We start from the raw sequence: 55,749 nt of genomic DNA, 5'->3' as shown, positions 1-55,749 counted from the left end.
TTCGCGCCTATGTGATCAACAATCTCATCGGGAGCGGGGATGAAGACAACAGTTCGATCGGCCTGAGTGTCACGGCGAATGCCGCCGCCACCTCCGTGATAGGGAACAGAGTCAAGCAGGTTAAGACAGGCGGCATCGCCTACAAGATCGCAAGTTCGAGCGTGACGACTGCGCTCTACGTTTTCAGGGACAATGAGTATGACGGTTCGGACACATATTTCTCTGGTGCTGATATCATTCCGGTTTATCGCTTTGGCCTAAATGGCTCGGCGCAAAACGGACATTATGTCGCCAATCGGACGCCAGGCATCTCATCGGCTCGACCGGCTTTCGGATCGTATGTCACAAACGACATCGTCGACATTAACGGAGCTGCGTCGACCGAATCGGTGCGGATCTTGTGCACGGCAGGCGGCTCGCCGGGAACGTGGGCGACAGTTTCTACCCGCCCTTAACTGGCATTAACGGCCCCCCGCCGACGCAGGGTTCTGACCGTTCGCCTGCACAGTTTATCTTAAAGAGGATAGTTCTATTGGATATCGATCTCAAGTCTGACGCGGAGAAATGGGCCCAGGACTGGCTTGACCAGTTCACGGCTGCTTCTTCCACCGATAATGTCTCCCCCATCCAACCGTTCGAAGTCTTCATCCGGCCGCGCCTGGTCGAACTAACCAACATGAATCAGTTCGCCGCGGCGGAGTTGGTGCAGTGGATCGAAACAGCGCATGGTGTAGTGGCGCGCGCCATTTTTGGATATCAGGCGATCATCAAGAATCGAGAGCGCTTGCTGGAAATAGATCCGGCTAGACTCATCGAGGAACCGACGGGACGGCCGAACTGATGTCAGCGGGTGTCGGACGAGATCGACGCGTTCTTCCGGGCCGTGGCGGCGCTCTAGCATTCGCTAGATCGCAGAATGAAGTGGGACAGAAGCTATGACACAGGTAACGGTCACCGAAATCGGCTAGATCGGTCGCGAAGACGGTGAGTGGATGCTCGACATACGTCTGCCGACGGCGGACTTCGTTGCATAAAATGCAGATAACAATGCCCAGGTCACTCCCGGGCATTTGCGTTGGCTTCCATTGCCCAAGGGATGCCAAAAGCAAGGGCCGTCAGTACGAGGCAGCCAGCGACCGAGGTGATTGCGGCAGGTCCTATCGGCGGCTCGTATTGCCACGATGAAAACCAGTAGAACTTGGGAAAAATCGCGGAGCAGATGATCATCGAGCCAAGCCACACTGCGCCTGCCACCAACGCTATTCGTTGACAGAACTGCCTGTTAGCCCACATTTGCTCCCCCCGAGTCAGACGGTGGCAGCATAAAGCTATTTGCGCCAAAGATATAGGAGCGCAAACCGCGGTGAGCGCCACTGCCGCGCGGACCCTGTCGTTTTTGACAGGTGCGGGCCTTCCTGACATGGGGGCATGATCGCGGCTAAAGGACGAGGGCCGCGGCTATGCGACGTTACTACTTTCCGATTTTTCACAACGGCGAGACACAGACGGACGATGTGGGTGAGATGTTTAGCTCTGCTGAAGTGGCGTCCCGGTACGGCGCGCGTGTCGCTCGGGACATCGCCAGCGATCCAGATTGCGACCGTGATGCGGGCACGGTCGTGATCGTGGTTGACGCCTCCGGTGCCGCGATCGCGCGGCATAGGGTCCGGTAGTATTAGCAACATTGAGTTTGTTGAGCGTGTTGGTTATCTGCCGTTCTCCACAACAAGCGAGGGATGTTGCTATCAACTGTCTCTAGCTCAGCGCGCCCGTAAATTTGTCGAAATTGGCGAAGCGAACCACCGATCCCTGCATGATGGCGTGTATCGATCCGTCCTCTTCGACCCTGTACGGCACCCCGGAATAGACTCCGTCTGGCTCGAATGGGCGCGGCCGACGATCAATAATCACTCTGTCCGCGCGTCCTAAAAGGCTAGCTTTCGGCAAACGGGGCGCCGCAACCTGTCGCGGTTCCTGGCGTCCCGCTACGGCCGCTTGCAGTAGGCGCTCATGCTTTAGGTTGGGAAAAACCAGGAGCAGCAAAATGCCAACGAGAGGCGAGAGAAGAAACGCCACGATGAACCACCCGAGTCCACTGCGACCGCGGGCCTCGGCGGCTGCGGCGACGATCCCGGTCAGTACGATCCAAAGAATAAACAATAGCATGCTGTCTCCCCCCGAAGACTGGCTCTATCCTCCGGATATAGCATCCCAAGCGACTTTCAGCTTCTCCACGGCCCCTTCAATCGTGGAAAAGCCAGAGGCTAAGCTAACTAGTTTCCCGAACAGAACATCTAAGACCGTCTTGCTAGGGGTTTTGCTGATCGCCTGATCGGAAATCGCCGTTGCGACCTCAACAAGCTCTTTCTTCTTCTCATTAGATGCCTGATCATTCTTGGCGATGGATTCTACGAGATCCTTCAGCCTGGCCCCGAACTCAGCGCCCTCCGTCCCTTGGCTTATTGTGATTGCGGCGTCGATGCGCGCTAGGTTGCCAGTGTTAATGACGCCAATGTTTGAATTGGCTATTTTGATATTGTTGTACGTGCGTGACATGGACGCTGCCCTGGCTAACGCTTCTACGGGGATGCGGCCGCCGGTGCGGCCAAATCCAACTATGAAATCCATATCGTCCAAGGCCTGATTTGAGCTTGCCGACAACATCAGGTACTGCCGAAATCGGATATCCTCTAGACGGCCATAGCACGCCAAGCACATGGGTGTACCGCCCTCACTGTCGTCGGGTCCCACAACGTAGAGCGCCGGCGTCGGGCACTGCGAGCAATTCAAAGTTATTCTCCCGCGCGGCGTCTTGCCACGATTCGAACCTGCCGGCCTATGGCCCGGATTACGCCGAGAAAATCTCGATAATCTGCTTGGAAGTGAGTCGGCCGCTACCCAGCCGATCGCGCATCGGCAAATAGACGCTCAGCATCTTTCGGTATCGCGGGAGCGATGTTTGCGTGTGCGAATTGTTCGTGGCTCCAGGGAGATCCTTGAATCGCTTCAGATGTTCAACCAAGTAGCGCGCCACACCTATATGCTCATCATTGTTGCCATCAAAGCCGGGGAATTCGTCGAGCCCGTGCGCTGAGTATCCCAATTCGGTCCGAACCTGCTCCTGCTCTGACTGAGGTAGCTCCTTGAAGTGAAACATGGTCAGGCTGAACATTTCCAGGATGTCGGCTGTCTCCTTGACCACGGGAGGATCTTCCCCCTCCCGATCGAAAGGAATGCCGGTTAACTCCCAATCGAAGCCCCACAGTTGGTTAGCGTAGATGGTTTGCGCAACGAAGTCCGGATCGATGTCCGGTTCGCCCTTTAAGCGCTTCGAGATGTCGGTCAACATGAGGACGATAAGTTTCTCACCATCGGTCATTTTCACGGTAGCAATTTCCTCGTTTGAACGTGTGGGGGCCCACCGGCCGGCCGTCCGCATGGCCGCACGGTGAGGGAAAGATTAATTCTGCTTGCGGTCTCGATAGTTCTTTAAGTCCGTTTCTACCGCGTCAGCCGTTTTCCCGAAGGCGTCCGGATCGGTCGCCTCCTGATGTTTAATGGCGGCGTCAACCTCTGCTACGAACCTCTCCATGTCGTCATGTATCAAATCGTAGGGCGGCTCTTCGCCGCGCGCTGAAAACTCTTGTTTCAGGTCGTCTTCGATCTGTCTTTTGGCGTAGTCTCGAACGTCATCCGCCATGTGCCTGAATGCAGCTTTCCAAGCTTCTGAAAGTTGGGGTCCAGTCAGGCCCTGATGCGTCCGACCGCGAGATAAGTAACTGGCGAGGTGGTCGGCTTGTCCGCTGGCGATAAGACCTAAAACGTCGTCTTTGACGGATGCCGGTTTTTTCATTTGGGAATCTCCTGCACCAGAGCTCCAGGCGACATCTGCAATCCGCTGCACGAGGCGGCTAGGTTGACGGCTTCGGCGGGCTCGGCTTCTTTGGCTTGGAAGAGGGCGCAACGGCCGCGGCCTCCTGTTGCTTCTTCAACTCCGCAACTTTGGCCAACTCGGCCTGCTTGGTTATTGCCTCGTCTTCTTTGACGAGAAGATACCCTTTTTCCGCCATGCACCCTTGGGCGACGGTATCTGCAGCGTTGGATCGATCGGCCGCGGCCATGGCTCCCGCCAGCCCGCCACCTGTAAAGGTGACTCCTGAAAGGGCCGCCTTATTGCGCTCGCCGAGGCAGGCAGTCCTGTCGACCTCGAACTGCGTTTGTAGAACGGGATTTTCACGAGCAGGCTGTCCGTCGACGCGAATCCAGCCCATCTTCGGTGCGGCGGCACAGCCGCCCAGCGCGACGCAAAGCGCCGCAGTCGCAAATCTATGCATGTGAAAAGCCCCCCGGCCGAAATAATAGGCACAATGAACCTCAACCGCTGCGGGAGATCAATAGGTTGCGCGCGTAAAAAGCCGCAACTCGGGAAAAATATGCAGGGTTTGTGAACGGTCGGGCCGAAGTGCCCCGTCACCAGCTGAAGCGGCCTTGGTTATATTTCGGGTTATATTTGTCTCTGGTCTATCAAGTCATTACGTCACCTAATGACGCATCAACCACTCGCATTTCGCCCTCAGGGGGGCGGCGCGCCAGATCAGTGGAAGGCGATCGAGACCTTCCCGGACATGATAAGCCCGAAAACCACGCCTAGCAGCGCGATGACGCCGCCTACCACCCAAATCGCGCCTTTTACAAAAGTGATCGCGTCCTTGACTTCGCCGATCTTCTTGCCATGTCCCTCAACGTCGGTAACTAGGCGCTCGACCTGAGACGTAAGTTTGCCGAGCTCATGAATGACGAATCGTATGTCGGACGTGGGGTGCAAATCCCGAGGCACGACTGCTGGGAAATCGCTGGGCACCGTAACCGGCGCTGAACTATCTGGGGGGCCGGCCGGCTTTTTAGCCACCAGTCGCCTCCCACTTCGCCTTAACCCAGTCCCAAATGTCCGTGGTTGCGCGGCCGTAGTAGCTCGCAATTTCGAGCACCATCACCGTACCCACAGCGGACGAAGCAGGATCCTTAGGGTTCGTCACGCCTAGCTTAGCCGAAACTTCTTGTGCTGTGCCTTTGCCTGCAACCAGCCAGTTGTGATTGGCGAGCTGCTTGTTCGCCTCAGGATAAGCGCGCGCGACTGCGCCCGGCAGATTCTGCTGAGCAACTTCGTTTTGCGGAAGGAGAACAAAGATGGGCATAAAAGCTCGTTAGCGACGGTCAGTTAAGATCGAACTTATCGACGGCAAGGCAGATGACTTCGAATCCCTACCGCCTGTCAATGGAACCCGGCCGCGGCAGTCGCGCAGCATTGACCTAACGCCGAACGCGCCGAAGCGCCCCTCGAAAGGGGTGATTTGGTTAGCGATTCGGGGTAGGGTGTCCGTGGGCGTCGAAACCCGGACCAGAGCTATAGCCGCACATCCTTGGTCAGGATGCTCCCGATTGGCGTCGGGGGTGACGGCTGAATGCAGACATCCCGTCGGGACGTTTGCGACGGACGCACTTGGCGGTGCGGCTCCGAACCCTGCCTTTATGGCCGGGGTCGGGCGTGCTGTCCAGAGGGGCAACCCTTAAAAGCGCTCGGCTCGTCGCTCTGGCGAGTTTCGACCCCCCGGCTGCAGCGGCTGTCCCGCTGCATAGAAGGGCCGTCGAAAGCCCTGAGCCACAGAGCACCTCCATGACCAGCAAACGATCGTGCAGCGCCCCAGGCGCTTCGTCAGTCTGTCCTGCACTCCTGATTCCGGCCAGCCATCCAAATGCATCCCAGCCCGCTTCTAAGCGAGGTGAACTCGAGCCCGGGCCTGCGGATTCTCCGCCCAGGACTGGGGTTGCAACACCGAACAGGAGGATATTCATGAACTACGTGATTACGGCAGCCGGTGCCGCCGCGTCAGCGGTCGCGCTACCTTCACGGTCGGGGGCGGGGGATCAGGCCCCCGTTGCGCTCGCGGGTCGCACAGCCGATACCGACGCCGAATCGGCTCCATCCGCGCCAGTGCCGCTCCAGGAGCTCCGATCGCAGTGTGAGTATGATTACTCCGACTACCCCGAGATCTTCGGCAAGGTGCCTGGTGGGTTCGTCTTGGAGGGCCAGTCCATAGAAATGCTCTGCCATTGGCACCGCAAAGCCATCGATGCAGTGGATCGGCTTACCGATCGGCCGGACTATCAGCCCACAGATGAGGAGGTGGATGACTACTGTCAATTGAAGAACAAGATTCTAGGGGCAATCCTGTCTGGGCGCGCGGCGACAGCGGGCCAAGTGGCCGCCCAGCTCAGAGCGGTGCTCGCTGAAATCGAATGTCTCAAAACCCCCTCGATCGAGGATGTGCTGAACGTCGACGATATTGTGAAAATTTCCTCAGATCTGACCAAGGCCGCCGGTCCGATCGTGCCAAAGAAGCGGGTGGGAGCATTGCAGCGTGGCCGCAAGCTCACGCGCGTCGGCTTGCTCCATCGCTACCAGAGCTTTCTGGTTCAGGAGCTCGAAACGGTCAGTTGGCATCTCTATGGCGAGCGGGACTACGCCAAGCACACCATCTTTTTCGATGATGCAGTTCGCGACCGCTGCACTTCAACCGATAGCGGCTATCCCTTTTTCGATGAAACGGACCTCCCCACACGCGCTCGCGCCGTGCTGACTAGCCTGGACATCGACACTGAAGCCGGAAGCCGTCGCTCTTGATCAGAGCAACCAAGGACGATCTCTATATTTAGGCCCTCGGACAAGGGCTAGGCCGGCCTTCTATGATCCTACATGCCGCCAGGCCGACAGGATGACGAGGAAAACGAATGAAAATAAAAGAGGCCGCCCACTGAGGCGGCCTCTTTCGCTCATTGAGCCTTGGTTCTCTCGGTCATCATGGCTCAGTCGAGGGGGCGGCTCAGAATAGCCGCCGGACACGGTCAAGGGGATGGAAGACGGTGCTGTGGAAGTTGTTGCGAAAATTTTGGGTAGAGGCATACCGGGCAACAATAGCTACCAGCGTGAGAGCGACGGATAGCTTTCCAAAAGCTAGGACCACTTGCGGTAGGTATGACATGGCACCTTCTCCTGAACGGGAACGCTCAACTATGGCGCGTGTTCCCTTAAAACAACGACAATCTCAGCTAGTAGTCCAGCAGTCAAAGTCCAGAATAATATAGACAAATCGAGGCCGAAAACGGGAAGTTGATGGTCGGGGAGTCGGGCAAGTTCGCCGAACCGGTTAACGCCAATTACCGCAACTCCAATGAAGTAGAAGCAAAGTACGCCAAAAACGAAGCGCGCCCAATGCGCTATATTGTCCGTGTACTTGAACACGTGGACTAAGGTGGTTGTGAGACCCAGCACAGAGGCCACGACCGTTAGGAAGTAGAAGTCCTTGTAATGGCCTGCTTTTGCTGCGGCCGTAGCCATTGACGATAGCGTTCCAAATTCGGCTCCCGACAGGCTGAACGAAGGTAGAGCCGCAATCACAATTCCCAAAAACCAAGCGCCGGCACGTATCCAAATCTGCACCCAAAGCGGTCCAGTTCCCTTGAACCATCCCCATAGGGTAGACGTAATTTCCATCCCTGAAATCCTTCCCCTTGAATCTGGGGAACCTATTTTGGTGAAGCGAACGGGTCAATTGGTTCAACCCTAGGCGGAGTTATTCGATTCCGTAAGGGCCAACCAATTGGGCCGCCTCATTTTTAAACTAGGCCACCGCGTCGGAAACATGCCAGTACCGGATATTTGTGGGTTGCTTTGTGGGAGCTAATCCATTGATATAAACTTTCATAATGATATCAGCTAGATAATCGATTACTCAGCGGCTGATGCCGCCACTCGCGCCGGTGCGGCCCGGCAGCTACGACTTTTCGCGTGACATGTTCTTCCAGGGCATCGGCGCCTCCGGCTTCGCGATGGGCGCCATCACGGTGGCGTCGCCGCCTGAGACCGGCGGCTTACGGCTGCGTTACGCGGCCTTCATGCAAGGCCTGCGCGATGCGATCGATGCCCGCATCCGGGCGACGCTCGACGGCGACAATCGGGCGATCGCGACCGCGCTGCTCACCGGGCGGCGCGATGCGATCACCACGCCCGTCAACGATGCGATGTTCATCTCCGGCCTCGGCCACGTGCTCTCGATCTCCGGTTATCACATGGCCGTCGTTGCCGGCGTCGTGTTCTTCGCGGTGCGCGCGCTGCTCGCTCTGATCCCCGGATTGGCGGCCGGCTTCGCCATCAAGAAATGGTCGGCCGCCGCCGCGCTGGTCGCCGCTGCGTTCTACCTGCTGCTGTCGGGCGCGGAGGTCGCCACGCAAAGGTCGTTCTTCATGACGGCGGTGGTGCTGATCGCGGTGATGGTCGATCGCCGCGCCATCACCTTCCGCACGCTTGCTGTGGCTGCGCTGATCGTGCTGGCGGTCGCGCCGGAAGCGCTGGTGCATCCGAGTTTTCAGATGTCGTTTGCGGCAACGCTCGGCTTGGTCGCACTGGTGCAGATCGGCATGCCCAATTTGTTTGCCTCGCCGGACAATTCGGCGACTGCGCGCATTGCGATGTGGGGTGGGCGCGAGATTGCGATGCTGTTCATGGCTTCGCTGATTGCGGGACTTGCGACGACGCCCTATGCCGCCTTTCATTTCCACCGTGTCACGCCGTTCGGCGTGCTCGCCAATCTCGGCGCGATGCCGGTGGTCTCTGCGCTGGTGATGCCGGCGGGGCTGTTGGGGCTGCTTGCTGCGCCGTTCGGGCTGGACAGCGTGTTCTGGTGGCTGATGGGGATTGGCATCGAGTGGATGGTCGCGGTCTCGCGCTGGGTCGCGGCCTTGCCGGGCGCGGTGGGCCGCATCCCGGCGTTCGGGATCGCGCCGCTGATCGCGGCGAGCCTGGGAATCATTGTGCTCGGCTTGTTGCGCACGCCGCTGCGCTGGTCCGGCGCCCTGGTGCTGCTGGCAGCGATCCTCTGGGGACTGTCGGCGCGGCAGCCCGACATCCTGATTGCCGGGGATGGCGCCAGCGTCGCGGTGCGGGGCAGGGACGGATATCTGCACCTGATCAGGACGAACAAGGACAGCTTTCTGCTCAAGGAATGGCTCGCTGCCGACGCCGATCCGCGCGATGCGGGCAGAGCCTCGCTTGCCGATGGCGTGTCCTGCGACGAATCCGGCTGCGTGACGCCACTGGCCGACGGGAGGCTGGTCGCGCTGGCACTGCGCGTCGACGCTCTCGCAGACGATTGCAGTCGGGCCGCCCTGGTGGTGACGACACGTCCCGCGCCGCCCGATTGCGCGGCGATGGTGGTCGATCGGCAGCGGCTCGCCAGCCAGAGCGCGCTGGCGCTGACGCAGCGTGGTGACGGTTTTGTGGTTCAGGCAGTGAGGGCGAGAGGCACGAGCCGCCCCTGGTTGCCGGCCGGCGCCGGCGAGGGTGATTTCGACGGCAGCCTCGCGCCAAAGTCGACCGCGCCTCGCATCAAGGACGCAACGCCGGCGGACACCGACCTGCAAGCCGACGATTGATCTGATGGTGCGGAGCAACGCAGTGGTTCGGTGCGTCCGTTCGGATTCGCGGGGTGCAAACCACACCATCTCGCCGGCCACGGCCGGCGATGGCGATTCAATCCTGACCTCCGACTTCGTAGCCGGAGGGCGGCTCTGTCAGCCGATCGGCAGGTGCGTGACGGTCGGCTGCCTGTCGGCGGTGATCTGCGCCTTGTGCTCGCGCTCGGTGACCGACTGAGTCACCGGCAGTTGCAGCACCGTCGCGCGCTGGCCTTCGACGAGCTGCGTCACCAGCACGTATTTGCCGTCGGGGAATTCGATCGCATCATGATGGCGGTCGGGAACGTGCGGATCGATCTTGCCGAACTTGCCCACGCGGGAATTGATGGTGCGCGTCCAGATCCAGCGATTGTCGTAGCGGACGTCGTCGGCGAAGGCGAGCTCCGTCCCCGGCAGCAGGCAGACGGCAACAGACGGATCGGCTGCAGAGGCGAAGCCGCGCGTCGAGGTGCCGCGGAAGCTTGTCGTGACGATCGTCTCGCCGACTTCGGCGGGGCGCGACGCGACGGCATGTAGGCTGTAGTCACACATCGGGTGCTCCTCATGCTGGGATAGCAACCCGCGTCTCTTATCGAGGCGCAGGCCTCTATCAGAGTGGAAGCACGAACGCTCTGCTTGGTTGTGGGCAAATCTGCGGCTGGCTTCCGCAAGCCGCGATCACATTATCTTTCCCGAATTCAATAGGAACAAAGCTCGCCGCGATGCATTCGGGAGGCGCGTACGCGAACATTGCCAACTTGGCTGCAACGGCCGAACTTGACCGCTGGTCGCTGTTTCCTCGAACAACCGAGCCGCGAAGCGGTGCTGCTTGAAGCGGTGCTGCTTCGTCGGCGTGGCGAGGAGCCAGCGTTGGAGGAGGGGCCGGATAGTCTGTGCAGAACCAGAAAGGCTATCCAGCCGGAGCGGACGATGATCCGCTCCAATCTCTGACCGGCAATGCCGATCGGAAGCGCGCGAGGCGCCAAGCACCTCCGGCATGAAGTGCTTCCGATATGAAGTACTGCCGATAGAAAGACTCCCGGTATCAGTACTTCCGGTAAAGCCCGATCAGCTTGCCCTGAATCTTCACCCGGTTGGGCGGCAGGATGCGGACCTCATAGGCCGCGTTGGCGGGCTCGAGCGCGATCGAGGCGCCGCGACGGCGGAAGCGCTTCAGCGTCGCTTCCTCGTCGTCGATCAGCGCCACCACGATGTCGCCGGTATCGGCGCTCTCGTTGCGCTGGATCAGGGCCATGTCGCCGTCGAGAATGCCGGCTTCGACCATCGAGTCGCCGCGCACTTCCAGCGCGTAATGCTCGCCCGAGCCGAGCATGTCAGGCGGTACGCTGATAGTATGGCTGCGGGTCTGCAACGCCTCGATCGGCGTGCCGGCCGCGATGCGGCCCATCACCGGCACCGCGACGGGACGTTCGCCCTCGTCAGCGGGCAGGCTCGCGCTCGCACGCACCTTGCCGAGATTGCCCTCGATGACGCTCGGCGTGAAGCCGCGGCGGCTGCCAGCGGCTGCCTGGAGCTCCGGCAGCTTGATGACTTCAATCGCACGGGCGCGGTTGGGCAGGCGTCGGATGAAGCCACGCTCCTCGAGCGCCGTGATCAGGCGATGGATGCCCGACTTCGAGCGCAGATCGAGCGCATCCTTCATCTCGTCGAAGGAGGGCGGCACGCCGCTTTCCTTCAGACGTTCACTGATGAACCGCAGAAGCTCGTATTGTTTGCGCGTTAACATCTCGACCAAAGTCCCCCGGTTGATGTCGTCCGATTCCGAGACGCTGAATTCGGCCATAAGCCGCTGCATGCTCGAAACAAATCATGAACAGACACTATATGTTCGATACATGTTCCGCAACTGCTTAATTTACCGTGAACAGAGCAAAGTGCGCGGAACGCGCGTTGCGGGGGCGCTCAGACGGGGAGCCGCAACACTTCGCAAGCCGTGCCGGCTTCGGCCTTCGGCGCGAATGGTGCGCGGACGAGAAGTACCTGTGCTGCAGCGAGATTCGCAAGCAGCGAAGAGTCCTGATGATTGACGGGAACAACGACGCGTGTGCCATCGTCACGCTCCTCAAGATGCGCGCGCAGATAGTCCTCGCGCTGGTCGTTGGCGCCGACGTCGCGGCCGAGCACGGCGCGTTCACGGCGATGGTGAATCACTGAACGGCCCGACAGGGCGCGAATCAGCGGCACCATGAACAGGAAAGCGCACACGTAGGACGATACGGGATTGCCCGGCAGGCCGATCACACCCATTGCGCCGAGTCGCCCGTGCATCATCGGCTTGCCTGGCCGCATCGCGATCTTCCAGAACGCCATCGCGATGCCTTCGTCCCGCAGTGCCTGCTGGACCAGATCGTGGTCGCCGACCGATGCGCCGCCGGTCGTGATCAGGACGTCGGCGCCTCTCTCGCGGGCGCGGCGGATGCCGGCGGTGGTCGCCTCCAGCGTGTCGGCGGCAATACCGAGGTCGATGGTCTCGGCGCCCTCGCTGCGGGCGAGCGCGTGCAGGGCGTAGCCGTTGGAATAGACGATCTGGCCGTGGCCGGGCGTGGTGCCCGGTATCACCAGCTCGTCGCCGGTGGCGAGAATCGCGACTTTCGGACGCCTGACAACGGCAAGGTGCGGATGATTCATCCCGGCGGCGAGCGCGAGGTCTCGCTCGGTCAAACGGCTTCCCTTGCGCAGGAGCACGTCGCCCTCGCGGAAATCGACGCCGGCGGGGCGGATGTGCCGGCCGGCGATTGCGGCTTCCTTGATCGTGATCCGCTTGCCGGCGGCGACCGTGTCCTCCTGGATCACGACGGCGTCCGCGCCAAAGGGAACGACGCCGCCGGTGAAGATCCGCACGGCCTCGCCGGCTCCGACCGTCCCCTCGAACGGTCGGCCCGCTGCGACTTCGCCGATGACGGTGAGCTCCGAATCGATCGTCGCGGCATCGGCCGCGCGCACCGCGTAGCCGTCCATCGCCGACATCGCCTGCGGCGGCTGCGTGCGCCGCGCCACGACGTCACGCGCGAGCACGCGATGGTAGGCCTCGTCGAGGGAAATCATTTCTTCCGGCGGCGGCTCTGCACCCGCCAGCACCGCGGCAAGCGCGTCAGAAACCGGCATCAAGGCCACGGCGAAAACTCCTGCTCGGCACGTTCGGGCGAATGTTCCGCACGTCTTCTAGCCGAGCGCAGGCGCAGAGGCAAAAGCGGTGAGCAGGCACAGTCATCCCGCCCCTTCACATTGTTCCGGAAGGCAGGATCAAGCGCGTCGCGGCATGATCCGAAGGAGGTCACAGATCGGCAGGAGAGTGGTCATGGAAGCGACGAAAATCATGGCAAGGCGAGAACGCGCCATGGCCTGAATCGATCAGCTCCCTGCCTGCCCGGGAGTTACGTCGGGCGCCTTGGATCCCTGATCCTTGTCGGGCAGCGGGTCGGCTTGGGATTTCAGGTCGGCGGCCTTGCTCACAAGCTTGGCGGAAAGGTCCGAATCTGAAGTTGTCCTCGCGAATTCAAGAAGAAGAGAGGCCTGCTTGGTGAGGTAGGTTTTGCCCAGCACGATGATGCATCCGTCCATAGAAGTCCCAACGGACTCTAAGAGTCCGGAAGGCGGTATTCCGTTCCCGGAACTCTGTATAAAAATGTACAAAGTGATCCGGTTCCTCAATTTTTCAAAATTGGTCCGTCGGGCCGTGCCGTCGTGGGTTTCGCGAGAACGGACGTCGTCAAATGCCCAATGCCTTCAATGCGTTCCCGACGTCACGCGGCGAGGTCACATGCACCGCCGTCAAGCCGCGCGCGCGCGCTCCCTCGATGTTTTCGGCAAGATCGTCGAAGAACACGATGCGCCCGGCGGGCACGCCGATCGCCGCAACGACGTGGTCGAAGGCCTCCGCATCCGGTTTGCGCAGGCCGATGCTGGACGACAAATACAGCTCGCGGAAATGGCCGAGGAGGTCGGCATATTCCCTCGAGAAATGGTCCACGTGCGGCCGGTTGGTGTTGGAGAAAGCATAGAGCGGCATCTGTTTCGCTGCGCGCGGCAGCAGCTCGGCGATGTCAGGCATTTCGCCGGCGAAAATCGCGTTCCAGCCTTCCAGGAATTGCGCGTCCGAAATGCCGATTCCGAGCGAGGCTCGCAATGAGGCGAAATAGTCCTCATCGCTGATCTTCCCCATCTCGTGCAACCGATAGGCTTCGCTGTCCCGCACATAGCGCGCGACGATGGCTTCGGGCTTGCAGCCGGCATGTCCCGCCCAGCAGGCGATCGCCTTGGAGAAATCGATATCGAGCACGACGCGGCCGAGATCGAACAGGAGCGCATCCGCGCTGCCGGGAGAGAGCGATGTCACCTGCGTCCTTTCACTCAGTATCGATACGGCTCGTGGTCGAACAGCGGAAACGCGCTGAACACACTCGGCGCGTTGGTTGCGGTCGCCTGGTGCAGGCAGGATTTGTTGACCTCGGCGAACGAGGTCGCACCCAAGAGGCCGAGGCAGCGCAGCACTTCGTCCTCGAGCAGTTCCAGCATGCGCGCCACGCCGGCTTCGCCGGCCGCCGCCAGCGCCCAGCATTGCAGCCGGCCGATGCCGACGAGGTCGGCGCCCGCCGCGATCGCCTTGACGATGTCGGTGCCGCGACAGACACCGCCATCGACCATGATCTTGGCGCGGCCGTTCACGGCGTCGACGATCTCGGGCAGCACGTGCATGGCGCCGCGACCGTGATCGAGCTGACGGCCGCCATGGTTGGAGACGTAGATCCATTCGACGCCGTGATCGATCGCGATCAGCGCGTCCTCCGGCGTCGCGATGCCCTTGAGGATCAGCGGGATCTTGAACTTGTCCTTGATCATCTTCACCGTCCGCCACTCCAGACCCTTCTGGTAATCGCCCCCGGTGGCGCGCAAGCGGCTCTCGCGAACGTAGCGCTTGGCGATGTCACGTTCGCGGCGGCTGTAGTGGGCGGTGTCGACGGTCAGGCAGAAGGCGGCGTAGGCGTTCTTCTCGGCCCGGCTGACGACGTCGGCGACGAAGGCGTCATCGCCGCGCACATAGAGCTGGTAGAGCCGCAGCGCGTCGGACGCAGCTTCGGCGGTCTTTTCTAGGCCGGGCTCGGACACCGAACTGAGCATGTGCGCCGCACCGAAAGTGCCGCAGGCGCGTGCCACGCTCGCCGCACCATCCGGATCGAAGATCTCGAGCGCGCCGACCGGGGCGAGGACCACGGGCAGGCGCATCTTGCGGCCGAACTGTTCGGCCGAACCTGTAACCTTGCGAACATCGCGCAGCACGCGCGGGCGGAAGGCGATCTCGTCCAGCGCCATGCGGTTGCGACGCATCGTGGTCTCGGTCTCGGCCGCGCCGACGATATAGTCCCATGCATTCTGGTTGAGGTTGGCACGGGCTTTCCGGATGAATTCATGCAGATTCTGGAACGGCTCGGTGCTGGCGCCGAGCTCGACGTTCCTTTCCGGTTGGATGCGGGGTGCTTCGTTCATTGTTATCCTCCCGAGAATTTGAAGCCTTCCCTGATCGCCTAACCCGTCCGGGGCGCCAAAACCATCCTAAAATGGCATGGCTGCGAGGCGCGGGCCGGCCGGCCGACCCCCGCTGCGCACGAACCGGTCCTGCAACGTTGCCGAAAGTTTAGGTCCGGACCAACCGATTTTTACGGTGTACCCGCCGGCGTGGCATCCCGGCCTTGAAGAAACCAGAATGGTATTGTGAGAAGCAGGCTGGATCGCCATTTGCATGGCGGCTCCCAGCCCCACCGAACCGCGAAGCAAAAAGGCCAGCCTATCCATGCGGAAAACCCTGCTGTTTCCACTGGGCGCGCTCACCGGAGCGTGTCTGACCCTTTTGGTAGCCAGTCCGCACGGCGGCGTATGGGCGGCACGGGCGGCAGCGAGCGCGGATGACGCCTATTCCAAGCTCAATCTGTTCGGCGAAGTGTTCGAGCGGGTGAAGGCGAGCTATGTCGAGAAGCCTGACAATGCCAAGCTGATCGAAGGCGCGATCACCGGCATGGTGACCTCGCTCGATCCGCACTCGCGCTACATGAACGACAAGGCCTGGACCGAGATGCAGGAGACCACCTCCGGCGAGTTCGGCGGGCTCGGCATCGAGGTCACGATGGAGGAGGGGCTGGTCAAGGTCGTCTCGCCGATCGACGACACGCCGGCATCCAAGGCCGGCATCATGTCGGGCGACCTCATCAGCAAGATCGACGGCGATGCCGTGCAGGGCATGACGCTCGAGCAGGCCGTCAACAAGATGAAGGGGCCGGTCGAGACCCAGACCAAGCTCACGATCGTGCGCAAGGGCGCCGACGCCCCGCTCGACGTCGCGATCAAGCGCGAGATCATCCATGTGCGTCCCGTGCGCTTCCACGTCGAGAACGGGGATATCGGCTATATCCGCGTCACCTCGTTCAACGAGCAGACCACCGATGGCCTGAAGAAGGCGATCGCATCGATCACCAAGGAGGTTCCGCCGGAGAAGCTGGTAGGCTACGTGATGGACCTGCGCAACAATCCGGGCGGATTGCTCGACCAGGCCGTGTCGGTGTCGAGCGCGTTCCTGCAGCGTGGCGAGGTCGTCTCGACCCGCGGCCGCAATCCGGAAGAGACCCAGCGCTTTACCGCCCATGGTGGCGACCTCACCAAGGGCAAGCCGCTGGTGGTTCTCGTCAACGGCGGCTCCGCCTCAGCCTCGGAAATCGTGGCCGGCGCGCTGCATGACCACAAGCGCGCGACGCTGATCGGCACGCGCTCGTTCGGCAAGGGCTCGGTGCAGACCATCATTCCGCTCGGCACCGGCAACGGCGCGCTGGCGCTGACCACGGCGCGCTACTACACGCCCTCGGGCCGCTCGATCCAGGCCCAGGGCATCGCGCCCGACATCGAGATCCTCCAAGACGTGCCGCCCGAGCTGAAGGGCCGGATGGACACCATGGCGGAGTCCCAGATGCGCGGTCATCTCCAGGCAGCCGACGGCACCGAGCAGACCGGGTCGCAGTCCTATGTCCCACCGGAAGCGAAAGACGACAAGGCCCTGCATACGGCCTACGACTTCCTGCACGGCCAAACCGCGAATGCGGTCGCCGCCAAGCCGGCGTCGAAGGCTGCGGTGCCGAACTAGGCGCTCGCGACGGTAAGGTGTTGATCGCCCGGGAGCGGATAGCCGTTCCCGGGCGAACTTGTTTCGGGACGCTGTGTCAGCTCGGGTTCATGGCCGCGAAGGTGGCCTCGTAGCAGCCATCGCGCTCGGCCCAGCGGCGGGCGCGGTCGCGCTCGACCAGACCTCGCCGCTGGACCCGCAACTCCAGCAATTGCATGACCTCCGCGACACCCTGCGTCGTGTGTATCGAGGAGAGCTTCTGGGAATGCCGCTGCGCCGACCACGAGGTCCGAACTAGCTTGCCTCGCGGCGCCGGCCTTCCTCGCCATTACGCCGGGCGAGACGGCTGCGATGAGCTGCGAACAGCTCCAGTACCTTGTCGGCGGGCTTTGCGGCGCTGAACAGATAGCCCTGCATCTCGGAGCAGCCGAGCGCGCGCAGCAACCGCTGCTGCTCCTCGGTCTCGACGCCCTGGGCCGTGGTGGTCATGCGGCGGGCGGCCGCGAGATTGACGACCGCCTGCACGATGCTGGCGGAGCGGTCGGGGCCGGCGATGTCGTTGACGAAGCAGCGGTCGATCTTGATCTTGTCGAAGGGGAAGCGGTGCAGATAGCTCAGCGAGGAGTAGCCGGTGCCGAAATCGTCGAGCGCAATGCGGACGCCGATGGCGCGGAGTTGATGCAGGATCGCAAGCGCGGTGTCGTCGTCGCGGATCAGCACCGCCTCGGTGATCTCGAGCTCGAGCCGGCTCGCCGGCAAATTGGAGGCGGCAAGCGCTGCCATGATCTTCAGCGCCAGCGTGCCGCTCTTGAACTGCACCGGCGAGACGTTGACGGCGAGGCGGATGTCGTCGGGCCAGTTCGCCGCATCCCGGCAGGCGGTCGCCAGCACCCATTCGCCGATCTCGTTGATCAGGCCGGTGTCCTCGGCGATCGGGATGAACTCCGCCGGCGAGACCATGCCGCGCTCGGGATGGCGCCAGCGCACCAGCGCCTCGCAGCCGGTGATGCGGTCGTCCTTCAGGCTGAGGCAGGGCTGGTAATACACCTCGAGGCCGTCTTCGAGCCCACCTTGAGCGATGGTGTGGCGCAGGTCGATCTCGAGCTGCCGCCGCTCGTGGATCTTGGCGTCCATCTCCGACTCGAAAAAGCGATAGGTGCGGCGCCCCGCGGCTTTGGCGGCGTACATCGCCATGTCCGCGTTCTTCAGGATCTGGTCCAGCGCCGTTCCATGTTGCGGCGCCAGCGCGATGCCGATGCTGGCGTCGGTGGCAAGATGATGCCCCATGCAGTCGAACGGCGCCCGGATGGCCTCAAACACCCGCGCGACGAGCTCGCTGACCTGATCCGGTGATGTCACCGCGCTCTGGACGATGGCAAATTCGTCGCCGCCGAGGCGTGCCACGAAGTCCGCCGGCCCCGCACAGCGGTGGAGGCTCTGCGCGACCGACTTCAGGAGCTCGTCGCCGACGAGATGCCCGAGCGCGTCGTTGACGCCCTTGAACTCGTCGATGTCGATGTAGTGCACCGCGAGTTGTTCGCCGCCGGCGACGAGATCGAGTTCCTGACGCAGATGCTCGTGGAACATGGTGCGGTTGGGCAGGTCGGTCAGTGCGTCGTAATGAGCGAGATGGGTGATGCGCTCCTCGATACGCCGGCGCTCCGTGATGTCCTCATGCGTCGCCACCCAGCCGCCATCCGTGAGCGGTTCGTTCACGATCTGGATCGAGCGACCGTCGGAGGTCTCGACCACCATGGAATTGCGCACGTGGACGTCGCGCAGGACCCGTGCGACATACTGGTCCGCATCGCCGGTGAACGAGCCGGTGGCTTTGCGGTGTGCAATGATGTCGTGAAAGCTGCAGCCGGGTCTCACGATTTCGGCCGACAGCCCGTACATCTCGATGTAGCGCTGATTGCAGATCACGAGCTGCTGCGAGGCGTCGAACAGCAGCAGGCCCTGGGTCATGTTGTTGACGGCGCGGTCGAGACGCTGCTTTTCCAGCGTCAGCCGTTCCCGCGAAAGACGATGCTGCTCCAGGAGCTTGCGAACGATCGCGATCAACACGCCCGCGATGGCGAGCGTGGAAGAGGCCGCGACCGAGATCAGGATGCCGATCTGCTCGCGCCAGTCCGTCAGGGCCGTCGCGCGCGTCGTGGTGGCCATCATCAGGATCGGGAAGTGAGGCAGGGCATGTGAGGAAATCAGCCGGTCCTCGCCGTCGACGGGGCTCATGAAGCGGCCGGTAAAATGGTCGAGCCCGAAAACCCTTTGATGCGCGAACGGACCGTTCTTGAAATTCCGTCCCATCAATTCACTGGAATGGGGATAACGGGCGAGCATCGTGCCGTCCCGGTGCAGCATCGAGATCGTCGTGCTTTCGCCGAGCACGGCTGACTCGAAGAATTTTTCGAAGTTTGCCGGCTCGATGCCGCGTCCGACCACACCCATGAATTCGCCGTTCGGTCCGACGACCTTGCGCACGATCAGGATGGTCCATGCGCCGGAGATGCGACTGTAGAGTGGCTCGATCAGGACGTCGGGAGCGTCGGGATCGTACCGGAAGGTCTGGAAATAGGCGCGATCGGCAACGTTCACGTTCGGGGCCGGCCATGCCGCCGACGAATTGATCAAATTGCCTTCGGCATCGATGATATTGACGCCGCCCATGTAGGGCAGTGCCTCGATCTTCGAACGCAGCATCCGGTGGAGGTCCTGGCCGGCGAGGCGCTTGCGATAGTCCGCCGCACTGGTGATGCCGCTTGCGCGGACGTAGTCGACGAAATCCTTCTGGATGACCGCGAAATCCTGCAATTGCTGGTCGAAATGATGGGCCAGCATCAGCACGGTGTTTTCCAGCTCGCGCCCGGAGCTGCGCAGCGCACGTTCGCGGAAATTCTGCGCCATCAGCGTCGCGCCGACGGCGATCGCAGCGATCAACAGCGTGCCGCCCACCACCAGCCAGCGGATCGGTCCGCTGCGCACGAAGGCCTGGTCAAAAAGGCGACTGCTGAATCCCGTCATCATGATCAATCGTTGTCGTGCACACGCCAGGGTCAATCGTGCCCCCGGAAACATCCGTTGGTTTACGGGAACGGAGTGGAGGCGAAGTTAGCAAGCTGGGTTAATGGGCCGTGAAGGGACTCTCGCAAAAGCAATCAATATGCGATCGAGTATGGGCTGATTGCGCTCGCGATCGTCGCCGTGGTGGACGGCCTGGGCAGCAAGCTCAATTCAAAATTCGGGTCGATCAGCGCGTCGTTGAAGTAGCAGCCGCAATCAGACGCGGTAATGGCCGGACTTGCCGCCGAGCTTCTCGACCAGATGGATGCCTTCGATGCGCACGCCGCGCTCCACCGCCTTGATCATGTCGTAGATGGTGAGGCAGGCGACCGAGACCGCGGTGAGCGCTTCCATCTCGACGCCGGTCGGGCCCGTGACCTTCACGCTGGCGCGGACGAGGCAGCCTGGCAGCGTTGCGTCTGGCTCGATCTCGACCGTCACCTTCGACAGCGCGAGCGGATGGCAGAGCGGGATCAGCTCCGCGGTGCGCTTGGCGGCCATGATGCCGGCGATGCGGGCGGTGCCGAGCACGTCGCCCTTCTTGGCGTTGCCGGACACGATCAGGTCAAGCGTCGCCCTGGTCATGACGACGCGTCCTTCCGCGACCGCGAGCCGCTCGCTGGCGGGCTTGTCCGACACGTCAACCATCCGCGCCTCGCCGGAGGCGCCGATATGGGTGAGGGCAGGGCCGGTCTTGGTGTTGGACTGGGTCTTGGACTCGGACTTGGCTGGTTTCGTCGCGGTCGGCTTGCGGGCCATGTCAGCGCGTGCCCGTCGCGCGCGCCGTCGTCTCGCGCGCCAGCAATGTGCGCGTCGCAGCGGTAACATCGGCTTGCCGCATCAGGCTCTCGCCGACCAGGAAGGTCGACATGCCGACGCGCTCGAGCCGGGCGAGATCGGCGGGCGTGAAGATGCCGCTCTCGCCGACCATCAGCCGGTCGCCGGGGATCAGCGGCGCCAATGTTTCGCTGGTCGCAAGCGTGGTTTCGAAGGTGCGCAAATTGCGATTGTTGACGCCGATCATCGGCGAACGCAGCTTCAGCGCGCGGTCAAGCTCGGCGCGGTCGTGGATCTCGATCAGCACGTCCATGCCGTGGGCGATGGCGGCATCCTCGAGCTCCTTGGCCGCGGCATCATCGAGCGCCGCCATGATGATCAGGATGCAGTCGGCGCCGTGCGCGCGGGCCTCCGCCACCTGATAGATGTCGAACATGAAATCCTTGCGCAGCACCGGCAGTGACGTTGCCGCGCGGGCCGCCACCATGAAGTCGAGATGGCCCTGGAACGAGGGCGTGTCCGTCAGCACGGACAGGCAGGCAGCGCCGCCGGCCTCATAGGCCCTGGCCAACAGCGGCGGATCGAAATCGGCGCGGATCAGGCCCTTTGACGGCGACGCCTTCTTGACCTCCGCGATCAGCGCGTAGTCGCCATTGGCGTGCTTGGCCTTGATCGCGCGCAGGAAGCCGCGCGGTGCTGCTTGCGCCTTGGCCTTCGCCTCTACCGCCGACAGCGGCTGCGCGCGCTTGGCCGCAGCGATTTCTTCGCGCTTGTAGGCTTCGATCTTGGTCAAGATGTCCGACATGTCAGGCTCAGCCGTTCGAGACCGCGATCAAATGTTTCAGCCGCGCGCGCGCCGCGCCGCTGTCGAGTGATTTTGCGCCGATCACGACACCTTCCTTGAGATCCCCGGCACGCCCCGCCACGACCAATGCGGCAGCGGCGTTGATCAGCGCGACGTCACGGTAGGGGCTCGGTTTGCCGTCGAGCACGCCCTGCAAGGCGATAGCGTTGGCGTCGGCGTCGCCGCCTTTGAGTGCACCGGCCTCGCAGCGCGGCAGGCCCGCGTCCTCCGGCGTCACCTCGAAATTCCGGATCTCGCCATTGTGGAGCGCGGAGACGAAGGTCGGGCCGGTGAGGGTGATTTCGTCGAGGCCGTCTGAACCGTGCACGACCCAGGCGGATTCAGAGCCGAGGTTCTTGAGCACTTGCGCCAGCGGCTGCACCCATTGCCGGGAGAACACGCCGACCATCTGCCGCTTCACACCGGCCGGATTGGACAACGGACCGAGCAGGTTGAAGATCGTGCGTGTCGCAAGCTCCACCCGTGTCGGGCCGACGTTCTTCATGGCGGGATGATGGGCGGGCGCGAACATGAAGCCGATGCCGCATTCGCGTATGCAGCGGCCGACCTGCTCCGGCCTCAGATCGATCTTCACCCCGAGCGAAGCCAGCACGTCGGCAGCGCCCGAACGCGACGATAGCGCGCGGTTGCCGTGCTTGGCCACCGGCAGACCGGCGCCCGAAACGATGAAGGAGGCACAGGTCGAGACATTGACCGAGCCGGAGCCGTCGCCGCCGGTGCCGACAATGTCGACGGCGTCCGCGGGCGCATCGACCGTGAGCATCTTGGAGCGCATGGCCGAGACCGCGCCGGTGATCTCGTCCACGGTCTCGCCGCGTACCCGCAACGCCATCAGCAGGCCGCCCATTTGCGAGGGCGTAGCCTCGCCGGACATCACGGCGTCGAAGGCGGAAGCCGCTTCGTCACGCGACAGGCTGGCGCCGGTCGCCACTTTTCCAATGATCGATTTCAGGTCGTCCATCGCGTGCTTTCAACTCACTGGTTCGCGCCGGTCACCTGCGCGAAGGCGGCCTGATTAATCGTGGTCCCGATGTCGGTTTCAAGCTTGTTGACGTAGGACGCGACCTGCTCCTCGGTCTGCGCGCGGTCGAGACTGTCCTTCAGCTTCTTGACCGCATCGGAAGCGGCATCGACGGTGGGATCGATGATCTCGGTAACGCGGAACACGATCACCTCGGTGCCGCCGGTCACTGCCGTCTGCCCGACGCCGTCCTTGGCGACGCGGAAGGCGGCCGACACGATGGCCGCGGGCACGCTGGCGGGCGAGTCGTCCCGCTTGAAGCCGGTGGCGGTCTCGACCTTGGCGCCGATCGCGGCTGCTTCGTCGGCGAGCTTGCCGCCAGATTCGAGCTTCTGCACCATCTCGGTCGCCTTGGCCTTCAGCTTGGTCGCGATCTGGTCCTGGCGCCAGCGCACCTCGACCTGGTCGCGAACCTCGTCGAGATTGCGGTCGCGCGAGGGCGTGATGGCAAGCACGTCGTACCAGACATAGCCGCCCTTGAACGAGATCGAGTCATTGTCGACGCCGACATCGGTGTTAAAGGCCTGCGACACCACGTCGAGGCCCTGCGGAATGCCGGAGACCGGCTGGCCGCTCGGCGCTCGGCCGGAACGGTCGACGGCGTCGATGGTCAAGGCGGTGAGGCCGAGCTTCTGCGCCGCGTCGATCACGCTGGCACCGCCGCCGCGCTCGTCTTCCAACTTGTCGCGGAGATCGGCGACCTTGACGCGCGCACGCTCGGTGGCGATCTCGCGCTTGATGTCGGCGGCAACGCTCGCGTAGTTCGCCTCAGTGCCCGGCTCGATCTTTTCGACCTTGACGATCGACGTGCCGAGACGGCCCTGGATCGGCTGGCTGATTTCACCGGCGGGAAGCGCGAAGACAGCGTCTCCAACGGCGGGATCGAGCGAGGATTTGGTCACGAGCCCGAGATCGACGTCAGACGCGCTCAGTCCGCGCTCCTTGCCGAGGTCCTCGAACGACGTCCCGCTGGTGAGCCGCTCGCGTGCGGCCTGTGCCTCGGCGGCGTTGGGGAATACGATCTGCTGGATCTGGCGCTTCTCCGGCGTGCCGAGCCGGTCCTTGCGCTGGTCGAATGCTTTCTTGGCGTCCTCGTCCGACACCTCGCTCCACTTGCCGATCTCCTCCGGCGAGACCACGACGAACGCGATCTTGCGATATTCGGGCGCGCGGAACTGGACCTTGTGATCCTCGAAATAGGCGGCGAGCGCCTCCGGCGATGGCGCGTCGATGGTGCCTGCCTGGGCTGCGTCGAGCCTGACGAATTCAATGGCGCGCTGCTCGTTCTGGAAGCGCGTCAGCACGTCGAGCATCGCCTTCGGCGGCTCGAGGCCGGCACCGATCGTGCCGGTGATCTGCCGACGCAGTGAGACCTTGCGCTGCTCCGAAACGTAGCGCTGCTCGGTATAGCCGAAATTGCGGATCACGGACTGAAAGCGGTTCGAATCGAAGTTGCCGCCGACGCCCTTGAAGTTCGGGTCGTTCATGATGAGCTGGCGGATCTGGTCGTCGGACTGGCCGAGCCCGAGCCGGCGCGCCTCTTCGTCGAGGGCGGCTTCCGCGATCGTCTGCTGGAGCACCTGACGGTCGAGGCCGAAGGCGCGCGCCTGCTCAGGCGACAGCGGCCGGCCGAACTGGCGGCTGATCTGCTGGAGGCGATCAGTGTAAATCTGGCGGAACTCGTTCAACGAAATCTCGGTGCCGCCGACCTTGGCCACGGTGGATTGCCCAAAACCCTTGAAGATGTCGGCAATGCCCCAAACGCCGAAACTGATGATCAGCACGCCCATCACAATGGCCATAATGGTCTTGCCGAGCCAGTTTGATGAGGCCTTGCGCATTCCTCGAAGCATTTGGTCCAACTTGTTTGGCAGGAGGGGAACGGGAGCGCGTCTTAATGCAGATTCCGCAAAAGCGCGTCACCAAATTGATCAATCATCATAAAGTGGTGGCTTTCCCCCCGCAACCTCGGGTCTAGCGGGCTTTCGATCCCTGCGGTTAAAAGCCCCTGGTCTCTGGAACTGCCACGGGACCTCTGCTAGCGCATGAACAAACCAAATTTTGCTGGAATTTGACATGACCGATGCCATCCGCCCCCTGATCGCCGGCAACTGGAAAATGAACGGCCTCAAGGCCTCGACTGCCGAATTCGACGCCATGCTCAATGGCGCGGCAGAGGTGGCCGGCAAAGCCGAGCTGCTGGTTTGCCCGCCGGCGACCCTGATCGCTGCCTTTGCCGAGAAGGCACGCGGCAAGAAGGTCGCGGTGGGGGCCCAGGATTGCCACCCCAAAGCCTCGGGCGCCCATACCGGCGACATCGCCGCCGAAATGCTAGCGGATTCGGGTGCGACCGCCGTCATCGTCGGCCATTCCGAGCGCCGCGCCGACCATGGCGAGGGCGATGCCCTGATCCGGCAGAAGGCTGAGGCCGCCTGGCGCGCCGGGGTGACGGCGATCGTCTGTATCGGAGAGACGCAGGGCCAGCGCGATGCGGGCCAGACCCTGGATATCCTGCGCGGCCAGCTCACCGGCTCGCTGCCGGATGGCTCGACCTCCGCCAATCTGGTCGTGGCCTATGAGCCGGTCTGGGCGATCGGCACCGGCCTGACCCCGACGTCTCGGGATGTCGAGCAGATTCATGGCTTTATCCGGGAATTCCTGACCTCCAGGTTCAAGGCCGACGGCGCCGGGATGCGCATTCTCTATGGCGGCTCGGTCAAGCCCTCGAACGCGGCCGAGCTGATGGCCGTGAAGAACGTCAATGGCGCGCTGGTCGGCGGGGCCAGTCTGAAGGCGGCCGATTTCCTTGCGATTGCGCAGGGCTGCCCTAATTAGGCAGGGCCGTCCCTGGCTGGTTCAAACCACTGGTCCGGGGCTGATCGGGGGTGGCAATGCCCCGTCCGATCGTGTAACACCGCGCAACTTCAGGAAAACCCCGCGAAGCACGATTGGCCGCCGTCTCGGCGCTGTCGGCTTGTGACGGAAGGACACTATGCAGACCGTTGTCATCGTCATTCACCTCATGATCGTCACCGTTATGATCGGCGCCGTCCTGCTCCAGAAGTCGGAAGGCGGGGGCCTCGGCATGGGAGGCGGCGCAGGCTTCATGTCGAGCCGCGGCACGGCGAACCTTCTGACGCGGACCACCGCGATTCTGGCCGTCGGCTTCTTCCTCACCAGCCTGTTCCTGTCCTGGTATGCCGGCTACGACCGCAAGCCGTCGTCGATCATCGGTGCGCCGGCGTCGCAGACACAGCCGGCCGGGGGCGGACCGATCGCGCCGCCGACCTCGGGTGGCATCCTGGATTCGCTGAAGAAGGCCGACGAGCAGCAGCAGGCTCCGGCACCGAGCGGCCCGCAGGTACCGCGTTCGCAATAAAACAGGGGGGCCATGCAGGGCGGCTTCTACCGTCCTGGATCAACAATCCCTATCAAGGCTCTGTCACCACTTTCAGTTCTGGCTCACCCACAGCCCCGCAAAATGTTTGGGGCGGAATACGAATCGCTTTGGCGAATCGAATTCGAGGGATTAGAGGTTAAGCCCCATGGCGCGGTACATATTCATCACCGGCGGCGTGGTTTCTTCGCTCGGCAAGGGTCTGGCTTCAGCGGCACTCGGTGCCCTGTTGCAAGCTCGGGGCTACAAGGTCCGCCTCCGCAAGCTTGACCCCTATCTCAATCTCGATCCCGGAACGATGTCGCCGTATCAGCACGGCGAAGTGTTCGTGACCGATGACGGCGCGGAGACCGACCTCGATCTCGGTCACTATGAGCGCTTCACCGGGCGGCCGGCGACCAAGGCCGACAACATCACGACCGGGCGCATTTATCAGGACATCATCTCCAAGGAGCGGCGCGGCGATTATCTCGGCGCGACCATCCAGGTGGTTCCGCATGTCACCAACGCCATCAAGGATTTCGTCCTCGACGGCAACGACGATTACGACTTCGTGCTGGTCGAGATCGGTGGCACCGTCGGCGACATCGAGGGCCTGCCGTTCTTCGAGGCGATCCGCCAGCTCAAGAACGAGTTGCCGCGCGATCACGCCATCTACATTCATTTGACGCTGCTGCCTTACATCCCGAGCGCCGGTGAGCTGAAGACAAAGCCGACGCAGCACTCCGTCAAGGAGCTGCGCTCGATCGGCATCCAGCCGGACATCCTGCTCTGCCGTACCGATCGCGAGATCCCGAAGGAGGAACGGCGCAAGCTCGGGCTGTTCTGTAACGTGCGCGAGAGCGCCGTCATCGAGGCGCGCGACGCCGACAGCATCTACGCTGTCCCTCAGGCTTACCATGCGGCAGGCCTCGACGACGAAGTGCTTGCCGCCTTCGGCATCGGCTCGCGGATTCCGCCGGAGCTGCGGAGCTGGCAGCAGATCAACGAGCGCATCCGCAATCCCGAGGGCAACGTCACCATCGCCATCGTCGGTAAGTATACCGGCATGAAGGATGCGTATAAGTCGCTGATCGAGGCGCTCTCCCATGGCGGCATCGCCAACAAGGTGAAGGTCAATCTCGACTGGATCGAAAGCGAGATCTTCGAGAAGGAAGATCCCGCGCCGTTCCTCGAGCACGTCAACGGCATTCTGGTGCCCGGCGGCTTCGGCCAGCGCGGCGCCGAAGGCAAGATCCGCGCGGCGCAGTTCGCGCGCGAGCGCGACGTGCCGTATTTCGGCATCTGCTTCGGCATGCAGATGGCGGTGATCGAGGCAGCTCGGAATCTCGTCGGGATCGAGGAGGCCAACTCCACCGAGTTCGGCCCGACCAAGGAGCCCTTGGTCGGCCTGATGACGGAATGGCTGCGCGGCAACGAGCTCGAGAAGCGCACCAACGCCGGCGATCTCGGCGGCACGATGCGCTTGGGCGCCTATCCCGCGGCGCTCAATCGCGGCAGCCGCGTTTCGGAAGTCTATGGCGGCGCGACCGAGATTTCCGAGCGCCACCGCCATCGCTACGAGGTCAACACCGCCTATAAGGATCGCCTCGAGCAGCACGGGCTGAAATTCTCGGGCCTGTCGCCCGACGGCGTGCTGCCGGAGATCGTCGAGTACGAGGATCACCCCTGGTTCATCGGCGTCCAGTTCCATCCGGAACTGAAGTCGCGACCGTTCGAGCCGCATCCGCTGTTCGCGTCGTTCATTCGCGCGGCAATGGTTCAGAGCCGCCTGGTGTAATCGCTCAGCGCGTGGCGGTGCAGTCACCTGCAAGATGCATCGGCTCCGGCGCGGCCGGCATTGACGTATCAGGCGCAAGCGATCCCGTGACGAGCTTCATCTGCGGCCGTCGCGTCAGCTTGTAGACGGCGGCCGGCGGCACGTTCAGCAGGGCACGATCCACCAGCTTTGCGCGCAAGCCCAGCCGGTCGAGCACGGGCCGCGGGATCGGACAACTCATGCCGTAGGTGAACTGGTAGAAGGCGCCGCCGGGGCGGACATGACTGAACGCGCCACCGACGATCGAGACCACCTTGCGCGTCGACATGTTGAGCAGCGGCAGGCCGCTCACGACCGCGCCGACGGGCGCGCCGTCATAGAGGCGCTCCGTTGCGAGCCGCCCTGCATCCATCCACAAGACGCGCGCGTTCGGAAAACGCATCTGGAGCACCTTCATGAAGTCGGAGCCGTATTCGATCAGCGTGAGGTCCTGCTGGCGCACGCCGCGTTTGAGCAGCTTGTAGGTGAACGCGCCGGTGCCGGGGCCGAGCTCGAGAACAGGGCCGGTCGATGCGGTGATCTCGCGGGTGATGAGATCGGCCAGCGCCGCGCCTGACGGCGCGATCGCGCCGACGCGGCGCGGGGCTGACATCCATGACAGGAAGAACGAGAGGAATTCGTTGAGCATGCGCACTCCGGCATCTTGGTTGCGCCTCGCAGGTCAGAGGTGAGGCGGCCGAACAATCGCTTGAGTGCATTGCGACAGCATTGCGTGCCGCCTGTCGATTGCGTCAATTCTCCCGGACGGGCGGCAGTGACATCCTGAAGCACGCGCCGCCGATCGCCGTGTCCGCGACCGAGATGTGGCCGCCATGCAGGAGCACGATCTCGCGCACCATGTTGAGACCGAGGCCGGCACCGCGATCCAGCGGTGTCAGCCGGTAGAACGGTTCGAATATCTGTTCGCGCTGATCGGCCGGAATGCCGGCGCCTTCGTCCGTGACCTCGATGCTCGCGGGCCTGCTGACACGAATGCCTATGGTGCCGCGGCGCGGGCCGTGCTGGATCGCATTCTGCACAAGGTTGGTCAGCGCGCGCTCCAGCGCCGCCGCATCGCCGATCGTTTCGACCGGCGTGGAGGGGGCGTCGAGCGCCAACTCGTAGCCGGCGGCAATGGCCAGCGGCGCAAGATCTGCGGCCGCGCTTTGCGCGATTGCGACGAGGTCAACGCGCGTGAAGGGATGGCCGCAGCGGTCGAGCCTTTGAATGTCCAGCAGCTGCTCGGCAAGCGTTGCCAGCCGCGCGGAATCCTCCAGCAACCGGGTCTTGTCCGGCCCCGCTGGAAGCGACTCCAGCCGCGTGTTCAGGATCGCGATCGGTGTGCGCAACTCGTGTGCGGCATCGGCGACGAAGCGCTTGTGGCGGGCATAGCCCTGGTCTAGCCGCGCCAGCGCGTCGTTGACCGCGGTCACGAGCGGCACGACTTCCAGCGGAATCCGGTCCAGCGACAGCCGCGCGCCGCGTTGATGGATGTCGATGCGCCGCGCCTGGTCCGCCGTCGCATCGAGCGCCTCGAAGGCGCGCCGCACGATCATCGGCGTGGCGATGAACGTCGCCGTTCCCATGAGGAGCAGGCCAGGCAGGGCGATGCCGAGCAGTGCAAGCGATGTCATGATCAACGCCTTGGCGCCCGTGAGCTTGCCTTGCGTCGCCGTGATGATTTGCACATTGCCGGCGTCGGTATCGACCCGCTTCAGCCGCGCCGGGGGCTTGCGCGGATCGTCCTCGAACAGCTGCCAGCCGAGCCGGGCCTGGCTGATCTGGTCGAGGCCGCTGCCGATGGCGGCGAATTCGGCCGGCACGGCGCCTTCGCTTAGCGAATGTCCCTGCCTGTCGCGGACCAGGAACCAGAGATCGGGGGTCTCGCTGCGCAATTGTTTCAGCTCGGTCGTCGGCCGCAGGACCAGGTCGCCTTGCGCGTCGCGTCCGAGCGCGCGCTGGACGATATCGATCACGCGATCTTCGTCGCGCCCGGCGATCACGAATCCCGACGCGCTCAATGCCCCGACGACGACGGCAACGAGCGCCGTGAGCAGCACCGCCTGGAGCGACAGCAGGCGCCAGCTCAGCCGCGAGCGCAGGCAATAGGGTTCGTGGTGCTTGCTCATAGCAGCTTCTTCAAGAGATAGCCGACGCCGCGGATGCCGTGGATCTCCACGCGCGCATCGGCTTCCGAGAGTTTGCGGCGCAGGCGCGACACGTGCGTATCGAGCGCATTCGACTGGATCTCGTCGTCGAAACTGTAGACGGCTTCTTCCAGCGCGGAGCGCAGCACGGTCCGGCCCATGCGGCGGACCAGGGCTTCCAGCACGAGGAGCTCGCGTCGCGGCAGCTCGAGCGGAGCCCCGTCGATGCTTGCCTCGCGATGGCCGAAATCGAAGGCGAGGCGGCCGGCGTGCATGATGTCGGGATGCAGCCCGGCGGGCCGGCGCAGCACGGCGCGCAGCCGCGCCAGCAATTCCTCTACCGCAAACGGCTTTGACAGATAATCATCCGCCCCGCAGTCCAGTCCGCGACCCGGTCGGCGAGTTCGCCGCGCGCCGTCAACACGATGATCGGCACGCCGTCGGCGCGCGCCCGCAGTTTCGGGATCAGGGTGAGACCGTCGCCATCGGGAAGCTGGCGATCGAGCAGGACGGCGGCGTGGACGTCGGCAGAAATGGCCTCTTCCGCCTCCGCGAGCGTGGGGGCGTGGTCCACCACCATGTCGTAGCGCTTCAGCGCCGACGCCAGCGCGTCGGCCATTTCGACCTCGTCCTCGACGAGCAAAATCCGCATGATCCGCACCTCAACCTCAATCGCGCCATTCTAGCGGCCGTATCATTGCGGCAGCATTGCGGGAACCCGCTCTCGATGAAGCGGCTTGAGCGGGCTCTAGCCATGCACGGAACGCTACCGGGGCGGCTGAGCGGGCCTCAAGACACCGTCGGGGCCGGCCGTTATAACCGCCGGACCTGATCAGGGAGGAATATGAATGATCTACGAAATGCGCATCTATCGCTGCGTGCCCGGCCGCCTGCCGGCACTGCTCAAGCGGTTCGAGACCGTCACGCTGAAGGTGTGGGAAAAGCACGGCATCAAGCAGGCCGGGTTCTTCACGACCCTGATCGGTGAATCCAACCAGGAGCTGACCTATTTCCTGGCCTGGGAGTCGCTCGCCGAGCGCGAGAAGAAGTGGGCCGCCTTCATGACCGATCCGGACTGGATGAAGGGGCGCGCCGAGAGCGAGGCGGACGGCCAGATCGTCGGCAACATCGTCAGCCAGATCCTGGCGCCGACCGCCTTCTCGGCGGTGAAGTAGAGGCGGCCGGCGCGAGGGCGTCGCGGAGAGCCTGGGCGCAACCCTGATATTCTGGGAGCCCAGGCCGAATGGGGTTGATCCGCCCTTCATCGCGGCTATGGTCGCGCCGGAACGAGGGATTTGCCTTGAGCTCTTCGACGTCAGCGGCGCCGGTCGTCACCATTGGCAAGGTCAAATTCGGCAATGATCTGCCGATCTCGATCATTGCCGGGCCGTGTCAGCTCGAAAGCCGCCAGCATGCGCTGGAGGTGGCCTCCGCGCTGAAGGAGATCGCCGCGCGGCTGCAGATCGGCCTCGTCTACAAGACCTCATTCGACAAGGCCAATCGCACCAGCGCGTCGGCCGCGCGTGGCCTCGGACTTGCACAATCGCTGCCGATCTTCGCCGAAATCCGATCGTCGCTCGGCCTGCCGGTCCTGACCGACGTGCATGACGCCGGGCAGTGTGCCGAGGTGGCGCAGGCGGTGGACGTGTTGCAGATTCCCGCCTTCCTATGTCGCCAGACCGATCTGCTGCTGGCGGCGGCCGCAACCGGCAAGGTCGTCAACGTCAAGAAGGGTCAGTTTCTTGCGCCCTGGGACATGGCCAACGTCGTGTCCAAGATCACGAGCGCGAACAATCCCAACGTGCTCGTCACCGAACGCGGCGCGTCCTTCGGCTACAACACCCTGGTCTCCGACATGCGCGCGCTGCCGATCCTGGCGCGCACCACCGGCGCCCCCGTGATCTTCGACGCGACTCATTCGGTGCAACAGCCGGGCGGGAAGGGGACGTCTTCCGGAGGCGAGCGCGAATTCGTGCCGGTGCTCGCACGCGCAGCCGTCGCCGTCGGTGTTGCCGGTATCTTCATTGAGACCCATCCCGATCCTGACAGCGCGCCGTCCGACGGACCCAACATGGTGCCGCTGCGCGAGTTCGAAGGGCTGATCCGAAGGCTGATGGCGTTCGACGCGCTCGCCAAGGATTCGACCAAAGCCGACCCGCGCTGATGCAGCAAGGCGAGGCGCGGGCGCACGATCACGGCCTGCCGGCCGCGCTTTACGTCATCTCCGGTGCAAGCTTCGCCGCGGCGCTCTCCGCGCGCGCGCTCGATCCGGTGCTGCCGCACGTCGCGGAGGACTTTGGCGTCAGCATCGCGACCGCTGCCGGTTTTGCCGCGGTGTTCGCCTTCACCTTCTCGATCATCCAGCCGATCGTCGGCGCCGCCGCCGATCTGTTCGGCAAGACGCGGCTGATGATCGGCTGCCTCGCGCTGCTCGGCCTTGCCAACATCCTGGGGGCGCTCTCGAGCTCATTCTCGGTTCTGTTCGCGACCCGTATCCTCGCCGGTATCGGCTCCGGCGGCGTGTTTCCGGTGGCGCTCAGCCTGACCAGCGATCTCGTCGGTCCGGAGAAGCGCCAGGTCGCGATCAGCCGCACGCTCGCCGGCGCGATGGCGGGCAATCTCCTCGGCGCCTCGGCCTCCGGCCTGATCGGCGATTTCCTCGGCTGGCGCGGCGTGCTGGCGGTGCTCGGCGCGCTGGTGATCGTTGCCTCGATCGCGGTCGCCGCCGGTTTTCGTGGCGCCAAGGTCAAGCATCCGCCGAAGACGAGCCTGTCGGCGCTGAAGGCGGGCTATCGCACCATCTTCACCAACCCGAACGCCTATGTCTGTTATGCGGCGGTGTTCATCGAAGGCTGCTGCGTGCTCGGCCTGTTTCCCTACATCGCTTCGTTCCTGTTCGAGCTCGGTCAGACCTCGCTCTCGATCGCGGGCATCGTCATCGCGGGCTTTGCGGTCGGCGGCTTGTTCTACACGCTGACGGTGTCGCGCCTGCTGCCATGGCTGGGCATGAAGGGAATGATGATCGCGGGCATGACGCTGGTGGCTTCGCAGCTCGTTGCCGTCGGCTTCGGCCTGCGCTGGGAAGTGCAGGCGTTCAATCTCATCGTGATGGGATGGGGCTTCTACATCGCCCATGGCTGCCTTCAGATGTTTGCCAGCGAACTCTCGGTCGAGGCGCGCGCAACCGCGTTGTCGCTGCATTCGTTCTTCTTCTTCATGGGGCAGACGGTGGGGCCGCTCGCCTATGGACTTGGCCTCCAGCATGGCGGCAAGATGCCGACCCTGTTCGCGAGCGCCGCGATCATGGTCGCGCTGGGCTTCGCCTGTGCGCGGCTGTTGAAACAGCGGGCGCCATCGGATGCAGTCGCCTAAAAGATGTCTAGCGCCTGACGCGGCGTATCGTCATTTAGAACCTCCTTTCCTCAGTTTATGCTTCATCTGGGAAAGCATCTTGGGGCCCCCCGCCGATAGTCTCTCGGCAATCGCACCAAGATCCGGATCAGCATTACGATATTTGCTGCCCCATAAGCCAAGCTCGGCGAGGACAGGCAGCAGATCAATGCCCGCCTCCGTAAGGCGATAAATCGCCTTCAGTTTATGCGTGGGGTCGTCATGACGGGTAAGCACGCCGCCTTCTTGCAGCGTTTGAAGCCGCTCCGCAAGCGTCCGCGATGATATCGATTCATCGGACTGCAGAAATTCCCGGAAGTGCTGTTTCCCCGCGAAAACGATGTCACGCACAATCAGCAGCGTCCAGCGATCGCCGAGCAACTCCAGCGACAGACTGATTGGGCAACCTGATCGCTGTCTTCCCGACATCCGTAGTTCTCTTTGTAAATCGATTTACTATTGACATCATTCGAGGCTGACGTCAATGCTTCCAAATGTAAACCAATCATAAAGTCTCAATGCTGGAGGAGTGGTGGAAAATGCCCGCAGATATCCATCAGGTTGCAAGCGGCGGCTTTTACATATTTCAGAAGGTGACAGAGCTCCCGGGCAGGAAACTGCGCAAAGACGTGACTTATCGATCTGTCCCGCTCGATGACGCCCGCAGCAGCATGATCGCAAACGGGATATCAGCCAGCTTCACGGAAGCGTTGATCGAAACCCCAGCGAGCTTCAATCGCCAAGAGCGATGGGCACTCGACACGCCAGCTTCAGAAAACACAACTCGAACGACCTTCAAACAATGGGCTGCTGAATCGTTCGCAGCTTCGATCCTTGCATGATTCGAGAGAATAGACCGATGCGAAAACTTATCCTTCAGATGCAGGTGTCAGCCGATGGCTTTGTCGGCTCCTACGGAACGGTAAATTGGCAGCTATGGGGTTGGGGTGACAACAACTTTTGGGATGATGAACTGAAGCGCGATTTCAATGCACACTTCGAGCGCATCGACACGATTCTTCTCAGTCGGAAGATGCTGAATCAAGGGTATCTACGGCATTGGGAGAACGCAGCGAACCGCTACCCAACTGAGCCATTCTACGCGTTCGCTAAGCGTATCACAGAAATGAGCAAAATGGTTCCGACGAATAAGCCAACGGAGCCGGCGTGGGAACGAACCACGCTTGTCAGCGGAGATTTGCACGAGGTGGTCGGCGCCTTAAAGAGCCAACGAGGGCGCGACATTGGCGTGTTCGGTGGCGCGGGGTTTGCCGCGGCGCTGATCGAACAAGGTCTCGTTGACGAGTTTCAATTCTACGTCAACCCGGCGGTATTGGGTGACGGCGTCAGGATCTTCGCGGCGTCGGGGTTCAGGAAGCTAAAATTACTCGAGGCAAAGGCTTATTCGAGCGGCATGGTTGTTAGCCGCTATACCTCGTCCCCCGAGCGAGCAAATCTTCGCGGTCGAGACCGAACGCGGTGAGTCAGAAACGGTCTCTTCAAGCTCAGCCCCGGCCGCGATAGGGCGCGACGCCCTGCTCGGGCACCCACAATCCCTTCGGCGCGCGGCCCGTCTGCCAGAACACGTCGATTGGAATGCCGCCGCGCGGATACCAATAGCCCCCGATGCGCAGGAACTTCGGCTTGATCTCGCTCGCGATGCGCTTGCCGATCATCACGGTGCAGTCCTCGTGGAAGGCGCCGTGATTGCGGAAGCTGGCGATGTAGAGCTTGAGCGACTTCGATTCCAGCAACCATTGGCCGGGGGCGTAGTCGATCATCAGATGTGCGAAATCCGGTTGTCCCGTGACCGGGCAGAGCGAGGTGAATTCCGGCACGGTGAAGCGTACCAGATAGTCCGTGCCCTTTTGCGGGTTCGGCACGCGGTCGAGCTGCGCTTCTTCCGGTGTGTGCGGCCATTCGACCGCGCGGCCCAGCTGAAGGGATTTCTTCGCCATTGTCGTCACATCCTGTTCCGCGTGCCGGGATGGACGCAAATGCCGCTGTCGTCAACCGGCGGCGACCGTCTGGATCATGACGATCCGGTCGTTGCCGGATTCGCAGCCCCAGAGCTCGCCCGGCCTCCCGTCGAGCTGGCGCACATTGGCGTTAGCCTTGTCGCTGGCGAACACGTTGAAGCGCTCGGTGGCGGGATCGAAGCGGACGATGGCGTTGGCGGAGAAATCGGTCAGCCAGACTTTGTCCTTGTCATCGACATAGACCGCGTAGGTGCGGGGACGCTCGCCGGGCAGCTTCCAGGTATTCCAAGAGTCTTCCGCGGGATCGTGCACCGAGACGTGGCCACTGTTCCACTCGCTGACCCAGATCCGGCTTTTCGAATCCGACCAGACCCGTCGCGAACCCTGGCTCGGCGTCGGCGGCTCGACCACACTGGCGCTGCCCGTCGCCGGATCGATCCTGGCAATATAGCTGCCGGCAAGCGAGGCATACCAGACGTCGCCCTTGGGCGTGACGGTGATTCCGTAGGGGCCGACGCCCTTGGGCGCCCTGAACACGTCCATCCCGCCCGCGTTCGGCTTGAGGCGGCCGTAATAGCCGGACTGGCCGGTGAACCAATAGGTGCCGTCCTTGTCGAACACGCCGGTGTTGAGATTGGCGTAGGCGAACTTCTCGGGCAGGCGGAACAGGGTGACCTTGAGGTCGGAAGGATCGACGCGGGCGATCGCATTCTGGCCGCCCTCGGTGATCCAGGGCGCGCCGTCGGGGCCGATGGTCACGCCGTGCGGGGCGGCGCCCTGGCCGAGGCTGACCGTCTTATGGCTGCCATCCTTCGGATCGAGCCTGCCGAGCAGGCCCTTGCCCTGGGCCGTAAACCAGACCGTGCCATCGGGAGCGGGAGCGAGGTCGTGCAGACCGATGCCGGAGCTAATGGGGTAGTATTTTGTCCGGAACGGGCCTTCCTGCGCAAAACTCGGGCGGGTCGCGAGGAGGGCGATGCTCGAGGCAAGAAACTGGCGGCGATTCATGGCGTTACCCCGACTGTTTCAGATTGAGGTTTTGCGCGCAGACCAGATGCGGTCAACCTTAGTCCGAGCCGCTTCACGCGTCAGTCGAAGCCCACCCTCCAAGCGTTCACATTTGCTTGCGGTCCGTGTAAGACCCGCGGCACCGATCAGCTCTAACGAACGGAAGTGCACATCATGACCGCCATCATCGACATCATCGGCCGCGAAATTCTCGATAGCCGTGGCAATCCCACCGTCGAGGTCGACGTCGTGCTGGAAGATGGCGCGCTTGGCCGTGCTGCCGTGCCGTCCGGCGCCTCCACCGGCGCCCATGAGGCGGTGGAACTACGCGACGGTGACAAGACTCGCTATCTCGGCAAGGGCGTCACCAAGGCGGTCGGCGCCGTCAACGGCGAAATCTTCGAGGCCCTGAGCGGCCTCGATGTCGAGCAGCAGGCCCAGCTCGACCAGATCATGATCGACCTCGACGGTACGCCGAACAAGAGCCGGCTGGGCGCCAACGCCATCCTCGGCGTGTCGCTCGCCTGCGCCAAGGCGGCCGCGAACTCGCTCGACATGCCGCTCTATCGTTACGTTGGCGGCACCTCGGCGCGGCTGCTGCCGGTGCCGATGATGAACATCATCAATGGCGGCATGCACGCCGACAATCCGATCGACTTCCAGGAGTTCATGATCCTACCGGTTGGCGCGTCCTCCTTTGCCGAGGGCTTGCGCTATGGCGCGGAGGTCTTCCACACCCTGAAGTCCGAATTGAAGAAGGCCGGTCACAACACCAATGTCGGCGATGAGGGCGGCTTTGCCCCGAACCTGCCGTCGGCGGACGCCGCGCTCGAATTCGTCATGAACGCGATCGGCAAGGCCGGCTACAAGGCGGGCTCCGACATCGTCATTGGCCTCGACTGCGCCTCGACCGAGTTCTTCAAGGACGGCAAATACGTCTACGAGGGCGAGGGCAAGACCCGCTCGATCTCCGAGCAGGCCAAGTACCTTGCTGATCTCGTCTCGCGCTATCCGATCGTGACCATCGAGGACGGCATGTCGGAAGACGACATGGACGGCTGGAAGGAGCTGACCGACCTCGTCGGCAAGAAGTGCCAGCTCGTCGGTGACGATCTCTTCGTCACCAACGTCAAGCGCCTCGCCGAAGGCATCAAGGCCGGACGGGCCAATTCGATCCTGATCAAGGTCAACCAGATCGGCACGCTGACCGAGACGCTCGCCGCCGTCGAGATGGCGCACAAGGCCGGCTACACCTCGGTGATGTCGCACCGCTCCGGCGAGACCGAGGATTCTACCATCGCCGACCTCGCGGTCGCCACCAATTGCGGTCAGATCAAGACCGGCTCCCTTGCGCGCTCCGATCGCACCGCCAAATACAACCAGCTCCTGCGCATCGAGCAGCAGCTCGGCAAGCAGGCGCTCTACGGCGGCAAGGCGGCACTGAAGGCGCTGGCATAAGCCAGCGGTCGGACAAGAACAGGGGAGGATCGACATGAGCGACGGCAAGAACGGCCTGCAACTGCGTTCGCTGATCAAGAAGAGCGGTGAGCTCGAAATCTCGCTGCTCGACGTGCCGACCCCCGAACCCGCCGCGGACGAGGTTGTCGTCCGCGTCGAGGCCGCGCCGATCAACCCGTCCGACCTCGGGCTCTTGATCGGCGCGGCCGACATGAGCACGGCAAAGGCTTCGGGCACCAAAGAAGCTCCCGTCATCACCGCGAAAGTGCCGGAAGGCGCGATGCGGGCGATGGCAGGCCGGCTCGACGAATCCATGCCGGGCGGTAACGAAGGCGCGGGAGTCGTGATCAGGACCGGCTCCTCGGATGCCGCGAAGGCGCTGATGGGCAAGACCGTCGCCATGATCGGCGGCGCGATGTACACGCAGTATCGCACGTTGAAAGTGCGCGAGTGCCTGCCGCTGCCGGAAGGCACCACGCCGGCCGAAGGAGCCTCCTGCTTCGTCAATCCGCTGACCGCGCTCGGCATGACCGAGACCATGCGGCGCGAGGGTCACAAGGCGCTGGTGCACACTGCGGCCGCATCCAATCTCGGGCAGATGCTGAACAAGATCTGCATCAAGGACGGCATCCCGCTGGTCAACATTGTGCGCAGCAAGGAGCAGGCCGACATCCTGCACAAGATCGGCGCCAAATATGTCGTCGATTCCACCGCACCGAGCTTCCTCGGCGATCTCACCAATGCGCTGGTCGAGACCGGCGCCACCATCGCCTTCGACGCCATCGGTGGCGGGAAGCTCGCCGGCGACATCCTCAACTGCATGGAAGTCGCGATCAACAAGACCGCGAAGGAATACAGCCGCTACGGCTCCAACGTGCACAAGCAGGTCTATGTCTATGGCGCGCTCGATGTCCGCCCGATTGAGCTGCCGCGCGGCTTCGGCATGGCCTGGGGCGTCGGCGGCTGGCTGCTGTTTCCGTTCCTGATGAAGATCGGGCAGGCGGACGGGGCCAGGCTGCGCCAGCGCGTCGTCGACGAACTGAAGACCACGTTTGCCAGCCACTACACCAAGGTGGTGTCGCTTTCCGAGGCGCTCGATCCCGCCAACATCGCGGTGTACGCCAAACGCGCCACTGGCGAAAAATTCCTCATCAACCCGAACAAATAATCGGGACGTGCGACGGCACGTCACCGAAAGAAGGTCTTGCCTTCTGAGCGAAGCCGGGGATTATTCCGCCGCCATTTGCACGCGGGAAAACCGCGGGGCGCTCAGAAGGGGACCTCATGACCGATCTTAATCGCCGCCATTTGCTTGCAGGCGCCGCCACCTTCGGTGCGGCTGCCGTGACCGGCTTTGGGCCGACCGCCGCCAATGCCTCAGTACCGCAAGCCGGCACGCAGGCGCCGGGCTTCTACCGCTACAAGGTCGGCAGCTACGAGTGCACCTCCATCAATGACGGTGCGCGCACTTTCCCGATGCCGGACAAGTTCGTCGTCAACGCGCCGAAGGAGGAAGCGCTGGCCGCTGGCGAGGCGGCCTACATGCCGAAGGGCATGGTCACGGTGCCGTTCAACCCGCAGCTCATCAACACCGGCTCCAAGCTCGTGCTGATCGATACCGGCAACGGTGTCGCCAATCTCGAGCCCAGCAAGGGCGCGGTCGGCCGCACGCTGCAGAACCTCCAGGCCGCCGGCGTCGACCCCAAGAGCATCGACGTCGTGCTGCTCTCGCATCTGCATCCCGACCACACCAACGGCATTCGTCTCGCCGACGGCGCGCTTGCCTTCCCCAATGCGGAGATCATGGTGCCAGGCAAGGACTGGGAGTTCTGGACCAGCGAGGATAACGCCGCCAAGGCCGAGTCCAACGCGATGATGAAGAACTACTTCGCCAACGTGAAGAAGACCTTTGCCGGCCTCGAATCCAAGGTGACGAAGTACGAGTGGGGCAAGGAGGTCGCACCGGGCATCACCTCGATCGCGACGCCCGGTCACACCCCGGGGCACACCTCGTTCGCGGTCGCCTCAGGCGATGCCAAGGTGCTGATCCAGTCCGACGTCACCAACATCCCGGAGTTCTTCCTGCGCAATCCGAACTGGCATGTGGTGTTCGACACCGATGCAGCGCTGGCGCAGGAAACCCGCCACAAATTCTACGACATGGCGGCCGCCGAGAAGGCGACCGTGATCGGCTTCCACTTCACCTTCCCCTCGGTCGGCCATGTCGAGAAGGACGGCGCCAAATATCGTCTGATCCCGTCGGCGTGGAATCCGACCATCTGAGCCGATTTGCAGATTTGTACCAGGGATCGGGCCGCCACTTGGCGGCCTGATTGTTTGGGCAACCGTTCAGAAACCCAGCGTTTCCAAATCCGACCAGTCCATGCACTTGCATCTATCGGTCGAGATCGCTTAAGTGCCGACCCCGCACTCCCGCTGAAGATTTCGAGGACACTCTATGGCCTACAATATCGTCACGATCGCCGGCAGCCTGCGTAAGGACAGCTTTTCGCTCAAGATCGCCAATGCGCTCGCCAAGCTCGCGCCGGCCTCGCTCAAGCTCGAGGTCATCACGCCGGCCGGCATCTCGTTCTTCAACCAGGACCTCGAGGGAGCGCCGCCGGCGGATTGGCTGTCTTTCCGCGAAAAAATCCAGAAATCGGACGGCGTCATCTTCGTCACGCCGGAATACAATCGCGCGATCCCGGGGGTGCTGAAGAACGCCATCGACGTCGCCTCGCGGCCCTATGGCAAGAGCTCGTTCAACGACAAGCCGGTCGGCATCATCGCGAACTCGCCGGGCCCGCTCGGCGGCGTCAGTGCCGCCAAGACGCTCCAGAACATCCTGCCGGGCATTTCCGGCCCGATCATGCAGCAGCCGGAGGCCTATCTGAACGGGGTGGGCGACGCGTTCGATGCCGACGGCAACCTGACCAAGGAGTCCTTGAAGCCGGTGCTCCAGGCCTATATCGACGCGTTTGCGGTGCACGTCGCGAAGCATCACGGCTGAGGCCGCGAACCCCGGGTCTCCGTCATGGCCGGGCAAAAGCGCGAAGCGCGTCTTCGCGCTAGATGTCCCGGCCATCCACGTCTTTGCCAAATTGACGAAGAACGTGGATGCCCGGCACAAGGCCGGGCATGACGGCTGAGCCAGGCATTGGAACGCCAAGCGGGCGGGCAATTAGCACGCCCTTAACCAACCTGTCCCATCTTCCCAGGATGGTCTCCCGCGCGCGCCTGAAATCGATCCTGACCGGTCTTGCCCTCTATGCGATGGCGGCCGCCATCGTCGGCTATTTCGGCGTCAACGCCTATACCGGCAAATACGGCCTCAACGCCCGCCAGGAGCTCGACCAGGAGATCGTGGCGCTGACCAGCGAACTGGCGCAGCTCAAGCGCGAGCGCGCCAGGAGCGAGCAGCGCGTTTCGCTGCTGCGCTCCGCGAAGATCGACCCCGACATGCTGGACGAGCGGGCGCGCTTCCAGCTCGACTACGTCAATCCGCGCGATCTCGTCCGGACGATCCCGGCGAACTGACACGCGAGCGGCACAAGCGCCATTTGCGGGGTTTGCGGTCTGCCGCTGACTCCATCGAGCCAGCGCGATTGCGATATGCAAGCAGCCCGTTGCTTCCTGCGGCTGACGTGAGCGGGTCTGCGATCGGTATTCCACACACGATGCGGGAGTCGGGGAGCTAAATGTTGCCCGATCCGCGTCAAAGATTTTGCAATATTACGATCGCGTTGCAGTGCGGCATAATGAAAGGCGTGCCATGCCGCCGCGGTGCTTTCCAAGGGCGTTTGACTTGGGTTAGACAGGGCTGAAGTTTTCTCTGACCCGGAATTCCCATGGCCGCACCCAAGAAAGCCGCCGCGAGTACTGCACAGGACAAGACCGACGGCGGTTCGCCCCCGGAATTCACCAGAGAGCAGGAGCTCAAGGCGCTCCGCGACATGCTCCTGATCCGGCGGTTCGAGGAAAAGGCCGGCCAGCTCTACGGCATGGGCGCGATCGGCGGCTTCTGCCACCTTTATATCGGCCAGGAGGCCGTGGTGGTCGGGATGCAGATGGCCCTGAAGCCGGGCGATCAGGTCATCACCGGCTATCGCGATCACGGCCATATGCTCGCCACCGGCATGGAGGCCAAAGGCGTCATGGCCGAGCTCACCGGCCGTCGCGGCGGCTATTCCAAGGGCAAGGGCGGCTCCATGCATATGTTCAGCAAGGAGAAGCACTTTTACGGCGGCCACGGCATCGTCGGCGCACAGGTCTCGCTCGGCACCGGGCTCGCTTTCGCCAATCACTATCGCGACAACGACAATGTCAGCGTCACCTATTTCGGCGACGGCGCGGCCAACCAGGGCCAGGTCTATGAGAGCTTCAACATGGCGGAGCTCTGGAAGCTGCCGGTGATCTACGTCATCGAGAACAACCGCTACGCCATGGGCACTTCGGTCTCGCGCGCCTCGGCGCAGCAGGATTTCTCCAAGCGCGGCGCCTCCTTCAACATTCCCGGCCAGCAGGTCGACGGCATGGACGTCCGCGCCGTGAAGGCCGCCGGCGACGAGGCGACGGCCTGGTGCCGCGCCGGCAAGGGACCCTTCATCCTGGAGATGCAGACCTACCGTTATCGCGGCCACTCGATGTCCGATCCCGCAAAGTACAGAACGCGCGAGGAGGTCGAAAAAGTCCGCCACGACCAGGATCCGATCGAGCAGGTGCGCAACCGCCTGTTGGCCGCCAAGGTCAGCGAGCAGGATCTGAAGGCGATCGACGCCGAGGTGCGCGACATCGTCAACGCGTCCGCCGATTTCGCCCAGCATGATCCCGAGCCGGATGCCGCCGAGCTCTGGACCGATATTTACCGCTGAACGCGCGCAAGCTTTCTTTTGGAGCCGATATGCCAATTCAAGTGCTGATGCCCGCGTTGTCGCCCACGATGGAGAAGGGCAACCTCTCCAAATGGCTGAAAAAAGAGGGTGAGACGATCAAGTCCGGCGACGTCATCGCCGAGATCGAGACCGACAAGGCGACCATGGAGGTCGAGGCGACCGATGAAGGTACGCTCGGCAAGATCCTGATCCCCGAGGGCACCGCCGACGTGGCCGTGAACACACCGATCGCGACAATTCTGGCCGATGGCGAAAGTGCCGCCGATCTCGCCAAGGCGCCCGCGCCTGCCCAGCAGCAGAAGGCTGCCGAATCCGTAGCCCCTGCCGCCGCGAAGACCGAGGCTCCAGCTCCCAAGGCTGCGCCGGCGCCGCAGGCCGTCGCAGAACCCGACCCGGAAGTGCCCGCCGGCACCGAGATGGTGACGCAGACCATCCGCGAAGCCCTGCGCGATGCTATGGCCGAGGAGATGCGCCGCGACGCCGACGTCTTCGTGATGGGCGAAGAGGTTGCCGAATACCAAGGCGCCTACAAGGTGACGCAAGGGCTGCTTCAGGAATTCGGCGCCAAGCGCGTCATCGACACGCCAATCACGGAGCACGGCTTTGCCGGCATCGGCGTCGGCGCCGCGATGACCGGGTTGAAGCCGATTGTCGAGTTCATGACCTTCAACTTCGCTATGCAGGCGATCGACCAGATCATCAACTCCGCGGCCAAGACGCTCTATATGTCCGGCGGCCAGATGGGCTGCTCCATCGTATTCCGCGGGCCCAACGGCGCCGCTTCCCGCGTGGCCGCCCAGCACAGCCAGGATTATTCGTCCTGGTATTCGAACGTCCCCGGCCTCAAGGTCGTCGCGCCGTTCTCGGCCGCTGATTACAAGGGCCTGCTCAAGGCTGCGATCCGCGATCCCAATCCGGTGATCTTCCTCGAGAACGAAATGCTCTACGGCCACACTGGCGAGGTGCCGAAGCTCGACGATTTCGTGATTCCGATCGGCAAGGCGCGCATCGTGCGCTCCGGCAGCCATGTCACGATCATCTCGTGGTCGAACGGCATGAGCTACGCGCTGAAGGCCGCCGACGAACTCGCCAAGGACGGCATCGAGGCCGAAGTGATCGACCTGCGCACGCTGCGTCCGATGGACACCGACACCATCGTCAACTCCGTCAAGAAGACGGGACGTGCCGTCACGGTGGAAGAGGGCTGGGCCCAGAGCGGTGTCGGCGCCGAGATCGCCGCGCGGATCATGGAGCATGCCTTCGACTATCTGGATGCGCCTGTAACCCGGGTCTCCGGCAAGGACGTGCCGATGCCGTATGCCGCGAACCTGGAAAAGCTCGCGCTGCCTTCGGCTGCCGAAGTGGTCGAGGCCGCCAAAGCCGTCTGCTACAGGTAGACCATGGCGGGTCCGAAGGAGCAGCCATTGCCACCCGACGTCCTCGTCCGCGATGATGCGGTCGAGATCCTGCGCGTGTTCGTGCTGGACGGCGGGCTGTCGATGGCGTTCCAGCGGGCCTTCGACGAGCCCGACATGTGGGGCCTGCTGCTCGTCGATCTCGCCCGTCACGCCGCGCGCGCCTATGCGCGCGAGAGCGAATACACCGAGGAGGACGCGCTGAACCGGATCATCGAGATGTTCCAGGCCGAGATCGAGCGTCCCACCGACACCGGCACCACGACGCCGCGCGGGAAGGGGCACTGACCGTGGCGATCGAAGCCTATCATTTCGATTTCATGCTGGAGGCGATCCGCGAGGCGGAAGCCTCGATCGCGCAAGGCGGCCTGCCGATCGGCGCCGTGCTGACCCGCGACAACAAGGTCATTGCCCGCGGCCACAACAACCGCGTGCAGGAAAACAACCCGATCCTGCACGGCGAGATGAGTTGCCTGCGCGAGGCGGGTGCGATTTCGTTCCACGATACCGTCATGTACACCACGCTGTCGCCATGCGCGATGTGTGCCGGTGCGCTCGCACTGTTCAAGGTGAAGCTCGTGGTGATTGGAGAGTCCGTCACCTTCGAGGGCTCCAAGGACATTCTCGACAAGTTCGGCATCTCCTGGATCGACCTTGCCGACGACCGCTCCATCACCATGATGAAGAATTGGCGTTCCATCCCTGCCAATGAGCGCCTGTGGCAGGGCGATATCGGCAACTAACCTGGTCTGTTCGTCTTCGGTCCGGAGACGGATTTTTGCAAAGTTCTTCTTGAGGTCAGCATGCCCATCAACATCCTGATGCCCGCTCTTTCGCCGACGATGGAGAAGGGCAACCTCGCCAAGTGGCTGAAGAAGGAAGGCGACAAGGTCAAATCCGGCGACATCATCGCCGAGATCGAGACCGACAAGGCGACCATGGAGGTCGAGGCCATCGACGAGGGCACGATCGCCAGGATTCTCGTGCCAGAGGGCACGCAGGACGTGCCTGTCAACGACGTGATCGCGGTGCTGGCCGGCGAGGGCGAGGACGTGAAAGCGGCAGGTGCCGCCAAGCCCAGTGCCTCCGCCGCGCCTCCGAAAGCTGCTGAAGCCCCTGCTGCTGCATCGGCTCCTGCGCCTGCTGCGCCCAAAGCGGCGCCGGTGCCCGCCGCAGCACCTGCACCGCAGGCCGCAGCACCGGCTGCGCAGAGCAACGGCCATGCCGGCCGCGTGTTCTCCTCGCCGCTGGCGCGCCGGCTCGCCAAGGAAGCCGGCGTCGATGTTGCGATGGTGACTGGCACCGGCCCGCATGGCCGCGTGGTGGCACGCGACGTCGAGCAGGCCAAGTCCGGCATTGGCCTGAAGGCTCCCGCGGCGACGCCGTCAGGCGCACCCTCGACCGCGCCGACCATGTCGGACAAGCAGATCCTGGCGCTGTTCGAACCCGGCTCCTACGAGGTCGTCCCGCATGACGGCATGCGCCGCACGATTGCGCAGCGTCTGACCGCGTCGATCCAGAACGTCCCGCACTTCTATCTCACGATCGACTGCGACATCGGCAAGCTGCTCGCCGCGCGCGAGGAGATCAATACGGCTGCTCCCAAGGACAAGGAGAAGAAGCCGCTCTACAAGATCTCGGTCAACGACTTCGTCATCAAGGCGATGGCGGTCGCGCTGCAGAAGATCCCGAATTGCAATGTGAGCTGGACCGAATCCGGCATGGTCAAGCACCACCATTCGGACGTCGGTGTTGCGGTGGCAATGCCCGGCGGCCTGATCACGCCGATTATCCGCAAGGCGGAGACCAAGACGCTGTCGACCATCTCCAACGAGATGAAGGATTTTGCGACACGCGCCCGCTCGCGCAAGCTGAAGCCCGAAGAATATCAGGGCGGCACGACGGCCGTCTCGAATCTCGGCATGTTCGGCATTAGCCACTTCACCGCCGTGATCAATCCGCCGCATGCCACCATCCTCGCAGTCGGCACCAGCGAGGAGCGGCCTGTGGTCCGTGGCGGCAAGATCGAGATCGCGAACATGATGAGCGTGACCCTGTCCTGCGATCACCGCGCCATCGACGGCGCGCTCGGCGCGGAACTGATCGGCGCCTTCAAGCAGCTGATCGAAAATCCCGTCATGATGATGGTCTGACGCGCGGCAGAGGGGGCACCGTTGCATGTCCGTACCCGCTGGCCATGGATGTCGCTGCTGCTTGGAGCAGTCGTCGCGCTCAACCCGATTGGGCTCGATCTTCTTTACTCCGCGTTCTTTGCCAGTGAACAACTGGCACGGAACATCGCCCAGCCGGTCGTGCTGATTGCCTTGGCCGTAATGGCTTTGGCGACGATGCTCGAATGGCTGGTGAGGTCTTTTCTGATCAAGCGCCGCGCCCGCGGCGCCTCTTGAGTTGAATGGGAGCCGCCATGGCCGACACATCCTTCGACATCATCATCATCGGCTCCGGTCCGGGCGGCTATGTCACCGCAATCCGCGCCGCCCAGCTCGGCTTCAAGGTCGCGATCGTCGAGAAATCCTATCTCGGCGGCATCTGCCTGAACTGGGGCTGCATCCCGACCAAGGCGCTGCTGCGCTCGGCCGAGATCTACCACTACATGCAGCACGCCAAGGACTACGGCCTGTCGGCCGACAACGTCTCGTTCGACCCGAAGGCGGTGGTGCAGCGCTCGCGCGGTGTCTCGAAGCGGCTGAACGATGGCGTTGGCTTCCTGATGAAGAAGAACAAGGTCAGCGTGATCTGGGGCGCGGCCTCGATCGATGCGCCCGGCAAAGTTACCGTGAAGAAGTCGGACGTCGAGGGCCCCAAGGGTGCGCTGGGCGAGGGGACGTATCAGGCCAAACACATTATCGTCGCGACCGGCGCGCGGCCGCGGGTGCTGCCGGGCCTCGAACCCGACAAGAAGCTGATCTGGACTTATTTCGAGGCGATGGTGCCGGAGCGGATGCCGAAATCGCTGCTGGTCGTCGGCTCCGGCGCGATCGGCATCGAGTTCGCCTCCTTCTTCCACACCATGGGCTCGGACGTCACCGTGGTCGAAGTGCTGCCGCAGATCCTGCCGGTGGAGGACGCCGAGATCGCCGGCCTGGCCCGCAAACGTTTCGAGAAGCAGGGCATCAAGATCCTGTCCTCGACCAAGGTGACCAAGCTCGAGAAGAAGGCCGACAGCGTCGTCGCTACCATTGACGACGGCAAGGGCAAGCCTGTGACGACCGAGTTCGAGCGTGTGATCTCGGCGGTCGGCGTCGTCGGCAACATCGAGAACCTTGGACTCGAGAAGCTCGGCGTGAAAACGGATCGCGGCGTCATCGTGATCGACGGCTACGGCAAGACCAACATCCCCGGCATCTATGCCATCGGCGATGTCGCGGGGCCGCCGATGCTGGCTCACAAGGCCGAACATGAAGGCGTGATCTGCGTCGAGGCGATCAAGGGCCTGCATCCGCACGCCATGGACAAGAACCTGATCCCGGGCTGCACCTATTGTCAGCCGCAGGTGGCCTCCGTCGGCCTCACCGAAGCCAAGGCCAAGGAGAACGGCCGCGAGATCCGCGTCGGCCGCTTCCCCTTCGTCGGCAACGGCAAGGCCATCGCGCTCGGCGAGGACCAGGGCTTGGTCAAGGTGATCTTCGACAAGAAGACCGGCCAGCTGCTTGGCGCCCACATGATCGGCGCGGAGGTCACCGAGCTGATCCAGGGCTACGTCGTCTCCATGAACCTTGAGACCACGGAAGAGGAGCTGATGCACACGGTGTTCCCGCATCCGACCCTGTCGGAGATGATGAAGGAAGCCGTGCTGGATGCGTATGGACGGGTGCTGAATATTTGACGGGCGCGCATCGCCGCCCACCACCGTCATTGCGAGCGAAGCGAAGCAATCCAGACTGCCTCCGCGGAAAGACTCTGGATTGCTCCGCTGCGCTCGCAATGACGAGCGGAGGGATCTGTTTGCAAAACAAGAAGGAAATCACCCCATGCAAGACAACGACAACCTCACCATCGAACGCCCGACCTTCGTCACCCATCTCGAATGCGCGATGGAGGGCGATCATTACGCCGCCGACCGGGTCCACAACCTCTCCAAGGCCGGCAAGCCGCTGCTGGTGCGCTACGACCTTGCCGGTGTGAAGACGGCGCTGACGAAAGACGCGCTCGCCCAGCGCCCCGCCGACATGTGGCGCTACCGCGAGCTTTTGCCGGTGCGTAAATGTCAGGATATCGTCTCGCTCGGCGAGGTCACGACGCCGCTGATCCGGCTGCCCAAGCTCGGTGCAAAACTCGGCGGCGGCGAGATCATCGTCAAGGACGAGGGGCGCTTGCCGACCGGCTCGTTCAAGGCGCGCGGCCTCGTGATGGCGGTGTCGATGGGCAAGGCGCTCGGCATCAAGCATATGGCGATGCCGACCAACGGCAATGCCGGCGCGGCGCTTGCGGCTTATGCGACCTCCTGCGGCATCAAGACCACGATCTTCTGCCCGGCCGATACGCCGGAGGTGAACGTCAGCGAGATCGAGCTGCAGGGCGCCACCGTCTACCGCGTCAACGGCTATATCGACGATTGCGGCAAGATCGTCGGCGAGGGCAAGGCGAAAGTCGGCTGGTTCGACACCTCGACCTTGAAGGAGCCGTACCGCATCGAAGGCAAGAAGACGATGGGGCTCGAACTCGCCGAGCAGCTCGGCTGGGACGTGCCCGACGTGATCTTCTATCCGACCGGCGGCGGCACCGGCCTGATCGGCATGTGGAAGGCGTTCGACGAACTAGAGAAAATCGGCTTCATCGGCAGCAAGCGCCCGCGCATGGTCGCGGTGCAAGCCTCCGGCTGCGCGCCCATGGTGCGCGCCTATGAGGCCGGCACCGAGCATGCGACGCGCTGGGAGGACGCTCACACCATCGCGTCAGGCATTCGCGTGCCGCAGGCGATCGGCGACTTTCTCATTTTGCGCGCGGTGCGGCAGAGCAACGGTTTTGCCATTGCCGTCGACGACGATAAGATCTCATCGGCGCTCAGCGAGGTCGCGCGCGAGGAGGGGCTGTTGCTCTGCCCCGAAGGTGCTGCCACCTACGCCGCCTACAAGGACAGCCTCGCCGACGGCCGCGTCAGCAAGTCCGACCGCGTGATGCTGTTCAATTGCGCCACAGGCCTGAAATACCCGCTGCCGCCGGTCACCCGCACGCTCGATCGTCATAAGCCGATCGACTATTCGCAGTTCTAGCGCGGCATTTCGTCCCTTCACGAACGATCCCTCTTCCCGTACGCGGGAAGAGACAAAAACAACAATGACATTGCTGGGAGAAGACAATGAAGGCCGCCTGGGCTGCGCTGATTGCTATTCTCGCTGTTGCAGGCGCCGCGCGCGCCGACGACTATCCCTCGCGTCCCATCACCATCATCGTTCCCTTCGCCGCCGGCGGTCCGTCGGATGCGATGGCGCGAGTGCTTGCCGAGCGGATGCGGACATCGCTTGGACAGCCGCTGGTGATCGAGAACGTCACCGGCGCGGGCGGCTCGATCGGCGTCGGCCGCGCCGTGCATTCGGCCCCCGACGGCTACACGATCTCGTTCGGCCATCTCGGCACCCACGTCGCCAACGGCGCCGTCTACAAGCTCAATTACGACCTGGTCGCGGACCTGGAGCCGGTGGTGCTGCTGCCGAGCAATCCGATGATCGTCGTCAGCAAGAACGCGGTGCCCGCGACCTCGCTGAAGGAGCTGCTGGACTGGCTGAAGTCGCGACCGTCGCCGCCGACCGCCGGCACCGCCGGCGCGGGCTCGGGTAGCCACATCGCCGGGGTCTATTTCGAGAGCGTCAGCGGCATCAAGCTGCAATACGTACCGTATCGCGGCACCGCGCCCGCCCTGAACGATCTCATTGCCGGCCAGATCGACATCATCGTCGACCAGACCTCGAACTCCATCAACCAGGTCCGCGCCGGCACCATTCGCGCCTACGCCATCACCGATGACAGGCGCCTGTCGTCGGCGCCCGACATCCCGACGGCGGAGGAGGCGGGCCTGAAGGGCTTCAACATGACGCTCTGGTCCGGCATGTGGGTGCCGAAGGGCACGCCAAAGGCGATCGTCGCCAAGCTCAATGCCGCTGCCGTGGAAGCGCTGAACGATCCCGGCGTGAAGAAGCAGCTCGAAAGTCAGGGGCTTGAGATGACACCCCAGGATCAGCTCACGCCCGAGGCCCTGGGCGCCCGCCAGAAGGCGGAGATCGCGAAGTGGTGGCCAATGATCAAGGCGGCGAACATCAAGGTAGAGTGAGCGCCGTGTCGCCAGGGCTCGGCGCCAGCGTATCACGTCTCGGTTTGATCGGAGCCGGACAGGGCCATCCGCAGACATTCAAGCAGAGCGGGCGTGGAGAACGGCTTCGCCAGAAAGCAGATAGCGCCCGCTTTCAGCGCGCGGTCGCGCACGGCATCGTCGGGAAAAGCCGTCATGAAAATGAAGGGCGTGTGGTGACCAAGGCTGCGCATGTGCGTCAAGAGCTCAAGGCCGCCCATCAACGACATCTGCACATCCGCGATCACGCAGGACGTCGTCTTCAGTTCGGCCGATTGAAGAAATTCGTCAGCGGAGCGAAAGATGTTGACCGTGTATCCCCGCGACGTCAGCAGATTATTGGTCGCAAGGCGGACTGATCGATCATCGTCGATGACGGAAATGGCCGAGGGGATTGACAAAATGATCGCTCCTGATCGGGGAGCCGCCGATCACGGTGCCGCACTTGACGAAAGTGAGCCCTTGGAGCGAGCTTGAAAAGCATACTTAGGTTTGCACCTTTCCGCCCGGGCGTGAGATTCCGAGCGCCTCCACCATTCTGACGAGATCGGCCAACGACTTGGCGCCCATTTTCCGCATGATCTGCCCGCGGTAGATCTTGACGGTAATCTCAGCCAATCCGAGCTCGGCAGCGACTTGCTTGTTCATCAGGCCGGACGCCACCAGGGCGAGGATGTCGCGCTGGCGCGCGCTCAAACCCTCGAATCGGGACCGCACTCCCGCGACCGACTCCTCGGCATTGCGTCGCTTGCGATCCCGTTCGATCGCGGCCTGAACCGCATCCAGCATGTCCTGGTCGCGCACCGGCTTGGTCAGAAAATCGATGGCGCCGCTCTTCATGGCCCTGACGGTCATCGGAATATCACCATGACCGGTGATGAAGATAATGGGCGTGTGAATGTTCGCCTTCGCTAGGTCCGACTGCAGGTCAAAGCCGCTTGAGCCCGGCAGGCGGATGTCGAGCACAAGGCAGCTGGGGACCGCCGGTGGCTTGGCTTCCATGATCTCCGCCGCGGAGCCGAAAGCCTCGACCTTGAGGCCGACGGATTGAAAGAGGTTGGTGAGCGCACGGCGCATCGATGGATCGTCGTCGACGATCAAGACGATCGGATCGTCGGAACTCGTCTGCACCGTCGCCACCTTGAGATGGTCGGTCACGACGTGTCCTCGATCGGCAAGGGCAGGGCAATCTGGAATGTTGCTCCGCTTCCGTCATTGGGGAAGGCCGAGAGCCGGCCCGCATGAGCCTCGATGATCGATCGGCAGATCGACAGTCCCATCCCCAGGCCGCTCGGCTTTGTCGTGAAGAAAGGTGTGAAGATGCGCTCCGTCGCGCCGTCGCCGAGGCCGACCCCGCTGTCTGTCACGATCAGGAGCATGCGGCCTTCGCCGTGCTCGCTCGCCTGGCTGGAGCGGATCGCAAGCTCGCGCGGACGGTCCACATTGGCGTGCATGGCTTCAATCCCGTTCATGACCAGGTTGATCAGCACCTGCTGCAGCTGGATCCGGTCGCCGCAAACGCTGGGTAGAGCGGACGCCAGCTCCATTCGTACCGACACGGCATGGGTGGCAAGCTCGCGGCGGACGAGCGCCACCGTCTCCCTGACGAGCTGGTTCATGTCGACCGGAGCCATCTCGATCTCGGTCTTCTTCGCAAGCGTTCTGATCCGGCGGATCACCTCGCTGGCGCGATTGGCGTCCTCGACGATCCATTCCACGGAACGGCGTGCGGCATTCAGTTGGGCTGGTTCGCGGCCGAGCCATCCGATACAGGCATCCGCATTGGAGATCACGGCGGCCAAGGGCTGATTGATCTCGTGGGCGATCGAGGCCGTGAGTTCGCCGAGCATCGTGACGCGCGTCACGTGAGCTAGTTCGGCTTGCGCCTTGCGCAGTGCTTCTTCGGCCTGCTCGGCGCGGATGGCCGCCGTCACGTCGCTGCTGACGCCACGATAACCGAGAAAGTTGCCGTTCGCGTCGTGCAAGGGCTTGCCGCTGGTGCGCACGTAGATCGGAGATCCGTTGCGATCCTTGCTTCGGTAGACCAGGTCGCGAAACGGAAGGTGGGCATCGAGCGTCGCGCGATGCCGCTCCCACTTCTCGGGCTCGAGCTCGGCATCGGGTGGAATGTCCCAACGGGCGAGGCCGATCACGCCCGTGGGCACGGGACCGGCCGTGTCGGCATGTTCCGAAATCCGTGTGATACGGTGGTCCGGCCCGCTCTCCCAAAACCAGTCCGAGGCGGTTTCGGCATAGTCGCGAAATCGCTGCTCGGACAGCTTGAGCTCGTCAAAGGCTTTTTGCAGCGCTTGTCTGGCGGCAAACTGCTCGGTGACATCGACGTGGGTGCCGATGATTTCCGTGACATCGCCGTCCCCGCCGACGACGGGATGCCCCTCCGTATGGACGTGTCGTACGGAACCGTCCGGACGCAAAATCCGAAAATCAACTTCGAAAGGCTGCTTTTGCCGGATTGCCTGACGTTCCACATCGACGATCCGGCGAAAGTCTTCGGCGAGGATCCGTTGTTGGAAAGCCTGCGCCGACAGATCGATCTGGTCCGGGTTGAATCCGAACAGGCGATAGAGTTCGGCCGATCGGTAGGCAAACTCCTGACTGCGCACGTTCCAGGCCCAGCTGCTCGTGTGGCTGAGGCGCTGGGCTTCGGTCAGATAGGCTTCGCTGCGACGCAGCCGCTGTTCGGTTTCCTTTGCCGTAGTGACGTCAGTGACCGCTCCAACAAACTCGATGTGGCCGGATCCATGTCTCACCACGCGTGCCACGGAATGGAGATATTTGATGGTTCCATCGGGCATCAGCAGGCGATATTCATGGTCGAAATCGCCGACCTCACGGAAGGCCTGATCAAGGGTCTTGCTGACCGCATTGCGATCTTCCGGATGAATGCGCTGGAAAACGAAATCGAGCGTCGGTTTGACCTGCGGGTCACATTGGAAGATGCGAAAGGTCTCCCTGGACCAGACGGCCTCGCGGGTTGCCAGGCTCAGGCCGAAGCTGCCGGTGCGGCTCAACTCCTGCGCTTGGGCAAGGTAGGCCTCGCTCTGCCGCAGCGCATCCTCCGCCTCCTTGCGCTGGGTGATGTTTTCGCAGGCGACCAGCACGATCGGCGTGCCGTCGCCGCGTCGCATGGCCTTGGCGTTCTCACGGACCCAGAGAACCGAGCCGTCCTTCCGGATCTTGCGAATCTCCCAGGTGTGCGACTGGTCCACGGTTTCCAGGCACAGCCCGACACAGCGACGGACGAAATCGCGGTCCTCTTCGAAAAAGACGTTCAGCACAGATTGGCCGGTCAACTCGGCCGCCGTGTAGCCCAGTTGCGCGGCGCCAAATGTATTTACGTTGAGCACCGTTCCGGCCGGATCGACCATGAAATACATGACCGGATTGTGCTCGAACACTTGTCGCCATTGCTTCACGGCGTCGCGCAGGTCGGCATTGTCCTGCCGCCAGCCATCCCCAGTCGCGGACTCGCCTTTCCCCGCATTGCCGAGAGATCGAAGCGCCGCAAGGCCGCCGAGCAGGAATTGCGCGGCCGAATTCCCTAGTTTTGCGATCTGGCCAGGCATCATCGCAAGCGTCCCGGCCCGCGTGGGGCAGGGAGAGTAGAGCACTTTGCGACAGCAGGGGCAATTCCCTGATCAAAGCAGGATTCCGCATCGAAAGTTCGCGGGCTCCGTGCAGCTTGCCAGCGTTGCGCCGTCTCGTTGCGAGCGGACGAAACTCCGGTAAATCACCGGACAAACCTATGTATAGGTCGCGCAATCCTAGTCATACGCTGCATTTACCTCCGTACAATTGAGCGGCCCGTCACATGGGGACTAGTCTCACCGGCAATCCAGTGGTGTCGATCGCAACGCTTGAACAGTTGAGTAGCGCGGGGTCGTGCACTCAAGAGGCCAGCTTCGCCTCCGCCGGCGCTGACTTGCCGATGATCTGGTCACGATTGAGAAGCCGCATTTCGTTGACGAACGTGATGATTGTGCATCAGCGCCCGTGGGGATCCTCGACCGTCAGAGGCGCCCATCAGAGGCCAGGAGGAGAGGATCATGTGCGATAAGCCCGAACACTCCGAGCGCCCTTCCGCCGCAAAAAGCTGCGCCGTCTGCAGCGGGAAGTTCGGCCTGATCCGGTATTATTCCTGGCGAGCGCCGCTTTGCTCCCGGAAATGTCTCGATCGCTTCAGAGCGCGCCGCGAACGCGATCGCCGATGGCTGTTTCGGTCTCAGGCGGCGTAAGCACCAGTCACCGGATCTGCTGCGTTCGGCAATTCTGTATCGGGAGGCTGCGCGTTGAACCGTTGTTGCAAGCTCCTCTTGGCGATCACGCTGCCGCTTTCGTTGATGACTGGAGCGGAGGCGGACGAGGCCGGACAGGATGGCGCACATCGTCATCCGCCTCGGGATCTGCTCCTCCACGAGCAGTTCTATTCGAGTTGGCACATGCCGGACAATCCGGTGCTGACTTGCTGCAACAACGCCGACTGCTACCCGACCGAGATACGGCGGGTCGAGGGGAGCATCTACGCGCTGCGCCGGGAAGACGGGAAATACATCCTCATTCCGCCTCAGAAGGTCGAGCGAAACAGGGATAATCCCGACGGCCGCAACCATCTTTGCGCGCCGCCGCCGTCCGCCTCTCTCGTCGACACGGTCTACTGCTTTGCGCTCGGAGGTGCCACATGAGGTTCATATTGGTGAACGGCAGGACCCCTTTTCGCAAAACGTCCTGCCTCTGGTGCTGCGAGGAGATCAGCGGCGGCTATCTGCGCGATGCGAAGACGCTGCTGCCCTACTGCGGCTACGAGTGTTACGCGCTTCATGGCGAAGCTGCGCCGCTGATCGAGGGGCGCACACGAGCGGCGTCTTGAGCGGATAGGAGGGCGAAACGGGCGGTGGATTTGCCGTCCGGGCGAGAGGACATCGCGATGAGATTCATGTTCGTCAATCAGGAAGGGCCTCGCCACGGCGGTACCTGCAGCGCGTGCGCGCAGCCGCTGGGCGCGAGTTACGTCCGCCATGTGCCCGCTGAGCGGCGGTACTGCGACTATGATTGCTACCGTCGATATCAGCAGACGGCGGTGGAAATGCTCTGGCCTTACCGCAGTTCGCTCGAAGCGATCACGGTGTCGAGCTGGAACTGGATACTGCAGACGGGCGCGCTCTCGCGCTCGCTGACGGAAGCATTTCTGCGCGCGTACGAACCCTCTGACCACGGAAGGAGGTGACGGCTCGCCAAACGATGCGGACCCGCGCAGAGAGGTCGGTCGCAGTCACTGCATCCAGCTTCACGCCGCGTCCAGCCCCGGCGTCGCGAAGCTAGGGCGCGGCGGCTGCGGCCGATGCCGTCGGCATCGCGCCCCTGTTCGGCGTCGTAACGCGCTGCTCGGACTTCCCCGCGACGACGCTGCTGGCCTCAAACCTCGCACGATAGACCAGCACGTTCTCGATCACGCGCTGGACGTAGTTGCGCGTCTCCGACAGCGGGATGCGCTCGACCCAGTCGACCGGATCGACCTTGGGATCCCTGGGGTCGCCGCGCGCCTGCACCCATTCGCGCACGCGGCCCCGGCCGGCAT

The 55,749-nt window shown here is 63.0% G+C and carries 60 protein-coding genes and 1 pseudogene (2 of these 61 only partly in view); 32 read left to right on the top strand and 29 right to left on the bottom strand.

All coding sequences use genetic code 11. The annotated features are described in order from the left end of the window. From ACIPUD_RS21180 to ACIPUD_RS21170, 3 genes are all read left to right on the top strand, one after another. Positions 1-455, top strand: the end of a protein-coding gene (locus ACIPUD_RS21180; protein WP_446481475.1) for a right-handed parallel beta-helix repeat-containing protein. Its footprint begins 2,212 nt before the window's first position; the window shows 455 of its 2,667 coding nt (coding positions 2,213-2,667); the start codon falls outside the window, past its left edge; its stop codon occupies positions 453-455. 77 nt (positions 456-532) lie between these two features. Further along, positions 533-841 carry a hypothetical protein gene (locus ACIPUD_RS21175; RefSeq protein ID WP_446481474.1) on the top strand — a complete coding sequence of 103 codons (309 nt, stop codon included), beginning with the start codon at positions 533-535 and terminating at the stop codon, positions 839-841. 619 nt (positions 842-1,460) lie between these two features. Continuing rightward, entirely contained in the window at positions 1,461-1,673 is a 213-nt protein-coding gene (locus tag ACIPUD_RS21170; RefSeq protein ID WP_446481473.1) for a DUF6894 family protein, read from the top strand. Between the two features lie 82 nt (positions 1,674-1,755). Here the strand turns inward: ACIPUD_RS21170 and ACIPUD_RS21165 are convergent, their stop codons facing one another. The 7 genes from ACIPUD_RS21165 to ACIPUD_RS21135 form a co-directional block, all read right to left on the bottom strand. Next, on the bottom strand, positions 1,756-2,166 hold the full coding sequence (locus ACIPUD_RS21165) for a hypothetical protein (RefSeq protein ID WP_446481472.1): 411 nt from the start codon (positions 2,164-2,166) through the stop codon (positions 1,756-1,758). 24 nt (positions 2,167-2,190) lie between these two features. After that, positions 2,191-2,664: a hypothetical protein gene (locus tag ACIPUD_RS21160; RefSeq protein ID WP_446481471.1), complete on the bottom strand. Its 474-nt coding sequence runs from the start codon at positions 2,662-2,664 to the stop codon at positions 2,191-2,193. A 184-nt stretch (positions 2,665-2,848) separates the two neighbouring features. Further along, positions 2,849-3,379: a YfbU family protein gene (locus ACIPUD_RS21155; protein WP_446481489.1), complete on the bottom strand. Its 531-nt coding sequence runs from the start codon at positions 3,377-3,379 to the stop codon at positions 2,849-2,851. An 81-nt stretch (positions 3,380-3,460) separates the two neighbouring features. Beyond that, entirely contained in the window at positions 3,461-3,853 is a 393-nt protein-coding gene (locus tag ACIPUD_RS21150; protein WP_446481470.1) for a hypothetical protein, read from the bottom strand. 58 nt (positions 3,854-3,911) lie between these two features. After that, entirely contained in the window at positions 3,912-4,334 is a 423-nt protein-coding gene (locus ACIPUD_RS21145; RefSeq protein WP_446481469.1) for a hypothetical protein, read from the bottom strand. 260 nt (positions 4,335-4,594) lie between these two features. Next, the gene (locus ACIPUD_RS21140; protein WP_446481468.1) at positions 4,595-4,909 is read right to left on the bottom strand and encodes a hypothetical protein; all 315 of its coding nucleotides are present in this window, start codon (positions 4,907-4,909) and stop codon (positions 4,595-4,597) included. Further along, a complete protein-coding gene (locus tag ACIPUD_RS21135; protein ID WP_446481467.1) occupies positions 4,902-5,195 on the bottom strand; it encodes a hypothetical protein in 294 nt (97 codons plus the stop codon). Before ACIPUD_RS21135 ends, ACIPUD_RS21140 begins: the two co-directional genes overlap by 8 nt. Before the next feature lie 656 nt (positions 5,196-5,851). On the opposite strand from ACIPUD_RS21135, the gene ACIPUD_RS21130 reads away from it, so the two are divergent. Then, entirely contained in the window at positions 5,852-6,682 is an 831-nt protein-coding gene (locus ACIPUD_RS21130; RefSeq protein ID WP_446481466.1) for a hypothetical protein, read from the top strand. A 387-nt stretch (positions 6,683-7,069) separates the two neighbouring features. Here ACIPUD_RS21130 and ACIPUD_RS21125 read toward each other — a convergent pair whose 3' ends face one another. Further along, on the bottom strand, positions 7,070-7,552 hold the full coding sequence (locus tag ACIPUD_RS21125; protein ID WP_446481465.1) for a hypothetical protein: 483 nt from the start codon (positions 7,550-7,552) through the stop codon (positions 7,070-7,072). Between the two features lie 248 nt (positions 7,553-7,800). On the opposite strand from ACIPUD_RS21125, the gene ACIPUD_RS21120 reads away from it, so the two are divergent. After that, positions 7,801-9,489 (top strand): ComEC/Rec2 family competence protein, encoded by a 1,689-nt coding sequence (locus ACIPUD_RS21120; RefSeq protein ID WP_446481464.1) that lies wholly within the window; start codon positions 7,801-7,803, stop codon positions 9,487-9,489. Between the two features lie 138 nt (positions 9,490-9,627). On the opposite strand, the gene ACIPUD_RS21115 is transcribed toward ACIPUD_RS21120, so the two are convergent. From ACIPUD_RS21115 to ACIPUD_RS21090, 6 genes are all read right to left on the bottom strand, one after another. Beyond that, complete coding sequence (locus ACIPUD_RS21115; protein WP_018458088.1) at positions 9,628-10,062, bottom strand: hypothetical protein; 435 nt, start codon at positions 10,060-10,062, stop codon at positions 9,628-9,630. 493 nt (positions 10,063-10,555) lie between these two features. After that, positions 10,556-11,257, bottom strand: a complete 702-nt coding sequence (gene lexA, locus ACIPUD_RS21110) for a transcriptional repressor LexA (protein ID WP_026233499.1) — start codon at positions 11,255-11,257, stop codon at positions 10,556-10,558. 176 nt (positions 11,258-11,433) lie between these two features. After that, a complete protein-coding gene (locus ACIPUD_RS21105) occupies positions 11,434-12,645 on the bottom strand; it encodes a molybdopterin molybdotransferase MoeA (protein WP_446481463.1) in 1,212 nt (403 codons plus the stop codon). 237 nt (positions 12,646-12,882) lie between these two features. Beyond that, entirely contained in the window at positions 12,883-13,074 is a 192-nt protein-coding gene (locus ACIPUD_RS21100) for a hypothetical protein (RefSeq protein WP_026233498.1), read from the bottom strand. A 166-nt stretch (positions 13,075-13,240) separates the two neighbouring features. Next, a complete protein-coding gene (locus tag ACIPUD_RS21095; RefSeq protein ID WP_085395035.1) occupies positions 13,241-13,867 on the bottom strand; it encodes an HAD family hydrolase in 627 nt (208 codons plus the stop codon). Between the two features lie 14 nt (positions 13,868-13,881). Then, a complete protein-coding gene (locus ACIPUD_RS21090; protein WP_446481462.1) occupies positions 13,882-15,015 on the bottom strand; it encodes an alpha-hydroxy acid oxidase in 1,134 nt (377 codons plus the stop codon). Between the two features lie 304 nt (positions 15,016-15,319). On the opposite strand from ACIPUD_RS21090, the gene ACIPUD_RS21085 reads away from it, so the two are divergent. Continuing rightward, positions 15,320-16,657: a S41 family peptidase gene (locus tag ACIPUD_RS21085; RefSeq protein WP_026233497.1), complete on the top strand. Its 1,338-nt coding sequence runs from the start codon at positions 15,320-15,322 to the stop codon at positions 16,655-16,657. Between the two features lie 273 nt (positions 16,658-16,930). Here the strand turns inward: ACIPUD_RS21085 and ACIPUD_RS21080 are convergent, their stop codons facing one another. Then, positions 16,931-19,663 carry a bifunctional diguanylate cyclase/phosphodiesterase gene (locus ACIPUD_RS21080; protein WP_446481461.1) on the bottom strand — a complete coding sequence of 911 codons (2,733 nt, stop codon included), beginning with the start codon at positions 19,661-19,663 and terminating at the stop codon, positions 16,931-16,933. 141 nt (positions 19,664-19,804) lie between these two features. Here ACIPUD_RS21080 and ACIPUD_RS21075 point away from each other — a divergent pair, with 141 nt between their 5' ends. Continuing rightward, positions 19,805-19,906: a Flp family type IVb pilin gene (locus tag ACIPUD_RS21075; RefSeq protein WP_085353576.1), complete on the top strand. Its 102-nt coding sequence runs from the start codon at positions 19,805-19,807 to the stop codon at positions 19,904-19,906. Positions 19,907-19,915: 9 nt separating this feature from the next. Here the strand turns inward: ACIPUD_RS21075 and moaC are convergent, their stop codons facing one another. The 4 genes from moaC to ACIPUD_RS21055 are packed head-to-tail and all read right to left on the bottom strand — an operon-like array spanning position 19,916 to position 24,215. Continuing rightward, a complete protein-coding gene (moaC, locus tag ACIPUD_RS21070; protein WP_018458079.1) occupies positions 19,916-20,458 on the bottom strand; it encodes a cyclic pyranopterin monophosphate synthase MoaC in 543 nt (180 codons plus the stop codon). A 1-nt stretch (position 20,459) separates the two neighbouring features. Beyond that, complete coding sequence (gene trpC, locus ACIPUD_RS21065) at positions 20,460-21,281, bottom strand: indole-3-glycerol phosphate synthase TrpC (protein ID WP_018458078.1); 822 nt, start codon at positions 21,279-21,281, stop codon at positions 20,460-20,462. Between the two features lie 7 nt (positions 21,282-21,288). Next, positions 21,289-22,302, bottom strand: coding sequence for an anthranilate phosphoribosyltransferase (gene trpD / locus ACIPUD_RS21060; RefSeq protein WP_085362122.1), 1,014 nt, complete (start codon positions 22,300-22,302; stop codon positions 21,289-21,291). 14 nt (positions 22,303-22,316) lie between these two features. Next, complete coding sequence (locus ACIPUD_RS21055; protein WP_446481460.1) at positions 22,317-24,215, bottom strand: SurA N-terminal domain-containing protein; 1,899 nt, start codon at positions 24,213-24,215, stop codon at positions 22,317-22,319. Positions 24,216-24,438: 223 nt separating this feature from the next. Between ACIPUD_RS21055 and tpiA the strand changes: the two genes are divergently transcribed. The 3 genes from tpiA to ACIPUD_RS21040 all read left to right on the top strand — a co-directional run bounded on the left by tpiA (position 24,439) and on the right by ACIPUD_RS21040 (position 27,539). Then, entirely contained in the window at positions 24,439-25,197 is a 759-nt protein-coding gene (gene tpiA, locus ACIPUD_RS21050; protein ID WP_085353242.1) for a triose-phosphate isomerase, read from the top strand. 157 nt (positions 25,198-25,354) lie between these two features. After that, positions 25,355-25,741, top strand: a complete 387-nt coding sequence (gene secG / locus ACIPUD_RS21045; RefSeq protein WP_007590603.1) for a preprotein translocase subunit SecG — start codon at positions 25,355-25,357, stop codon at positions 25,739-25,741. Between the two features lie 166 nt (positions 25,742-25,907). Next, the gene (locus tag ACIPUD_RS21040; protein ID WP_007590604.1) at positions 25,908-27,539 is read left to right on the top strand and encodes a CTP synthase; all 1,632 of its coding nucleotides are present in this window, start codon (positions 25,908-25,910) and stop codon (positions 27,537-27,539) included. Between the two features lie 4 nt (positions 27,540-27,543). On the opposite strand, the gene ACIPUD_RS21035 is transcribed toward ACIPUD_RS21040, so the two are convergent. The 3 genes and pseudogenes from ACIPUD_RS21035 to ACIPUD_RS21025 form a co-directional block, all read right to left on the bottom strand. After that, entirely contained in the window at positions 27,544-28,206 is a 663-nt protein-coding gene (locus tag ACIPUD_RS21035) for a class I SAM-dependent methyltransferase (RefSeq protein ID WP_446481459.1), read from the bottom strand. A gap of 103 nt (positions 28,207-28,309) precedes the next feature. Beyond that, positions 28,310-29,686 carry a sensor histidine kinase gene (locus ACIPUD_RS21030; protein ID WP_018458073.1) on the bottom strand — a complete coding sequence of 459 codons (1,377 nt, stop codon included), beginning with the start codon at positions 29,684-29,686 and terminating at the stop codon, positions 28,310-28,312. Continuing rightward, a pseudogene (locus ACIPUD_RS21025) lies at positions 29,683-30,356 on the bottom strand (response regulator transcription factor). Before ACIPUD_RS21025 ends, ACIPUD_RS21030 begins: the two are co-directional and overlap by 4 nt. A 196-nt stretch (positions 30,357-30,552) precedes the next feature. Here ACIPUD_RS21025 and ACIPUD_RS21020 point away from each other — a divergent pair. From ACIPUD_RS21020 to ACIPUD_RS21010, 3 genes are all read left to right on the top strand, one after another. Beyond that, entirely contained in the window at positions 30,553-30,879 is a 327-nt protein-coding gene (locus ACIPUD_RS21020; RefSeq protein WP_007610789.1) for an NIPSNAP family protein, read from the top strand. 125 nt (positions 30,880-31,004) lie between these two features. Continuing rightward, positions 31,005-31,868 carry a 3-deoxy-8-phosphooctulonate synthase gene (gene kdsA, locus ACIPUD_RS21015; RefSeq protein WP_018458071.1) on the top strand — a complete coding sequence of 288 codons (864 nt, stop codon included), beginning with the start codon at positions 31,005-31,007 and terminating at the stop codon, positions 31,866-31,868. Further along, positions 31,868-33,076, top strand: a complete 1,209-nt coding sequence (locus ACIPUD_RS21010; RefSeq protein ID WP_018458070.1) for an MFS transporter — start codon at positions 31,868-31,870, stop codon at positions 33,074-33,076. The genes kdsA and ACIPUD_RS21010 overlap by 1 nt, the downstream gene beginning before the upstream one ends. A gap of 30 nt (positions 33,077-33,106) precedes the next feature. Here the strand turns inward: ACIPUD_RS21010 and ACIPUD_RS21005 are convergent, their stop codons facing one another. After that, entirely contained in the window at positions 33,107-33,523 is a 417-nt protein-coding gene (locus ACIPUD_RS21005; RefSeq protein ID WP_026233493.1) for a winged helix-turn-helix transcriptional regulator, read from the bottom strand. A gap of 110 nt (positions 33,524-33,633) precedes the next feature. Here ACIPUD_RS21005 and ACIPUD_RS21000 point away from each other — a divergent pair, with 110 nt between their 5' ends. Then, positions 33,634-33,936 (top strand): hypothetical protein, encoded by a 303-nt coding sequence (locus ACIPUD_RS21000; protein ID WP_143273393.1) that lies wholly within the window; start codon positions 33,634-33,636, stop codon positions 33,934-33,936. A 17-nt stretch (positions 33,937-33,953) separates the two neighbouring features. Continuing rightward, entirely contained in the window at positions 33,954-34,577 is a 624-nt protein-coding gene (locus tag ACIPUD_RS20995; protein WP_018458067.1) for a dihydrofolate reductase family protein, read from the top strand. A 22-nt stretch (positions 34,578-34,599) separates the two neighbouring features. On the opposite strand, the gene queF is transcribed toward ACIPUD_RS20995, so the two are convergent. Together queF and ACIPUD_RS20985 are read right to left on the bottom strand one after the other, a co-directional pair. After that, positions 34,600-35,052 (bottom strand): preQ(1) synthase, encoded by a 453-nt coding sequence (queF, locus tag ACIPUD_RS20990; protein ID WP_018458066.1) that lies wholly within the window; start codon positions 35,050-35,052, stop codon positions 34,600-34,602. 51 nt (positions 35,053-35,103) lie between these two features. Continuing rightward, a complete protein-coding gene (locus ACIPUD_RS20985; RefSeq protein WP_018458065.1) occupies positions 35,104-36,081 on the bottom strand; it encodes a Vgb family protein in 978 nt (325 codons plus the stop codon). A gap of 174 nt (positions 36,082-36,255) precedes the next feature. Between ACIPUD_RS20985 and eno the strand changes: the two genes are divergently transcribed. The 14 genes from eno (at position 36,256) to ACIPUD_RS20915 (ending at position 50,135) form a co-directional block, all read left to right on the top strand. Beyond that, positions 36,256-37,539 (top strand): phosphopyruvate hydratase, encoded by a 1,284-nt coding sequence (eno, locus tag ACIPUD_RS20980; RefSeq protein WP_018458064.1) that lies wholly within the window; start codon positions 36,256-36,258, stop codon positions 37,537-37,539. A 34-nt stretch (positions 37,540-37,573) separates the two neighbouring features. Then, on the top strand, positions 37,574-38,707 hold the full coding sequence (locus ACIPUD_RS20975; protein ID WP_446481458.1) for a zinc-binding dehydrogenase: 1,134 nt from the start codon (positions 37,574-37,576) through the stop codon (positions 38,705-38,707). Positions 38,708-38,823: 116 nt separating this feature from the next. Next, positions 38,824-39,822, top strand: a complete 999-nt coding sequence (locus tag ACIPUD_RS20970; RefSeq protein ID WP_446481457.1) for an MBL fold metallo-hydrolase — start codon at positions 38,824-38,826, stop codon at positions 39,820-39,822. 175 nt (positions 39,823-39,997) lie between these two features. Beyond that, a complete protein-coding gene (locus ACIPUD_RS20965) occupies positions 39,998-40,549 on the top strand; it encodes an NADPH-dependent FMN reductase (protein WP_085353225.1) in 552 nt (183 codons plus the stop codon). A gap of 209 nt (positions 40,550-40,758) precedes the next feature. Beyond that, positions 40,759-41,076, top strand: coding sequence for an FtsB family cell division protein (locus ACIPUD_RS20960; RefSeq protein WP_007590617.1), 318 nt, complete (start codon positions 40,759-40,761; stop codon positions 41,074-41,076). A 311-nt stretch (positions 41,077-41,387) separates the two neighbouring features. Continuing rightward, entirely contained in the window at positions 41,388-42,410 is a 1,023-nt protein-coding gene (gene pdhA, locus ACIPUD_RS20955; protein WP_085395047.1) for a pyruvate dehydrogenase (acetyl-transferring) E1 component subunit alpha, read from the top strand. A gap of 29 nt (positions 42,411-42,439) precedes the next feature. Then, positions 42,440-43,828, top strand: coding sequence for a pyruvate dehydrogenase complex E1 component subunit beta (locus ACIPUD_RS20950; RefSeq protein ID WP_026233491.1), 1,389 nt, complete (start codon positions 42,440-42,442; stop codon positions 43,826-43,828). Positions 43,829-43,831: 3 nt separating this feature from the next. Next, positions 43,832-44,134 (top strand): DUF5076 domain-containing protein, encoded by a 303-nt coding sequence (locus ACIPUD_RS20945; protein WP_007590623.1) that lies wholly within the window; start codon positions 43,832-43,834, stop codon positions 44,132-44,134. A gap of 2 nt (positions 44,135-44,136) precedes the next feature. Next, complete coding sequence (locus ACIPUD_RS20940) at positions 44,137-44,589, top strand: nucleoside deaminase (protein ID WP_018458058.1); 453 nt, start codon at positions 44,137-44,139, stop codon at positions 44,587-44,589. 60 nt (positions 44,590-44,649) lie between these two features. After that, positions 44,650-45,999: a pyruvate dehydrogenase complex dihydrolipoamide acetyltransferase gene (locus ACIPUD_RS20935; RefSeq protein WP_018458057.1), complete on the top strand. Its 1,350-nt coding sequence runs from the start codon at positions 44,650-44,652 to the stop codon at positions 45,997-45,999. 48 nt (positions 46,000-46,047) lie between these two features. Further along, positions 46,048-46,254, top strand: a complete 207-nt coding sequence (locus ACIPUD_RS20930; protein WP_247296603.1) for a hypothetical protein — start codon at positions 46,048-46,050, stop codon at positions 46,252-46,254. 17 nt (positions 46,255-46,271) lie between these two features. Next, on the top strand, positions 46,272-47,693 hold the full coding sequence (gene lpdA / locus ACIPUD_RS20925) for a dihydrolipoyl dehydrogenase (protein WP_446481456.1): 1,422 nt from the start codon (positions 46,272-46,274) through the stop codon (positions 47,691-47,693). Positions 47,694-47,838: 145 nt separating this feature from the next. Next, positions 47,839-49,080, top strand: coding sequence for a threonine synthase (locus tag ACIPUD_RS20920; RefSeq protein WP_085353217.1), 1,242 nt, complete (start codon positions 47,839-47,841; stop codon positions 49,078-49,080). A gap of 86 nt (positions 49,081-49,166) precedes the next feature. Beyond that, entirely contained in the window at positions 49,167-50,135 is a 969-nt protein-coding gene (locus ACIPUD_RS20915; protein WP_018458053.1) for a tripartite tricarboxylate transporter substrate binding protein BugD, read from the top strand. A gap of 32 nt (positions 50,136-50,167) precedes the next feature. On the opposite strand, the gene ACIPUD_RS20910 is transcribed toward ACIPUD_RS20915, so the two are convergent. From ACIPUD_RS20910 to ACIPUD_RS20900, 3 genes are all read right to left on the bottom strand, one after another. Further along, a complete protein-coding gene (locus ACIPUD_RS20910) occupies positions 50,168-50,554 on the bottom strand; it encodes a response regulator transcription factor (protein WP_018458052.1) in 387 nt (128 codons plus the stop codon). Between the two features lie 85 nt (positions 50,555-50,639). Further along, positions 50,640-51,311, bottom strand: coding sequence for a response regulator transcription factor (locus tag ACIPUD_RS20905; RefSeq protein WP_247369927.1), 672 nt, complete (start codon positions 51,309-51,311; stop codon positions 50,640-50,642). Next, positions 51,308-53,743 (bottom strand): PAS domain-containing sensor histidine kinase, encoded by a 2,436-nt coding sequence (locus ACIPUD_RS20900; protein ID WP_247369931.1) that lies wholly within the window; start codon positions 53,741-53,743, stop codon positions 51,308-51,310. The genes ACIPUD_RS20905 and ACIPUD_RS20900 overlap by 4 nt, the downstream gene beginning before the upstream one ends. Positions 53,744-54,487: 744 nt before the next feature. Here ACIPUD_RS20900 and ACIPUD_RS20895 point away from each other — a divergent pair. The 3 genes from ACIPUD_RS20895 to ACIPUD_RS20885 all read left to right on the top strand — a co-directional run bounded on the left by ACIPUD_RS20895 (position 54,488) and on the right by ACIPUD_RS20885 (position 55,398). After that, positions 54,488-54,856 carry a hypothetical protein gene (locus ACIPUD_RS20895; protein ID WP_231188449.1) on the top strand — a complete coding sequence of 123 codons (369 nt, stop codon included), beginning with the start codon at positions 54,488-54,490 and terminating at the stop codon, positions 54,854-54,856. Then, positions 54,853-55,041: a hypothetical protein gene (locus ACIPUD_RS20890; RefSeq protein ID WP_039800268.1), complete on the top strand. Its 189-nt coding sequence runs from the start codon at positions 54,853-54,855 to the stop codon at positions 55,039-55,041. Before ACIPUD_RS20895 ends, ACIPUD_RS20890 begins: the two co-directional genes overlap by 4 nt. A gap of 66 nt (positions 55,042-55,107) precedes the next feature. Then, positions 55,108-55,398 (top strand): hypothetical protein, encoded by a 291-nt coding sequence (locus ACIPUD_RS20885; protein ID WP_231188451.1) that lies wholly within the window; start codon positions 55,108-55,110, stop codon positions 55,396-55,398. Between the two features lie 91 nt (positions 55,399-55,489). Here ACIPUD_RS20885 and ACIPUD_RS20880 read toward each other — a convergent pair whose 3' ends face one another. Then, positions 55,490-55,749 carry the 3' end of a lytic transglycosylase domain-containing protein gene (locus ACIPUD_RS20880; protein ID WP_446481455.1) on the bottom strand. Its footprint extends 1,930 nt past the window's final position, so 260 of the gene's 2,190 nt are visible here — the last part of the coding sequence; its start codon lies off the right edge, out of view; it ends in the stop codon at positions 55,490-55,492.

The organism is Bradyrhizobium sp. CAR08 (assembly GCF_052871955.1).
Note: the sequence above shows the minus strand (reverse complement) of the source record. Positions and strands in the feature narration are given on the sequence as shown.

Coding starts and splice junctions, on each gene's coding strand:
- lpdA (WP_446481456.1), top strand. CDS start 46,272: ATGGCCGACACATCCTTCGACATCATCATCATCGGCTCCGGTCCGGGC.
- ACIPUD_RS21125 (WP_446481465.1), bottom strand. CDS start 7,552: ATGGAAATTACGTCTACCCTATGGGGATGGTTCAAGGGAACTGGACCG.
- ACIPUD_RS21130 (WP_446481466.1), top strand. CDS start 5,852: ATGAACTACGTGATTACGGCAGCCGGTGCCGCCGCGTCAGCGGTCGCG.
- moaC (WP_018458079.1), bottom strand. CDS start 20,458: ATGGCCCGCAAGCCGACCGCGACGAAACCAGCCAAGTCCGAGTCCAAG.
- ACIPUD_RS21085 (WP_026233497.1), top strand. CDS start 15,320: ATGCGGAAAACCCTGCTGTTTCCACTGGGCGCGCTCACCGGAGCGTGT.
- ACIPUD_RS20945 (WP_007590623.1), top strand. CDS start 43,832: ATGGCGGGTCCGAAGGAGCAGCCATTGCCACCCGACGTCCTCGTCCGC.
- ACIPUD_RS20960 (WP_007590617.1), top strand. CDS start 40,759: ATGGTCTCCCGCGCGCGCCTGAAATCGATCCTGACCGGTCTTGCCCTC.
- queF (WP_018458066.1), bottom strand. CDS start 35,052: ATGGCGAAGAAATCCCTTCAGCTGGGCCGCGCGGTCGAATGGCCGCAC.
- ACIPUD_RS20975 (WP_446481458.1), top strand. CDS start 37,574: ATGAGCGACGGCAAGAACGGCCTGCAACTGCGTTCGCTGATCAAGAAG.
- eno (WP_018458064.1), top strand. CDS start 36,256: ATGACCGCCATCATCGACATCATCGGCCGCGAAATTCTCGATAGCCGT.
- ACIPUD_RS20970 (WP_446481457.1), top strand. CDS start 38,824: ATGACCGATCTTAATCGCCGCCATTTGCTTGCAGGCGCCGCCACCTTC.
- ACIPUD_RS21145 (WP_446481469.1), bottom strand. CDS start 4,334: ATGCATAGATTTGCGACTGCGGCGCTTTGCGTCGCGCTGGGCGGCTGT.
- lexA (WP_026233499.1), bottom strand. CDS start 11,257: ATGTTAACGCGCAAACAATACGAGCTTCTGCGGTTCATCAGTGAACGT.
- ACIPUD_RS20985 (WP_018458065.1), bottom strand. CDS start 36,081: ATGAATCGCCGCCAGTTTCTTGCCTCGAGCATCGCCCTCCTCGCGACC.
- ACIPUD_RS21165 (WP_446481472.1), bottom strand. CDS start 2,166: ATGCTATTGTTTATTCTTTGGATCGTACTGACCGGGATCGTCGCCGCA.
- pdhA (WP_085395047.1), top strand. CDS start 41,388: ATGGCCGCACCCAAGAAAGCCGCCGCGAGTACTGCACAGGACAAGACC.
- ACIPUD_RS21035 (WP_446481459.1), bottom strand. CDS start 28,206: ATGCTCAACGAATTCCTCTCGTTCTTCCTGTCATGGATGTCAGCCCCG.
- ACIPUD_RS20920 (WP_085353217.1), top strand. CDS start 47,839: ATGCAAGACAACGACAACCTCACCATCGAACGCCCGACCTTCGTCACC.
- ACIPUD_RS21040 (WP_007590604.1), top strand. CDS start 25,908: ATGGCGCGGTACATATTCATCACCGGCGGCGTGGTTTCTTCGCTCGGC.
- ACIPUD_RS20890 (WP_039800268.1), top strand. CDS start 54,853: ATGAGGTTCATATTGGTGAACGGCAGGACCCCTTTTCGCAAAACGTCC.
- ACIPUD_RS21170 (WP_446481473.1), top strand. CDS start 1,461: ATGCGACGTTACTACTTTCCGATTTTTCACAACGGCGAGACACAGACG.
- trpD (WP_085362122.1), bottom strand. CDS start 22,302: ATGGACGACCTGAAATCGATCATTGGAAAAGTGGCGACCGGCGCCAGC.
- ACIPUD_RS21115 (WP_018458088.1), bottom strand. CDS start 10,062: ATGTGTGACTACAGCCTACATGCCGTCGCGTCGCGCCCCGCCGAAGTC.
- ACIPUD_RS20885 (WP_231188451.1), top strand. CDS start 55,108: ATGTTCGTCAATCAGGAAGGGCCTCGCCACGGCGGTACCTGCAGCGCG.
- ACIPUD_RS21160 (WP_446481471.1), bottom strand. CDS start 2,664: ATGTTGTCGGCAAGCTCAAATCAGGCCTTGGACGATATGGATTTCATA.
- ACIPUD_RS21090 (WP_446481462.1), bottom strand. CDS start 15,015: ATGAACGAAGCACCCCGCATCCAACCGGAAAGGAACGTCGAGCTCGGC.
- ACIPUD_RS21000 (WP_143273393.1), top strand. CDS start 33,634: ATGCCCGCAGATATCCATCAGGTTGCAAGCGGCGGCTTTTACATATTT.
- tpiA (WP_085353242.1), top strand. CDS start 24,439: ATGACCGATGCCATCCGCCCCCTGATCGCCGGCAACTGGAAAATGAAC.
- ACIPUD_RS20915 (WP_018458053.1), top strand. CDS start 49,167: ATGAAGGCCGCCTGGGCTGCGCTGATTGCTATTCTCGCTGTTGCAGGC.
- ACIPUD_RS21120 (WP_446481464.1), top strand. CDS start 7,801: ATGCCGCCACTCGCGCCGGTGCGGCCCGGCAGCTACGACTTTTCGCGT.
- ACIPUD_RS20935 (WP_018458057.1), top strand. CDS start 44,650: ATGCCCATCAACATCCTGATGCCCGCTCTTTCGCCGACGATGGAGAAG.
- ACIPUD_RS21020 (WP_007610789.1), top strand. CDS start 30,553: ATGATCTACGAAATGCGCATCTATCGCTGCGTGCCCGGCCGCCTGCCG.
- ACIPUD_RS20930 (WP_247296603.1), top strand. CDS start 46,048: ATGTCGCTGCTGCTTGGAGCAGTCGTCGCGCTCAACCCGATTGGGCTC.
- ACIPUD_RS21135 (WP_446481467.1), bottom strand. CDS start 5,195: ATGCCCATCTTTGTTCTCCTTCCGCAAAACGAAGTTGCTCAGCAGAAT.
- trpC (WP_018458078.1), bottom strand. CDS start 21,281: ATGTCGGACATCTTGACCAAGATCGAAGCCTACAAGCGCGAAGAAATC.
- ACIPUD_RS21150 (WP_446481470.1), bottom strand. CDS start 3,853: ATGAAAAAACCGGCATCCGTCAAAGACGACGTTTTAGGTCTTATCGCC.
- ACIPUD_RS20900 (WP_247369931.1), bottom strand. CDS start 53,743: ATGATGCCTGGCCAGATCGCAAAACTAGGGAATTCGGCCGCGCAATTC.
- ACIPUD_RS21010 (WP_018458070.1), top strand. CDS start 31,868: ATGCAGCAAGGCGAGGCGCGGGCGCACGATCACGGCCTGCCGGCCGCG.
- ACIPUD_RS21005 (WP_026233493.1), bottom strand. CDS start 33,523: ATGTCGGGAAGACAGCGATCAGGTTGCCCAATCAGTCTGTCGCTGGAG.
- ACIPUD_RS20965 (WP_085353225.1), top strand. CDS start 39,998: ATGGCCTACAATATCGTCACGATCGCCGGCAGCCTGCGTAAGGACAGC.
- ACIPUD_RS20995 (WP_018458067.1), top strand. CDS start 33,954: ATGCGAAAACTTATCCTTCAGATGCAGGTGTCAGCCGATGGCTTTGTC.
- ACIPUD_RS21155 (WP_446481489.1), bottom strand. CDS start 3,379: ATGACCGATGGTGAGAAACTTATCGTCCTCATGTTGACCGACATCTCG.
- ACIPUD_RS21030 (WP_018458073.1), bottom strand. CDS start 29,686: ATGAGCAAGCACCACGAACCCTATTGCCTGCGCTCGCGGCTGAGCTGG.
- ACIPUD_RS20950 (WP_026233491.1), top strand. CDS start 42,440: ATGCCAATTCAAGTGCTGATGCCCGCGTTGTCGCCCACGATGGAGAAG.
- ACIPUD_RS21055 (WP_446481460.1), bottom strand. CDS start 24,215: ATGCTTCGAGGAATGCGCAAGGCCTCATCAAACTGGCTCGGCAAGACC.
- ACIPUD_RS21080 (WP_446481461.1), bottom strand. CDS start 19,663: ATGATGACGGGATTCAGCAGTCGCCTTTTTGACCAGGCCTTCGTGCGC.
- secG (WP_007590603.1), top strand. CDS start 25,355: ATGCAGACCGTTGTCATCGTCATTCACCTCATGATCGTCACCGTTATG.